We start from the raw sequence: 57,671 nt of genomic DNA, 5'->3' as shown, positions 1-57,671 counted from the left end.
AGCGAAGCGGTCTAGCCCATATTCAAGGATTTCACGCTTGGAGTTTAAGCCTAGCTCTTTCTCAACTTCGACCTCGACCCAAAGACCCTGGCAGTCAAAGCCGTTCTGATAGCGCTGGTCATAACCTTGCATTGCCTTAAAGCGCTGGAAGATGTCTTTGTAGGTTCGGCCCCAAGCATGGTGGACCCCCATAGGGTTGTTCGCTGTTATAGGGCCATCAATGAACGACCAATGCTTCCGGCCATGGTTCTTTTGCCTTAATTTATCGAATATTCGTCTTTCTTCCCAGAATTTTAGTACTTCGTGTTCCATCTCTGGAAAGTTCAAACTGCTCTTTGCTTCTTTAAACATCGAACGACCCCCAAGAGCTAGAATGACTTAGTATTGGTATAGCTAATTTGAAATAAAATAGCCTCTCGACCCACTAACGGGACGAGAGGCATAAGCCTTCGTGGTACCACCCATTTTCGCCAACGGCTCGCGCCGCCGACCTCGCAGAGAACTAGGAACCAACGGATAACGAGAAAAATCTAGGTTAATACGTTATTCGTTGCATTCCGACATTCTCTTGCTCTGTAACGGGAGCTCCCGTGAACGACTAATGGCAAACACAACATCCGCGCCTAACTACTCTTTCGACCGAAATGGTTGCTGGTTGTGCTTGTTTTCGCCGTTCCAGCTCGAAGGTGATATTCCCCGCCGACATTAGGTTCCGGTTCTCAGCTGCCCCGGTTCTCTGTAACCATGTCGCTAATTCGAACACTTTAGCGTAATACTGCGCCTAATTAGTTTGTGATTCGAATTCCCAGGCATTTCCTGGAGCGGGTACTCGTCCTCGTCTTCGCCTTTTTCGGTTTTAAGTTGACTTAGCTACTCATTATACTTTTTAAAAAGTCGTCTTGTCAACAGCATAAACGACTCTTCAGTAGAATGCTGCCATTGCGATGCATTCCGCTTACCAAAGCACAGTTTTCGTCCTTAAAAGTTAAATATCTTTCTAAACCTTCGTTTCTGACCTATAGTCGAGCGCAAACCTTTCCGACAATATTGATTGAGCCTCCTGGCAAATTTTAGTAGGATTGACAGCAAAGGAGACAAGGATGCCGCAGTTGAGAAAAAACCCGGTAACGAGGGAATGGGTGATCATAGCCACCGAGCGTAGCAAGAGACCATCCGATTTTTCCCAAGCCGAGAATACCTCACAAAGACCGGCATTCAGCGCCACTTGCCCGTTTTGTCCAGGGAATGAGGAAATGACTCCGCCTGAGGTGCTGGCTTTCCGTCCTCCGGGAAGTCCACCTAACAGCCCAGGTTGGTGGGTAAGGGTGGTATCTAACAAATTCCCTGCACTGGCTATTGAGGGAGACCTCGACCGGGGTGGCGTTGGGATGTATGATTTCATGAATGCGGTAGGGGCACATGAGGTAATCATTGAGACTCCGGAGCACGACAAGTGCATGGCTACCATATCATCTCGCCAAGCGCAGGAAGTATGGTGGGCTTGCCACCAGAGAATACTTGACTTGAGGAAAGATCCTAGATTCAAGTATATCCTAATATTCCGCAATCATGGGAAGGTAGCCGGCGCATCCCTCGAACATCCTCATTCCCAGCTGATTGCCCTGCCCATGGTTCCGATGGAAGTGAAACAAGAAATTGTTGGCGCCGAAAGATACTATGATTATCATGACCGATGCATTTTTTGCGACATGATTCGCCAGGAACTTAACTTTGGTCAAAGAGTGATTGTGGAGACAGAGGACTTCATTGCATTTGAGCCGTTTGCGCCAAAATTCCCGTTTGAAACCTGGATCATGCCGAAGAGGCACTATAAGTCATTTGCCGAGAGCCAAGAGATAATTCCTGCATTCGCAGATGTAGTCCAGAGAGCACTGCAAATGATAGGAAAGTGCCTGAACTATCCGCCATACAACTATACTCTGCACACGGCACCATTTGATGCCGAAAAAGATCACACTTTCCATTGGCATCTTGAGATAGCCCCCAGGCTCACCATCGCAGCAGGCTTTGAGATGGGGACGGGCATATACATAAACGTAACGGCACCTGAGGATGCTGCGAAGCACCTTAGAGATGCAGCAAAGCAGCCAGACAACACGGGCGGCAAATCCGATACTGAGAAGGATAAAGCCGAAGTTTGTGTCCACTGAAAGTCCGCTTACAATACCCACAATCTAAAGGCATAAGAGGGTAGCCAAAAAGCTACCCTCTTATGCTTCCATTTAAACTTCAAAGCGAACAATGGGAGTTTCATGTCGCTTTTGTTTGAAGTTCGTTGAATATGGGTTCAAAAACTGTGAACTATTGGGGGACTACTTGACTTTAGGGAATGCATAGTATATACTACAGCTCGGTGTTTTACGCTTATGTATTGATTTTTCAACCTTTGTTAAGGAGAATGATATCATGACCAGGCTACAACTCTCTGCACGGAGTAGGCAGAGCCTATTGAAAAGCTACACGAAAAAGCTCCGGCGTGAGGGCAAGATACCTGCTACAGTATATGGCAAGGATTTTGAACCGAAGGCGATAGAGATAGAGAGCGAGGAATTTGAGCAAATTCTCAAATCGCCAGGTGGGCGGCTTGCATTAATAGACCTAAAAGTTGATGGCAAAACATCAAAAGCTCACCCTGTGCTAATTCAAGAAATTCAGAGGAATCCAATTACGAAGAAAATAATCCATGTTGACTTTCACAGAGTTTCCCTAAACGAGCCAGTGCATGCATCAGTACCGCTCGTGCTGGTTGGGGAGGCGCCCGGACAGAAGCAAGGTGGGATTCTTGAGCAATTCGTACGTGAGCTCGAAGTTAAGGCGTTACCTGACCATATACCACCGCACATTGATGTAGACGTCTCAAAGCTTGAGCTGGGCGAATCGGTGCACGTGGGCGACCTAGTAGTGCCGGAAGACATTGAAGTGCTAGGGCCACCTTCGGATATCGTTGTTGCCACAGTGAGAATGCCGGCCGTGAGGGTTGAAGAGGTGGCGCCCGCTCCCGAAGTTGCCGAGGAAGCTCCAGCGGCTCCAACCGAGGAATCATCGGAAAAGGCAAAGGAGTCCTAATTATATTGGGAATATCGTGTTTTTTAGAGCCTCGGCAAAAAGAACCGCCGAGGCTCTTTTTATTTATTGCAGTTTTTCGTCTTTTAAGCGCAAAACCGCCTGCGCAAGGTCAATTCGAGTAATTATGCCGATCGGCGCCCCCTCGCGGGTGACCGGGAGCACTTTGAGCCTTTTCATCAGCATTATTGAAATTGCGGAAATAAGCGGATAATCTTCACCTATCGCTACGACGTCCTTCGTCATAAAAGAAGAAACAGGTTTATTTCGCACCTGTTCAGCCCGCGCTGCCATTAAAAAATCATAGTCCATTTTGCTAGATTCGTCGGGCTTTACTATTTCATATGCGGGTAGTACCAGTTTCATAACGTCATGTTCGGTAACAATGCCTGCAAGTTTGCCGTCATTATCTACAACTGGGATGCCGCTGATGTCCGACTCGGCAAGCATTGAAACTGCCTTTTCGAGAGTGGTGTCGAATGTTGCGGTTGGTATATTTTGTCTTATCAATTCTCCTACTTTCATTTCCACCTCCCCTATTTATCTACAGCAAAAACAATATACGATAAACTGTAAAAAGGTTAACCAACCTAGCGCAAAAATCCTTTAGTTATTTAACTACAGAAAATTGGAGATAAAAGAAATACTATTGTTGTAGAGTATCAAATGGTTCAAGTATCGCCTGGGCATTAATAACGTGTCGAACTTTTTATTCATCGCGCTGAAGCATATCAGTGTATATGCCAGGTGTACTGTCAGGGATTAAGGTAGCACCGACGCACTTTGAGTAGAAATCCACTGGCCCAACACCGCCTATTATGGCGTAAGCATATCCCATTTCCCTCATCGCCCGCAGGCACTCTATGAGGATAACCTTGCCAATCCCCTTGCCCCTATATTCCTCATTCACTCCAGTTGGCCCAAAGAACCCACGGCACGTTACTTCATAACAGCCAAAGCCGATGATCTTTTTCTCGTGAGTGGCGATGAAAATTGTAGGCGGTTGAGAGGAAAAAGCGGTGTCGGCTTCGTCTGCCCAGACCTCAGACCATTTGCTGAGCACGTACCTACGAACAACCGAGCGTTCGAGTGGGCGCGCACGTCTAATGATAATGCCCTCAGCCATGAGTCGCTCCATGTCTTCACGGTCGTCGGGTAGATTTAAAAGATGAACGAGCATATCAGCCATTTGAAATCCTTACTCCTGTAATTTTGAATATAATGTCGAAAGCTTCCTTTTTTGGGGATCGTTCGAGGAGGCATAGCGCTTCATTAGGGAATCAAACCCATTATACATGTTCATGGCAGCATTCTTATACATGTTTAAGATTGCCACTCGTTTTTCTGGACTGAATTGCCGATATTCTCCTGCCGCATCCCTCGCAACTCTTTCATCATAGGCTTGAAGGGCGTTAATGGTTTCCGTTAGAAATGCAAGCTCATAATCGACGTTAGATTCCTCTTTTATGAGGTTCATCATCGAGTTAAGCGCTGAGAGTAGAGGTTTGGTGAATGACTCCGAAGGCTTTGGCTTATTTGCAAGTTTGATTCCAAAAATCCCTTCTGCTGACTTATAATTCAATTTTTTAACTGCGTCTCGAGGCCACTCGCCTGTCATTGTAATCTCTACTTGGGCCCGTTTCGGCAGCGAGGCAAATGGTAGGACAACCCGGTCTTTTTCGGTCTGAGTTATGATTTTCCCATTAACTTTAACTGTTTTGACCTCCGGACCGTTGTTTTTGACAGCTATGAAAATTCGCTTTTCTCCGAAACGTATGGGCTCCTTTTGAACATATTCGCTTATGAAAGCCGGCAAGTGCGGGTAGAGTGTCAAGCTGTCGGCTTTGTATACATATTCGAAAAGCCCACGGATAGTTGCGGCGGGGATTCCCAAGGCGTCGTAGCATAGGTTGGTTAGCCTATCCTTAAACCAGATATCGTCCCCAAAATTGGTCAGCGGTGCATCCATCTGGTAATCCCGCACGAACTTCATGGATTGAAGATTTGAACACCAGACATCCTCATATTTTCCTAGTCGGTAGTAGGCAATTATTGCTCGGGCTTCCATGGTGGACCATACGCCGCCGTTAACCCATCTGCCGTATTCCCAAAGACCATTTAGATTCGTACTATCCCATGCTTCATATGTATCGTCAAGCGAAGGATAGTTTGTTATGAGAAAGTCATGCGGTCGGAGCTGAGGAATTGAAGCAATCTTCGCGTAAATTTTATTGGCCTGGGCCTCATCCACAACGCGGAAACATATGGCATCAACATTAGGGGCAACTTCAAAGTAACCATATTTCTCATTGCCAAATACGCCGTGTTTTGTTCCATTAACCTCCATTGATTTGACGAAATAGCCCTCCGAAGTCATAAGCAGCGGCAGGGAATCTCTTGTTATTTTACGCCGTTGCTCATAAAGCTTTGCCTTTTCCTTGTCGCCGACAAGCTTAAATAGCTCAATCATACGGTCACATGCAGCGATGTAATTAACCGAAAGTCCGGCTAGATATCCTCTACCAAAGCTTCCATCTGGCTGTCGTATGCCTCCATAGCTCGGTGCTAGGAGATTAGCCGCTGGGCCCACTAGAAAAAGGCCATTAGCATCACGCCTAGTTTCTATAAAGTTGCATGCTCGCTCTAAGTTTGGCAAGTACTTTTTTATTGCAGCCTTATCTCGCTGGATAAGAAGTAGTTCTGCCTGCATTACCACGCCAGCAGCGGTGAACTCAAAACCCCAATCATGGATTGGCCAATTGCAGTCGCCCTGTACCATATGGGCGCCGGTTGGAAATGCACAGTCACATAAGCACCCATCCGGCCCTATGAGGTCGTGTTCGCGTTTTGTCTTTCCATCTCCTTGGTGCTTAAACCACATATCTTGCGAGTGTTGAAGGAACGTCAGGTATGGTTCCTGCAGAAATGGTAGTGAGCAATATGTTGGCCCGTAGCTGTTCTGAACCCACCATGCCATCCATGTCGGAAATCCCTCAATCAAGCAGTCCCACTCTGGGTAATAAAGCATAGAAATATTTTGGGTATCTGGATTTGCATGGAAGAAGCCGAAGGATTGGTCAATCAATTGCAGGAACGCTACATCGCCCTTCCCCTCGCAATAGCGCCCCGAATATTTGCCGGCATTTGCATCCGACATGCTTATCAACATTGCTAGCACTCCGAAGATTATCAATCTCATGCTTAATGTAAATCTCCTGAAATAATCACTCTGCGGATAAGAAAACGAACGCCAGCACCTGCGTTGGCACAAGGATCGATTCTTAGCCTAAGTAGAGGTGTGCCCGTTTTCCCCCAGCAGACTATCTCTGATATGTCAACCGTTGGGTATCCTTTTGTTGGCCAAGAAACATTAGCAGAAGCGAACCCACAGAACTCTGGCATTAGGCCAGTAGACCAGTAAATCTCCATATCGCGTTGCTCGATATCGGTTGTATTGCTTATTATCTTCCCTTCTATAGTGATGTGCTTTATCTGGTGCGTTGGAATTCGCATCTCAGGAAGTACAATCTTTGGGTCGCTGCCCTTCGCTTCGAATATAGTTCCTTCAGGTGTCCTTTCTATGGCAGATATGTTATCGAGCCAAACATCCTCCATTGTTATGCCGCCGGTGGCAAAGTCTATAATATACGGCATTTTTACTTCGGGTACGTCAAAACTCCTCCCACGCCGCGCCAATTTCGGTTTTTTGCTGGGCCACGGCTTTAGCTCGTTTTCCTTGGCAACCTTCAGCTCATCGGGCGTGAGCACGCTCCACGATTCAATCTCCTGTGCAGTTGGAAGTGACTCGTTAGGCGACCGTTTGCCAAGCACATTTGCCAAAACCTTGAGGAATCCGAAGCCATGTTCCTTCGATGGCTCGATACAAGCGCCCTCGCCCCATTCATTCCAAGCCTCAATCATCACGACTGGAGATGCTGGATTGATTTGCTTGAGTGCGCCCCTGAACATTATTTCAAATGCTTTAGGCGTGCTTCCGACGTTCATGAAGGCATTTTCTAAACCACGGCGCGGACGGTCATCCCATCCTGGGAACGTCGCTGGCCAATATGGAATGCCTGCCTTCATGCTATCTTTTTTGACCTGCTCGTAAAAGCAATCGGAAAGCATCACAGCAAGGTCAGGATAAGGCACAGCTTCAGTATTCCATACTACGCTTGGAGGGCGCATCCATGAGTACGTGTAGGCGGTGAAAGCGTCAAAGCCTATTTCTTTTAACATGGACATATATTCGCGGGAGCTACCATGGTATAGCGCTACAAGGTAGAGGCCCTTGAAGCCATTTTCTTTTGCGCGTTTCCTCATTGCGGCCAGCGTATCCTTGAGAACATCAGGGCCGCCAAAGCTAAGAAGCTGGCGTATGTCATATATCATGAATACTGGGCATCCGTTTATTTTCAAGTAGTTCGGGCGATGGAAGTATCTTGCACATAAGAGGTCTGTCATCTCGAGAATAGCAGGCTTTGTTTGGTCAAGCGGCTTAAGCCACCATCCACCGCCGTGATTGCACCAGTGAATGCAAAACTTGATGTCTTTTGCATTCTTGGCTTGCAGGAACCCGCGGTCCAGTGATTCGTAGAGGAATTCCTGGCCGGCGTTGTAATACCAATCGAAAGCAATAAAATCTATTCCGTGGGAGGACATCCAGGTAATGTAGTACTTCCATAGCCGAGGGTCTGCATCGTTATAGAATCCACATAGCGGTCGTGGAACGGCGGCCTTCATAATTGCTGACCGCCATTCGCTTGTTTCGCCTGATGGATTCTTGGCGGCACGATACCAGCCTGGAAAGTAGTAGACTCCAATCATCGGCTTGACCTCCGTTGCATAAGAAGCATGGTGGGCTAGCAGCCCAATGCAAGCCATTGTGGTTATCAGGAATAGGTGGGGAAAAGCAGGGAAAAATAAAGGATAGGATGCTTTTGTGTAACTCACGCTAATTGCTCCCTTTTCGCATATTAGCCTAGTATTAAAAGTGTACAAATGCACTGGCGACTGATGGGAAAAGCCAGCGTTACTTACACCTATAATTTTTCGTTAAGATACATAAAATTGGAAACTAGTGCCGTTACGTTATCGCCTGCCGGCTCGAAGTGTAATCGAAGTGTAGCTTTTCTCGGTCGCATTGTCAAGCAGCTGATGCTAATTCGCATTTAAGCCGAACCGCATAGCAGAAAACAAGCAAATGGTGTGATAGAAAGTCTTTTTCACCAGCGTTTAATTCTTGCTCATGGCAGACTTTCTGCATACTTTTTACCAACGACTGCGCATAGTTTCTGACAGTCGCAGTTGTATTTACAGTCTGTGGAAAATAAATTTGGAGCGCAATTTACATGTACTCGGATGATGTAAAAGAGTGTGTTTTATCTTGACATATTTCTCGCAGGATGCTATACTTTGATTGCGTAAATCGCTTTGATTGAGAAAATCAAGCAGGTGGCAGTACCTGTTTTTATTGACAGCTGGGCGTAGTGTTGATATACTACGCAGTGAAGAGGGTCCGGGATTGATTACCGGACGCGGGCGAATAGCTCAGTTGGGAGAGCGCTTCCCTTACAAGGAAGAGGTCACAGGTTCGAGCCCTGTTTCGCCCACCAACGAAGCCAAGCAAAAGCTGAAGGAGCACAAGAAGGGTTTCCTCACTTTTGACTTTTGGCTACACACGGGGGTGTAGCTCAGTACGGTTTAGAGCGCCTGCCTGTCACGCAGGAGGCCGCGGGTTCAAGTCCCGTCATCCCCGCCATTTTTAATTTGAAAGCTGACTTTGCCGATAGCCTTTACCGCGGAGTAGTGCCGGGATAGCTCAGTTGGTAGAGCAGTGGACTGAAAATCCACGTGTCCCCAGTTCGATTCTGGGTCCCGGCACCAACCTGGTATCATCAGAGCGGTAGTGCGGGCCGACGTAGCTCAGCTGGTAGAGCAGCGCATTCGTAATGCGCGGGTCGTCCGTTCGAATCGGATCGTCGGCTCCATTTATATGTCTCCGAGGATTTGGACTGTGATTTTCCACGGGTGTGCTGATTGGCCTCGCTTTTTATTCCTTCGCCTACTATTCTCGCTTGAACCACAAGATTTTTCGCCGGAGGTAAGCTTATGCCTACCAATAATTCCCTAATAACAAAAGCTGTAATTCCTGCTGCTGGGCATGGCACTAGACTGAGACCGCTTACCAATATCATTCCAAAGGTGCTATTGCCGCTTGGAACCAAGCCGACTGTCCAGCATATAGTAGAGGAGTTGCAGGCGGTGGGCGTAGAAGATATTATATTTGTAGTTTCTCCAACCGGAGGAAGTATAAGGGAATATTTCGACAGGGCGGATTGTAAGGGCAAAGTTCGTATTTCGTATGCTGTTCAGGAAACCCAAAAAGGCCTTGCCGATGCAATTTTGCAAGCGGAAGAGTTAGTAGGCAAAGAGGATTTTATCGTAGCATTGGGGGATACAGTTGTAATCTCCCCATACGATGATTTCCCAGTAAGGAGATTGATATCGGCTTACCAATCAAACCCGGCGTTCGCAGCCATTCTTGTTGAGAAGGTGCCGATTACCACTGCACCAAAATATGGCATGGTTAAGCCCGTGGGCGAAATTGCTGAGTCGTTTGAAATATCGGATGTAATAGAAAAGCCGCCGGTCGAAGAATCACCAAGTGATTATGCAATCGGTGGGAGATATATCTTCGGACCAGAGATATTTGACTGGATAAGGCGGACGCGCCCAGGGGCATTGGGCGAGATTCAGATTACCGATGCGGTAAGGCTGGGAATTTCCGCTGGAAAGCGGGTTTGGTGCGTGCCGACTCGAAAAGACGAATACCGGTATGACATTGGAGACTTTGAAGTCTACTGTGAAGCATTTATTAAAACATGTATGGCTGATCCTCATCTTTCAACAATAGTAGAGAGGGTCGCGAAGGGGGACTCCTAAAGTTGTATGTGCCGATGGCTGATTTAAGGGCTCAGTATCAGTCAATTAGGTCTGATATAGACAAGGCAGTTCAGACTGTAATGGAAAATGGCCGGTATATACTTGGCGAAAACGTCGCAGCTTTGGAGAAAGAAATAGCCGAGTACTGCGGCTCAGCGTATGGAATCGGCGTCGCATCGGGGACGGATGCTCTAGCGCTATCGCTTAAAGCGCTTGGAGTAAAAGCTGGGGATGAGGTAATCACTACGCCGTTTACCTTCGTGGCGACTGTTGAGGTAATAGCTCTATTAGGCGCCCGCCCGATATTTGTTGATATCGACCCAAAAACCTTTAATATCTCCCCAACATTGCTTGAAGATAAAATCACCCCAAAAACGAAAGTAATAATGCCTGTCCACTTATATGGTCAAGCGGCGGATATGACCTCTATACTCGAGGTTGCTAGGCGCCATAACGTTCATGTGGTATGCGACGGCGCCCAAGCCATCGGCGCAGAACATAAAGGGAAGCCAATCGGGTGCTATGGTGATATGGTAACGCTAAGCTTTTTCCCAACTAAGAATCTTGGCGCAGCAGGCGATGGTGGAATGGTGCTCACAAATAATCAAGAGTTGGCGGAAAAAGTCAAATATCTGCGGTTTCATGGAAGCGGCGGGACCTACTCTTACAAGCACATTGGCTACTGCAGTCGGCTAGATGAGCTCCAAGCCTCGATACTCAGAGCCAAGCTTCCCTATCTAGATGGGTGGAATGAGAGGCGTCGGAATAACGCAGCAATATACAACGAACTTTTCGCAGATGCTTGTATTAGCATTCCTATAGAACAGCCAGGTAACAAGCACGTTTATCATCAATATACAATAAGAACAACCCAGCGCGATGAACTTAGAAGCTATTTAAAATCAGCAGGTATTGAAACTGGGATATACTACCCTACTCCTTTGCACTACGAGGAGGCATATCGTTATTTGGGATACAAGGAAGGCGACTTTCCCGAGGCTGAGAAAGCTGCACGTGAAGTGCTTTCTTTGCCGGTGTTTCCCGAACTTACAGAGCAACAACTTGCCCATGTGGCAGCTACTATTCGTACTTTCTTTGAGTGATTGACAGAGTTCTTTGGGGGAGGATAAGCTCGAGAATGAAGGCGATGATTCTAGCAGCAGGAGTAGGTTCAAGGTTGGACCCCCTGACGCGCAATGTGCCAAAACCCATGGTGCCAATTATGAACAAGCCCGTCATGGAGCATATTGTCGAGTTGCTTGCTAGGCATGGGTTTAGGAACATAATGGTGAATCTGCATTACCTAGGTGATCAAATAGAAAGTTACTTTGGTGACGGCTCAAGATGGGGAGTGAAAATCCATTACTCCCATGAAGACCGCCTTTGGGGCGATGCCGGGAGTGTAAAACGCTGTGAAAACTTTTTCGACAGCACCTTCGTCGTTATAGGTGGCGATGACCTTGCTGATATAGACCTTAGCCGCTTAGTAAACTTGCACAAAGAGAAAAAAGCGATTTGCACTATTGCTCTATCGATTGTAGACGACCCATCCGAGTACGGTATAGCTCTGTGTGATGAACGAGGTAGAATCACAAGGTTTATTGAGAAACCCAAGGGCGAGGTAATCTTCAGCAATTTGGCGAATACTGGCATATACGTCTTTGAGCCCGAGATATTCGAACTTATCCCCAAGGACACGTTTTTTGGCTTTGGTAACAATGTGTTTCCGCTACTTCTTGAGCAAAAGCGGCGATTCTATGGATGCATTACCTCTGGATACTGGCGTGATGTTGGTAATCTGAAACAGTACCAGGAAACCCATAATGACGCCCTGCGTGGCCGAGTAAAAATACAATTCCCCCTGCCGGAGGTTCGGAAGTACGTATGGATGGGCACAAATACGCAAATAGACCCAACCGCAGAGATTGGCTATCCGGTTGTTATCGGCAATAATTGCGTAATTGAGCGAAACGCAAGGGTGTTAGAAAACTCGGTGCTTGGTGATAATTGTGTTGTGGAACAGGAAGCTGCCGTGAAGGAAAGCATTTTGTGGGAGGGGGCTCGAGTAATGCAGAATACGATACTCGAGCGCTGTGTTGTTGGCAAGGGCTGCCAAGTAAAATCGAATGCCGCTGTGTTCGATGGGGTGATTGTTGATCCGAACAGACACTGAGTCTATGCAATCATTTCATGCATTCTTCGGATACTTAAAGACGCTAGGGGGTATAATTGGAAACTTAGCATAAAAGAGCTTTTAAAGAGAAGTGTAAAAGAATAATGATTTTTGGGAAATTGGAGGGCACTTTTCAATGGTCAAGCATGATGTAAAAGATCTAAGTCTCGCGCCAAAGGGTAAGCTGCGAATCGAATGGGCTGAGCAATTTATGCCCGTCCTTAGACTAATTAGGGCAAGGTTTGAAAAAGAAAAGCCACTCGAGGGCATTACTCTCGTTGCGTGCCTTCATATCACTACCGAGACGGCGAATCTTGCCCGAACGCTCAAAGCAGGTGGTGCGAGACTCGCCCTCTGTGCTTCAAATCCGCTTTCCACTCAGGATGATTGTGCGGCATCATTAGTTGTGGATTATGAAATTCCTACGTTTGCGATAAAAGGCGAGGATAGAGAGACATACTACCGCCATATTCAATCGGCGCTCGACTTTGGGCCAAACATAACGATGGATGATGGCGCAGACACAGTTTCTGTAATCCACTCCGAAAGGACCGAATTGCAAGAAAATATCATCGGTGGCACAGAAGAGACGACAACAGGCGTTATTCGGCTAAGGGCGATGGAGCGCGATGGTGTTCTTCGCTACCCGATAATTGCTGTAAATGATGCAAATACGAAGCATCTTTTTGACAACCGGTATGGCACTGGCCAAAGTACAATCGACGGCATCCTGCGCGCGACAAACATTCTCTACGCAGGTTCGGTCTTCGTCGTTGCAGGTTATGGCTGGTGCGGACGAGGAGTAGCAATGCGGGCGAGCGGAATGGGAGCCCGAGTAGTCGTTACTGAGGTCAATCCTCTTCGAGCGCTTGAGGCTGTCATGGATGGTTACGAGGTCATGCCGATTGCAGAAGCAGCCAAAATTGGAGATATCTTTTGCACACTTACCGGAGATATCCATGTCATTCGTGAAGAACACTTCCTTTCTATGAAAGACGGTGCCATCGTCGCCAATTCCGGCCACTTCAACGTTGAGCTCGACCTTGATGCACTTGCGCGGATTGCGACGGCTCGGCGAAAGATACGTGACTTCGTCGAGGAGTTCAGGCTTCCAAATGGGAAGCGCATTTTTGTGCTAGGCGAGGGCCGCCTCATTAACTTAGCCGCAGCCGAAGGACATCCAGCGGTTGTTATGGACATGAGCTTTGCAAATCAGGCGCTTTCCGTTGAATATCTAGTTAAACATGCCAAAGAACTCGAACGGAAGGTATATCCCGTGCCGCAGGAGATTGATATGGAGGTTGCCCGCCTAAAGCTCGATGCGATGGGAGTAAAAATTGACGTACTGACTCCTGAACAGGAGAAATATTTAACCTCATGGGAGGAGGGCACATAACGCTCGTCAATTCATGTTGTCGAGCCTCGCTTTGGTTGGTTTGAAGGGAAGGTCAGCTTATCATGACCGGAATTAGGCGTGTAACCATTCTGGGTGTGGGGATAGACGACGTAAATACGGATGAAGCCCTAGCTATCATGGAAGGGTTTATCTCAAGCCGAAAGCCCCACATGGTTGTAACCGCCGACTCATCGGGCATAGTAATGTCCAGGTATGACCCTGAGCTTCGGGCAATAATTAATTCCGCAGATCTCGTTACGCCTGACAGCTATGGAATACTTTGGGCTGCGCGGCGACAAGGTACACCGCTTCGGGAACGCGTTTCTGGCATTGACATTGTGAACCTGCTTTGCAAACGGGCGGCTGAGAAGGGCTACTCCATTTTCCTACTTGGGGCTGCTCCGGGTGTGTCGGAAGCCGCCGCTGAAAATCTCAAACGAGAATGCCCGGGATTAGTCGTCGCGGGCACTCATCACGGTTTCTTTCGCGAGGAAGAATCGCCAAAAATTGCTGAATATATTAAATCATGTCAGCCAGATATCCTATTCGTAGCCCTTGGAATCCCTCGTCAGGAGAAGTGGATTGCCCGCCATATGCACCAACTTGGAGTGCCACTTTCAATGGGTGTGGGGGGTAGCTTTGATGTCATTTCAGGGCGAGTAAGGCGTGCGCCAAAATGGATGCAGGAGCACGGATTGGAGTGGGCATTCCGCCTTGCAAATAATCCTAGAAAAATTGGCAAGGTTCTAACCCTTCCGCGCTTCGTTACAATGGTGCTCTTTTCGCCAAAAGTTCAGGAGAGCGAGTAATATGACTCAACCTACACAGGCAAAGCCAGTTCTTATAGTGGGAAGCGTTGCACTTGACACCGTAAAAACGCCGTTTGGCGAGGTTCGTGATGCACTCGGCGGCGCCGCTGTATACTCATCGGTGGCTGCAAGCTTCTTTGCACCAGTTCAGCTTGTGGGTATTGTCGGCACCGACTTTCCCGAAAAACACCTGAGGTTCCTTTCGTCAAGGAATATTGACCTTACCGGTTTGCAGAGGGTCAAAGGAAAAACTTTTAGGTGGGCTGGCGAGTATGAGTATGATATTAACAAACGTCGGACACTCAGCACAGAGCTTAACGTTTTCGAACGTTTCCGCCCACATATCCCAGAGGCATATCGGGATGCGAAATACGTTTTCCTAGCGAATATTGACCCCGAACTCCAACTAGAAGTGCTTGCCCAGGTAAAGAGCCCTGTTCTCGTTATGTGCGACACTATGAACTTTTGGATTGAAGGTAAACGCGATGCTCTTATTGAGGTTCTAAAGAAAGTTGACATTGTCTTACTGAATGATGAGGAAGCACGTCAATTGTGTAATACGCCAAGCCTGGTCAAGGCTTCGCGAGACATTCGCGCGCTGGGTCCTTCGGTAGTTGTGATAAAAAAGGGCGAACATGGCGCAATTATGGTTACTGATGAGGCACATTTCTCCGCACCTTCCTATCCGCTAGAGGAGGTTGCAGACCCAACCGGTGCAGGTGATGCTTTCGCTGGTGGATTTATTGGCTATATCGCGGCAACTGGCAACACTAGTGAGACAAATCTCCGCAAAGCGACAATTTATGGGAGCACGCTAGCTTCTTTTTGTGTTGAAGATTTCAGCTTGGGAAGGCTTGCTACCTTATCACCCGAAGAAATTGTTGCCAGATACTGTGAATTCAGGCAAATAGCATTTTTCGAACCGCTATAGCAAAAATAAATTAGATAAGCCTTTGCAGCAAATTTACTGGTTCTTCAAAGCAAATAACATTCTTAAATCCGCAAAAGAAATCTTTTCTGGGTTTCTTGACCTTATTTATCCGCCGAAATGCGTCGTATGTGGCGAGCTAAATCCTCTCAGCATATGCCAAAATTGCTTTTCCAAATTCGAGCCCATTCCAAAGCCTTATTGTAGGCGATGCGGACATACTCTAGTTGGTTCAAGATGCAGAAATTGTTCAGGTTTAAAACGTTCTTTTGCCGCAGGTAGGGCAGCTGGTCAATATGCCGGCAACCTAAGAGAAGCAATATGTAGGTTCAAGTATAACGGCATGCGAATGCTTGCCGAGCCTCTCAGCCGTTACATGCACGGTTACCTCGAAACCCAGGCGGATTTCCGCTGGCGTCAGGCTGATTGTATTGTGCCTGTGCCGATACATCCAATCCGTCGGAGACTTAGGGGATATAATCAAAGTGAATTGCTTGCCGAACATCTCTCCCGCCTAACAGGAAAGCCGTTGGTAAGCGATGCCCTTGTGAGGATAATCCATACCCGTCCACAAGTTGAACTTGGGCCTGAAGAACGGCGTATAAACGTTCGCAATGCGTTTGCGGTCAAAAAGAGAGGTGCAATTGAAGGCAAGACGATTCTTCTAGTGGATGATGTTGCAACTACATGTAGCACGGTTGATGAGTGCAGCATTACTCTTCTCAAAGCAGGGGCTTGCCGGGTTTATTTCCTCTGCGTAGCCTTCGGAGCTTAGATGCCCATTGTTCGGAAAGCTAAAAGGCACAAATAGTTACCTTAGTAGGTAATGTCACGCAGTCCTCGCAATTTTGCGGATAAGTGAAAGGCAAGCGAAGTCCAATATAAAGTATGGAGGAGATTTAACGCATGCCCAGGGATCTGGTGCTGGGGAACGGCACGCTTCTGGTGAACTTGGATCGGAACCTGAATATTCGCGATCTCTACTATCCTCACGTTGGCCTGTACAACCATGTCGGTGGGTATAAGAACCGCATTGGAGTATGGGTTGGCGGCCAGTTTTCATGGCTAGAGGATACTTGGTCAATTCGAATTGGATATAAGCCAAAGACGCTAATTACGGATGTCCATGCTTCGAACGGACGATTAGGAATAGGTCTCAGGTTTAACGATGCAGTTCATCCGGAGCTAAACTTGCTCCTGCGCCGGGTTTCGGTCGAGAATCTCCATCCCGAGGAGCGAGAAATTAGGCTGTTTTTCAGCCATGATTTCCGCATTTATGAGACCGATGTAGGAGACACCGTCTTCTTCCACCCTTTCACGGGGGCGATTGTCCATTACAAACGTGATTGCTACATCTTGGTCAATGGCCGCGTAGGAGACTCAGGAATATTTGAGTACGCGACCGGGATCAAGGAGTTTGGGGGAGCGGAGGGAACATGGCGGGATGCGGAAGATGGATCCCTGAGCATGCATCCTATTGAACAAGGTTCTGTAGACTCTACCATAAGCTTCAAGTTGAGTGTGCCAGGCGATGGTTCTTGTGTTGTAGACTACTGGCTAGCTGTTGGTCACTCGCTGGATGAGGTTGAAGAGCTAAACTCAATCGTAGCTGGCAATCCGGTGGATTCGCTGATGGATGAATTCAGCGATTATTGGAGCAACTGCCTTAGAAAAGGCACCTCCCTCGATGCTCATTTACCACCCGCAGTTGTTGACCTCTATGAGAGGAGTCTTCTTGTCCTTCAGACCCAGATTGACCGATGCGGCGGCATAGTGGCGGCAAACGACACTGACATAATGCAAACCGCGAGGGCACACTATAGCTACGTTTGGCCCCGCGACGGCGCATTGGTGGCGAATGCACTTGACAAGGCTGGCCATCCAGAATCGGCAAGGCGTTTTTTCTCGTTCTGTACTGCCTTACTGAGGCCAGATATGCCTTTCTTTCTCCAAAAATACTGTCCCGATGGTACGCTAGGGGCAACTTGGCACCCGTGGGTTGCCGATGGGGAACCGGAAATTCCATGCCAGCAGGACAGCACTGCATTAGTGATTTGGGCCGTTGGAGAGCACTGTGAACGTTACAAAGATAAAGATTATGCTCTTACAGTATACGAAGAATTGGTAGTTCCAGTTGCCGACTATATGATTGAAAATCTTGATTCTTCTACTAAACTGCCTCAGCCAAGCTACGACCTATGGGAGCAGCGAAAGGGAATTCACCTTTGGACGTGTAGTTCGGTCTATGGTGCTCTTTCAGCGGCAGCCAAACTAGCTGATTTTATAGATAAAAATCGAGCTCATAAATACCACCAAGCAAGCGAATTGGTAAGGAATGCTATTGTTGATAATTTCTATAACACGAACTTAGGTAGATTTGTTAGAAGCATATTCTTTGGGAGCAATAGGACAGGAGCTGGCTCAGGGAAGGCTGAAGTTTCTGGCCAAGTCTCACAACCTAAAGTTGCAGACCCCACACTTGATGTTTCCATGGCGGGTATTTTCCTCTTCGGTGTCCTTCCGCCTGACTCGCCTCAAGTTGTCAGCACAATGGAAGCTATCTATGACAGGCTGTGGGTTCGCACGCCTATTGGTGGGCTTGCACGGTACGAGGACGACTATTACTTCCAGGTAAGCTCAGATGTGAAGAATGTTCCTGGCAATCCTTGGTTCATCTCGACGCTTTGGATGGCGGAATGGTACATTTCGGTCGCACGAAGTCTGAGGGATCTTGAACCTGCGCTTGACTTGCTTCAATGGGTAGTGAGGCACGCATCGGAGGCCGGCTTACTTGCTGAGCAGATCCATCCTTTCACAGGCCAGCCACTTGCAGTAATGCCGCTTACGTGGAGTCATGCGGCTTTTGTCTCTGTAGTTCAAAACTATCAGTCCAAAGTTCGAGAACTTATCGGGCGCAAGGCAGATAAGGCAGAGTTTTAGGCCTAGGATGTAACCAGGCAAAGGGTCGAATTGAAAAGAATTGCAATTGGCCAGATTGAGTCCTTACCATCTTCCCCCAGAAATTTTAAGGATTTGGGTGGACTTTCATCTTATTCAAAATCAAAGGATGTTAGTCCTATTGCGATATATATAGTGTTGGAGGTAGAATTAGGCATCATGAGTAAAGTGTAATGGATTGAAGCATGAGCTTTCTGATACCTTTTGCAAAGGCAACGATAGCGTTGTTCATTATAATAGACCCACTGGGGCTAATACCGCTGTTTCTTGCGCTTACGCAAGATGCTACTCCAGATGAACGGCGTGCTATCCTTGCACGAGCTACAAAGGTCGCACTCCTCCTTTTGCTTCTTTTTGCTTTTACTGGGACTGGTATTCTAAGGTTGTTTGGAATCACCCTAAGTGATTTCAAGATAGCAGGCGGCATATTACTTCTCGTTGTCGCAATGAAAACAATCAGCGAGGCGCATTATGGCGTTTCCTCGGCAGGCCAGACCGGCGTAGTCCCATTAGCAGTGCCATTATTAGTAGGTCCTGGCGCGATAACCACAACAATTGTATTGATAGGACTCTATGGCCTTTGGATAACAGTCGCAGCTGTTATATCCTCATTTGCTGTTACTTTCCTAATATTCAGATATGTAAGCTTTCTTTACCGAATTCTCGGCAAGACAGGCTCAGATGTTATCGCCAAGATAATGGGAATGCTCCTTGCTGCGATTGCAGTTCAGTTCATCCGCCAGGGCATTCAAGAAGTCTTCCATCTCTATTGACATGCAACTGGTTGATTTTTGAATGTACCGATTTGATAGGGAATTCTCCGCATAGTTTACCCTCACTAGCCTTGGGGTATAGCTAGAATGAACTAACATATCCCACCAAAAAGCCCCAAAGACCGTCGTCGCTGGGCTATTGAAAGTTTGAGCTTAATTTACAAGTAAATTAAGAAAAGGCGCTTCATGCGGAGAATAGGCATCGTAACCCCAGATCTCGAGCGTGATTGGGCAAGTAGGGAGCTTCTCAATGCGGCAATGAATGTTGCCGAGGGCTTGCCAATAGACCCCCTATCTTCGCTGATAGAGGTCGACAACAGCGGCTCAATACGTTTCGATGGCGAGCCTGCCGAAAGCTTTGACGCTTTTATTCTTCGGTATTTTAGTCAGCAAGGCGAAGTAGATTACCAATATGACGTATTTGAGCTTATTGCGCGCAGTGGCAGGCTAATCATAAACTCCCTCGAGAGTTTGTCCGTTGCTGAGAGCAAAGCTCAAACGACATTTTTCCTAAAACAGGCAGGGTTGCCTGTGCCCCGCACGATTATCACTCAGAAAATTGATGAGGCGATGGCTGCGATAGAGAAATTTGGCACCGCAGTAATAAAGCCCCTTTACGGTTCACATGGCATTGGTGTTGAAAAGGTCGTGCCTGAGACCAGCATGGAAATACTTCCGACCTTTTTGCAGCAATATCGTGCAGTTTACGTTCAAGAGTTCATACCAAACAATGGAAGAGATATACGTGCCTTTGTGGTTGGTGAAAAGGTTGTCGCTGCAATGTATCGATACGCTAGTGAAGGGCAGTGGAAGACAAATGTGTATCAGGGAGGTAAATGCGAACCCTGTTATTTAACGGACGATATGCGGGAAATGTGCTTGGCAGCTGCGCGAATTGTAGGCCTTGATTATACCGGTGTGGACATAATAGAAGGTCCAAATGGTCCTCTAATATTGGAGCTTAATGGTGCTCCGTCGTGGTTTGGATTGTCAGATACTACCTCATGCAACATAGCCTCAGAAATTATTCAATACGTGCTTTGGAAGCTTGATAAAAGCCAACCTGCGCGTGTACCGATGAGCTTCAATATGAAATGTCAGCCATGAGATTCTGCGAAGGCGATTCTTGATGGAACGATGGATTCAGCATTATGCGTAGCCTTTATTTGTACGCAATGTTTGGCATGGTTATCAAATGGTTATAACCAGATTGAGAAGTCGAAATAAAAAGGCTGGAGGGAATAAGGTTAAAGTCGATGCAAATCGACTGACGACATAAGTCCATAAAATGCGCGCAGTTTATTTGCATGTTTGGCAAATAAACTCAATGAAGTCGGAAAGGCAGATAACAAGATGTCATAAATTTTACAAAAATATCGACTAGGAGGGCGTTGGGAGATTAAAGATTTTGTCAAAAAGGTAATAAAGATTATGGCAATTAGCTTTGGGCTTTGACATCTTAAAACAATTTTTAATGTCGTTTGCCCGCAGAATAAACCAAGGGCAAACGAAAAATCGAAAAAACTCGCAGCGGGCTATTTGCCCGGCGAGCACAGTAGGAGGTGAGATAGATGGCCAAGGAGAAGAAAGGCGCTATGACGGTAAGCGAGGCCGGACGCAAAGGTGGCCAGACCACGAGCAGCAGATACGGCCATGAGTTCTATGAGGAGATCGGCCACAAAGGCGGTCAGAAAGTCAAGAGGCTGATTGAGGAAGGTAAGAAGGCCGCCGCCTCGAAGTAATAGAGGTTCTCATTAGTTTGCAAAGAAGCAACACGCCAGGGCTCTATTCTGGCGGGACGGATATCCTCTCGAATTTCCGGGAGGAGGTGAAAAAATGGCCGAGGAAGGCAAGGGCGGAATGAGTGTGAGCGAGGCCGGACGCCGAGGCGGCAAACGCACAGCCGAGACTCATGGCCACAAGTTCTACGAGGAGATTGGCAGGAAGGGCGGAGAAACAACCAGCGTAAAATATGGGACGCCCTTCTATGAGGAGATCGGCCATAAAGGCGGCCAGAAGGTGAAGAGGCTCATTGAAGAAGGCAAAAAGGCTATTGGAGAGAGCTAGCTTAGCTAAGCAGCCATCCCCGCTCCGGCCCGGGGATGGCTGGAATAAGTTTCGCTAGCTTAATATAGCCTTGAAGTCTTGCAGTCGAATTAATTCGTTTACTCCCAATTGAGGAGGTGAAACGAAATGGCAAAAAGAGACGTTGGTGATATAACGGTTAGCGAGGCTGGTCGCCGAGGTGGTAGACGCACTGCTCAAACTCACGGCCATGAGTTTTATGAGGAGATCGGCAAGAAAGGTGGCCGCAGAGGAGGCGAGACCACAGCTGAGCGTTATGGCCACGAATTTTATGAAGAAATAGGGCGTAAGGGTGGCCAAAAAGTTAAGAAGCTCATTGAGGAAGGTAAAAAGGCTCTTGGCGAATAGAGCATCTCTTTATTGGCTTCTTAACACGATTGGCTTTTAGTAAATTGGCTTCTTGTTAGTAATTTGTTAATTAAATGGGTATAAGGAAAGTAGGAGTGCATGAAATTGGCAAAACTGTGAAATCACAGAAGGTAAGCGAGCCATGGCCGGCACGTCAAATTGACGTGGCATAAAGTGGATTGCCGCACTTGCAGTTCGGCCGGGCTCTTACATAATAAGCCCCATATAGTTCAAAAGGTGTCGTGCCAGCAGATAAGCTGGTCCGAGATTATAGTAAGCGAATGAAAGGAGGTGCTTCTCATGGCGCGTGAAAAGAAGGGGCAGATGACAGTGAGTGAAGCCGGAAGACGCGGTGGTGAGACCACCAGCGAGAAGTACGGCCATAAGTTCTATGAAGAGATCGGCAAAAAGGGCGGCAAGACTACCAGTCAACGGTACGGCTCGCCGTTTTATGAGGAAATCGGCGCCAAGGGCGGACAGACCACCAGCGAGAAATATGGACATGAGTTCTATGAAGAAATTGGCCATCGAGGTGGTCAGAAAGTCAAAGAGCTGATTGAAAGAGGAAAAGCTAGCGGTCAGTAACGTCCTTCATACCCAGATAGACGACGGCATCATTCCCTGCAGTAGGGAGATGCCGTCGTCATGTCTGTTTGCATTTGGTGTTTGCTGTAGCCAGGTTCTGAAGCGAGGATGTTTTTTTCTTTACCATTCGTACGCTCGACCCTTTGCGAGTCTTGGCAACTTGAACATAATCCATTAGACTGTAAATAAGCGTCAACCCCCTGCCGCTTTCCTGCAAACTTTCTGCGTTTTTCAAGCAGGAATCCGGTTGGAAGCCATGGCCCTCGTCGCGAATGTCAATAGTGAGGGCATCGTCTGTTACCTCACATATAATCACAACGGCGTTGTCTGCCTGTCTGGGACTTCCATGACTTACGGCATTGGTAACCGCTTCTGAAACCGACAATTCGATATCCTTTACTGCTTCGTTCGGGAAGCCCATGCTTTCTGCAATTGCCGCTATTCCCTTGCGAGCCATCGGAACGTACCTTACATCGCTGGGGATTCGGAAGAGGACGCTTCTATTGCGTGATATGGCAGGCATCGTAGGATTCCTTCCAACAATCACTCTTATTGCGTCGGGCATAAAGCTTATACCCGACAACGGTAGCATTGAAACGCAGGGGGTAGGCAGTCACACTTGCTCTAAGACTAGCTCCTTTGCCGTCGGGCATTAGCGCGTATGAACTCAATGTGCTCGTCGGTGACTGCCTTTTCGAAGCTTCGGAAGCCTGCAAGCTTGAATCCGTGTTTCTGCGCCAGCGCAGAAATCTCGGTTACTTGTTCAACGCTTACATTCTTGCCAAGTGTGAAATTCTCGTAGCGGCCTTCGAGGGCTAGAATCATTGTCTCAGACATGCAGGCGTATGCTGTTTTGGGTGGGAAGCCAAAGTTGAAACGGAAATCAACATCGCCGGGAACGGCAACAACGCCTCCTTCAATAACTAGAACGTCGTTGCGCTCCTTTGCAACTCTTGCTGAAACGTCCCTGGGACGGGCTATGTCGCATACAACAGCGCCGGATTTGAGGTCGGATGGGTGAATTATAGCGTTTATAGCACTGGTGACCGTAATGATGATGTCGGCATCTCGAATTCCCGTATGTACCTCTGTAAACACTTTGGTAGTACAATCGGATTCTGCCGCGATTTCCGTTGCTACCTTGTTTAGTGGTTCGAGGGAACGGTCTACCAGTGCGAGTTCTGGCATCCGGCGGGCGAGAATGCGAGCACAGGTTCGGCCAATGGAGCCTGCTGCGCCAACGACGGCCGCCTTTGCTTTTGAGGGGTCAATATCCATAATCTCAGCTGCTCTGAGTACGCCTTCTATGCCGGTCGCAATTGTATAACTATTTCCCGTTGTAACTGCAATATTAAGATTTTTTGCGATAGTTATTCCGCCATCGCCTACAACCGAAGTATGTGCTCCGAGCCCTATTATGCGTGCTCCCTGTTCCTCGGCAAGTCGTCCAGCCTTGATTATTTTCTCATACACAAAGTCTAACGGCAGTGTGCTCATTTGGCGCGGCGTTAGCGGACAACCTATAAACCAGCCTTCTGCTTCTTTTCCGGTTGCCGATTTTACGCCGGTAATATGCGAAAGGACCATTGGCTCCTTGAACTTAAGACCCCATTCGACTAGTCTTTCGGGCAGAAATTTGGCAATGGGATATTTACGGGCAACGTCGCGTTTCGCATCTATTGGATGGATTACAAAGGCAAATTTTTCCAATTTACTTTCCTTGCTTCTTAATTTTTCACTATGACATAGGTTTTAAATCAATGTCTATTTTTTTCATGCTTGTTTGCAAGCTTCTTCTGTTAGGGCAAGCATTTCGTCCAATGTCGTTGCGCAAGAGGCCGCTCGTCTTAGGTGGGAAGCCCCTGGAATACCTTTTATGTACCAGGCTAGTTGCCCTCGCATTTCTCTAACTCCACGTTCCTCGCCGTATAGCTCGGTCATTAAGCGAAGATGCTCGCGGGCAACCTCCATCCGTTCTGCACAAGATGGTTCTGGTGGGATTTCACCGGTAGCTATGTAATGTGCGGTCCTACTGAATATCCAGGGATTTCCCAGTGCCGCCCTGCCTATCATCACAGCATCACAGCCCGTCTCTGTCAGCATGCGCACTGCATCCTGAGGGCTTTTCACATCGCCATTGCCGATAACAGGGATGCGGACAGCCTTTTTTACACCAGCTATAATATTCCAATCGGCCGTTCCCGAATAACCTTGTGCTGCTGTGCGACCGTGGATTGTCACTGCAGCGATTCCGACTTCTTCTGCTATCCTGGCAACTTCGATGGCCGTAACATATTTGTTATCTGGCCCTTTCCGTGTTTTTACCGTCACCGGAATGCTTACTGCTTGGACGACGGCTGACATTACCTCCCGCGCTTTTTCTAGGTTTTGCATTAGAGCTGCCCCGGCTCCTGTTCTCACTACCTTGCGAACTGGACATCCAAGGTTGATATCTATTGCATCTGCCCCAGCAGCCTCAACCATTGCGGCTGCTGATGCCATTGTGTCAGCGTCTGCACCAAAAATCTGAACGATTACAGGCCTTTCTTCATTTGTCCAGTCGAACATGCTCAGCGTTTTCGAATTTCGGTATCGGAGCCCATAACTGCTTATCATTTCCGTCCAGACTGCCGCCGCACCATGCCGTCGGCAAATCAGTCGGAATGCGTGATTTGTAACTCCTGCCATCGGCGCGAGGACGATGGGAGGGTCAAGCAAAATTCGGAATGTTTGTCGCCGGATTTCAGATGGCCTGCGTTCGATTTTCGTTTTCTATTCTTACTCCCCTATCGGAAAACAATACGAGTAACAAATAGCGTACCGATTGAAAGCAGTATCTATTAGCTACTCGTTACTAGTCTTTGGTTGCCAATTTTGCTCTTTCATAGAGGATTCTTAGACCCTCTAATGTGAGAAAGAGGTTGATGATTTCTATTGTCCGACTGAGTGGCGCGATTAAACCAGCCAATCCACCTGTCGCTATTACTTTTGCAGTTCCTCCCAGCTCGCTTTGCACTCGGTTAACTAACTCGTCAATCTGGCCAGCAAATCCGAATAATATTCCTGCTTGCATACTGGTGACCGTTGTCGTGCCTATTGCTGATGGCGGGGTCACTAAATCTATTCTTGGCAATCGGGCAGCGGCGCGGTGGAGTGCCTCCGTTGATATGCCAATTCCTGGCGCAATCACACCTCCCAAGTATTCACCCGTTTCAGAAACCGCGTCTAGCGTTGTTGCGGTGCCTAAATCCACAACTATCGCTGGACCGCCATAAAGTGCATATGCTGCGATGGCGTTGGCTATTCTATCCGCTCCAACGTCGGATTTTGGTTCGTAGTTAATTTTAATTCCCATGTCTTTCGATGGGTCCACTACAAAGGGTTCGATGTTAAAGAACTTCCGACATGCTGCGACCATGTCCGACATTGTGGGCGGCACGACGTTTGATATGGCTATACCTGTTATGTCTTGAAATTGGATGTTGGAATATTCAAATAAATCTCGAAGAAGCATTCCATATTCGTCCGCTGTCCTGCCAAGTTGCGTACGAATACGCCAATCTGCAATTAGTTGGGAGTCTTTGTAGACTCCCAACATTATGTTTGTATTTCCAACATCGATTGTAAGAATCATCGGTTAACTTGGAATAGGTTGAAGTATGGGCTCGAGGTCTATGCCAGGTACTCTTCGAGTTTTTTCCGTCGCTTGGCGTGGCGGAGCTTTTTAAGAGCCTTGGCTTCGATCTGGCGGATGCGCTCTCGTGTAACCTGAAAGTGCCGCCCAACTTCCTCGAGTGTCCTGGGGTAGCCGTCGTCCAGTCCGAAACGCATCCTCAGTACATCCCGTTCTCGACTAGTTAGCTCTGATAGCACCTCAACAATCCGCTCGCGCAGGAGCTGATGTGATGCGGCGTCGTCTGGCGAAACGGTATCACGGTCTTGAATAAAGTCGGAAAGGTGACTATCCTCTTCCTCTCCAATTGGTGTTTCGAGCGAAAGAGGCTCAGGTGCAATCCGCATAATTTCGCTAACGCGCTCAACCGGCAAGTCCATTTCGCGAGCCAGCTCTTCCAAAGTTGGCTCGCGGCCAAGTTCTTGAAGAAGGTGGCTTGATGTCTTTATCAGGCGGTTGATCGTCTCGACCATATGCACCGGGATTCGAATTGTCCGACCCTGGTCCGCTATAGCACGAGTGATCGCCTGGCGAATCCACCATGTGGCATATGTGCTGAACTTATAGCCTTTCCTATAATCGAATTTCTCGACTGCACGAATAAGCCCGATGTTCCCTTCTTGAATTAGGTCAGGAAATGACATCCCGCGACCGCTGTATCTTTTTGCAATGCTTACGACAAGACGCAGGTTTGCTTGAATTAGCTTTTCCTTTGCTTTTTGAGCTTCCGGAGTCTTGCCGTCGCCTTCAGCTATTGTTTTGGCGAGGGCAACCTCTTCCTCCATTGTTAGGAGCGGAGTTCGACCAATCTCGCGGAGCCACATCCTAACCGAGTCGTCAAGCGGAAGTCCTTCCATGGCAGCGAGTTCTTCTTCATGAACCTCGATGTCATGGACGGGTGCTTCCTCAGGCACAGGGGCTTCCTCGACGAGTTCAGCATCTTTGATCTCCTCGACTACTTGAATTCCTTCATCGGCAAATGTTTGCAGGAGATCGTCTATCTGGTCCGCATCAATATCTTCTTGGCGGCTCAGAGTATCGCTGATCTCGTCATACGTAAGTATGCCCTTACGTTTGCCTTCGTTTAGTAGTTTTTGTATTTCTGCGTTTTCTTTAATATCTTCAACTGTCACTTTCGTTCATCCCTTTAGGACCAGCTTTTGGATCTACTTTTCCGGTTTCTCTAAATAATTCGATAGCTTGTCTGATTGCTGCTTCGTGCAAATCCTTTGAAGCATCTATTATACCATCTTTCATATACGGTGCAAGAATGTCCGAAGTTCTCATTTTCCTAAGTTTTGATTTCTTTATCAATTCGATACAATCCTGCAAACCTTTTTCATTAAGTGGCGGCATGTCCTCCCGCAATGCAAGCTCGCTTAGAAATCTGCCGACTTCAGCTGTAACTGATCCTATTATCTTGTTTAGCTCGACCACTCCATTTTCCCTAACGGCTTCGAACGCCGCTTTTGCCGCTGTGCGGGTTAGGTCGTTTGAGAAATCATTTTCTGATAGCGCTTCTACAATAAGTTGCGCTCCCTCCTCGTTGCGAATTAGTGTTCTTAAGATTGAAATTTCAGCCTTCTCAACGGCTGTTTTAGGTTTCGACCATTGATTGATAGGCGTTTTTATTCCTTTTATGCTCTGCCGCCTTCGCGCTATTAGTTCAATATCCTGCCTTAGGTGTTCCTCTGCTCTAGTTGTACCCGTCTCAAAGTTCGGATGATACCTTGCGAGCTTTCTAATATGCTTTTCACGTTCGATACTAGTGGGAATCTCAGCCAAGATCCTTACAGCCTGTTTGAGCATTTCTGCTCTACCTGTATAAGATGACAGATCATGGCTCTCCATTAGTATCGCAAGCCTGTAATCTATAATTGGCAGCGCATCTGAAATTGCGGCGGCAAACTCGGTTACAAGCCCTTTCCTAAGCACACTATCTGGGTCGTCGCCGCCCGGAAGTCGGGCTATTCGTACATCGCACCCAGCTTCTTCAAACATGGAAGCGCCTCTAATTGCCGCCGAAATTCCCGCAGAATCGGCGTCGTAAGCTAACACTACCCGCTTTGTATAGCGTAGTAGTACATTAATATGTTCCCTAGTGAGCGCCGTTCCTAACGTGGCTACACAGTTCTCGAAACCTGCTTGGTGGCAGGCAATGACGTCTGTATAGCCTTCAACAACAATCGCTTGGTCAAGCTCTGCGATCTTTTTACGTGCAAAATTGAGACCATAAAGCGCTCTTGTTTTGTTAAAAAGCGGCGTCTCCGGCGAATTTAGATATTTTGGTTGGTCGTCGGAGGCGATGGCCCGACCGCCGAAGCCGATTGTCTGTTCGTGTATGTCAAAGATCGGAAAAATAATCCTATGCCTAAAACGGTCATAATATCCGCCGTCACGATCGCTTTTGATAAGAAGGCCTGCCTCTGCCGCATAAGCTAAGTTCACGCCTTTTTTGGTCAGGTAAGAGACCAAGCCATCCCAAGCAGCTGCGGCGTATCCGAGCTTAAACTGCTCGATAGTTTGATCGGCAAGCCCGCGCCTTCGAAGATATTCAATAGCGATTGGTGTTCGTTTTAGCAACTCCCGATAATAGGAGGCCGCTATTTCGTTTATTTCCCTAAGGGCATCTCTGCGGCTTGAATGTCGTTTTTGAAGGCGCTCAAGCTCTACTCCCGCGCGTTTTGCCAATCGTTCAAGGGCTTCTGGGAAAGTGAGGCTCTCCGCCTTCATCACAAATGAGAAAATATCGCCGTGCTCGCCACAGCCAAAACAATGCCATGTTTGAAATTGCTCGCTGACCGTAAAAGAAGGTGTTTTTTCGGCATGGAATGGGCAGAGCCCGACGTGATTTTTCCCGACGCGCTTCAGAGTAACATAGTCCGATACGACGTCAAGAATACTGAGCCTTGTCCGAATCTCATCAATGGCGTCGCGCGCGCTAGCCACACAGAGCAACCCCCGCTCGGTTAACGGCACTAGTCCCAAAGCGCAATTGTGATGCCTACAACTGTCTTGCCCAAGAATGTAAATGCTACCCTATTCTTTTCAATGTATTTTGTGACCATTTGCATTCCGGACTTCTGGTGGGACTCTGGGTAGCCGTATTTCATGATAACGTCCTTATAAGTGCTTCCGAGCTTAATACCCTTCGAAGTTCCTATGCCAGGCCAATCCACGCCGAAAGCGGCAATCTGGATTACTATGCCATCAGGGTTGATGATGAACTCGAGGGTATGATTCTTGGGAAACCGATAGATCCATGTAACCTCGGGAGCTGACTGCTTGTTTGCTTTGCCTCCGGCTGAGCCTTGGAAAGGCGATGATTGCTCCGGTGCCGAAGAACCGCCTGCTGATGGAGGAGGACCTTCAAGCGCCGCAAAGGGGTTTGATGCCCCACCCATGCCTGGAGGCGGGCCTTCGGCGGTACCGAATGGACTGCCGGCCCCTGTGTCTGTTGCTGCTTGTCTTGTAGACCCAACCCTTATTTCTGTAGGATTGCCGTACTTCTGGATTATGCTCAGCGCCGATCTGCCTAGCCGGATTCCTGCCAGCTGAAGCTCTTTTACCTCCGCTGCATAGGCGAATGACGCGGATATAACCAGGGCTACTATGATAGGAATACATATGAATACCCTTGTTCTAAATGCCATGCTTTACCCTCGCTTTCGAAAGTTTGTAGCTAAAAATATTTCTACATTGCCTATTTCAAATCCTCCTTGTGGCAATAATTTTTATAGGCAATGACAAATGAATCGGGATTACCCTGTTTTAGACAATTCCAATGGAACTTTTGTTCCAAAATGTCAATCATAAAAACGGCACGCTTTGGGCAGGGTATGAATAATAGATAGCCACATATTTCGTTTGGCAGAAGTACAATAGCAAGTTGACGATGACAGCACCATTATGTTATAATGCTTTGGTGTGATGACTAACTTACGCTCAATTAGCAGATACCAGAATGGAAAGGTGATAGCACTCGGATGTTCGACAGTAACGAGGCGTTGCTCGCCAGGGTTGAAGAACTCCAAAAAGAGTTAGAGGAGAGCAAGCAATATATAGCAACCCTTGAAAAGGCGAAAAGAGAGCTAGAGCAAAAAATTCGAAGCCTCTCCGAGCCTAGCGGTGAGCCGATTCCAATAACTGAAATTGAGGAGACCCTTAAAAGGTTCGTACGCAAGACAGCTGAGATTCTCTACGCCGAAAAGTGTGTGTTTATGCTTTTTGACAAAGAAAGCGGTGAACTTGTAGCTACTAAACCTGCCTATGGGTTGACCGATGAAGAGATAAAGGCATTCAGAGTCCGTGCCACACAGGGCGTTTCGGGCGAGGTATTCCGAACTGGCAAGCCAATCATAATACACGATGCGTTGAATGACGAACGCACATACAAGGATAATGTTGCTCTTCTCCATGTTCGCAACGGTGTTTGCGTGCCCTTGATTTCTGAAAAACGCGATGAAGAGGGGCGCGTGATTGAGAGTACCACTATTGGTGTTCTTCATGTTTTCAACCAGCGCTATGGAAACATTTTCACCGAGGAAGACGTCCGCCTGCTTCAACGCTATGCAAAGAACGCTACTGCGGTAATTCTGAATGCCCAGATATATCGCGAATTTGTCGCGGAGAAGGAAGACCTTGAACACATAATCGAGAGTGTATACGCAGGCTTGTTAATGGTAAACAAGGATGGCAGAATCACTCAGATGAATGCCTCTGCGCGGTCAATGTTTGGTGCGCAGGGTAAAGATGTTCTTGGCAAAATGTATTATGAGGTAATAGGCGAGCCAAAGGTAAAAGACATACTTGTCCAATGCTTAACGGAAAATACAGAAGTCGCAAGCGAAATCTCGCTTCGTATAGACGAGAGCGAGAGGATTTATCAAGTACAAACGGCACTTGTTAAGGGCGAGGAGCAGCAACCAATAGGCGTCGTTGCAATCTTTAATGATATTACAGAAATCCGAAATGTTGAGCGAATGAAAACGGCGTTTGTATCAACCGTTTCCCATGAGCTTCGAACTCCTCTGACTTCGATTAAAGGCTTCATTTCAACGCTCTTGATGGATGAAGAGGGTTATTACGACCGCGATACCCAGCGTGAGTTCTACACAATCATTGACACGGAGTGTGACCGCCTAACCAGATTAATTAGCGACTTGCTGAACGTTTCTAGAATCGAAGCTGGCCGAGCGTTGGAACTCAACCTTAAGCCTGTCAACTTGCCAAACCTAATCGAAAAGGTTGTCACCGTCCAAAAATCATACACAAATAAACATACCTTCAAGATAGAGCTCGATGACCTGCCAGAAATCACTGCCGATGAAGACAAAGTCGACCAAATTTTGACCAACCTAACAAACAACGCAATCAAGTATTCACCAAAGGGTGGTCAAATTACCATAACCGGTACATCAAAAGACGGTATGGTTACAATAAGCGTTGCCGACCAGGGAATGGGAATTCCTAAGGACCACCTACCAAAAGTGTTTGAGCGATTCCATCGCGTTGACAATCGGGATACGCGTGAAGTTGGCGGTACTGGAATAGGTCTCTACCTTGTGAAGCACCTTGTTGAGGCGCATGGCGGCAAGATTTGGGTTGAAAGTGAGTTAGGGAAAGGCTCGACGTTTACGTTCACTTTGCCGATAACGCCTCCGTCTGAGGAAGAGGAAGAAACGAAAGAGAAAGAGGCCGTAGCTTGAGTCTCAAATCGCAGCGAGATTATGCAAAGGTGTTTCCTGAAATGGCTCAAGTAACGGTAAAAGTTCTCATCCAAAAGCTACCTGGTGCCGAGGACCTTCCTCTCCCTGATTATGCAACTGCTGGAGCCGCTGGCATTGACCTTCATGCGGCAGTGGAAAACGATACAATCCTCAATCCAGGCGAGCGCAAGCTCATTTCAGCTGGTATACGAATAGCAATCCCCGAAGGTTTTGAAGGGCAAATACGCCCAAGAAGCGGCTTGGCGCTAAGACATGGCATTGGTTGTGTTAATTCTCCTGGCACGATTGATTCTGATTACCGAGGGCCTATCCAAGTAATTTTAATCAACTTTGGCGATGAACCATTTACTATCCATCGGGGAGACCGCATTGCTCAGCTTGTGATTGCACCAGTTGCGAAGGCCGTCCTTGTCGAATCAGAATTTCTGCCTGAAACTGAGCGCAGCGACGCTGGCTTTGGCCACACAGGCATTGCTCCGACGAATAACAGATAGGAAAGCATTGGCTGTTTTAAGTTCATTTGCCAATGCAATTTGCTTGCCGCGAAAAGACAAAGAAGGAAAAGTCTGATGAGTGAGCTAGCATATCGGGAGCTTTATGCGCCTGGCCATTTTGGAAACTGGTACGAAGTAATGGCTCCTTATGAGGCCGAAGAGATGCTTCGTGAGGCGAAATATTGGGGTTTTAACTCGTATGGTGACTGGCTTGACGCTGCCGACTTGAAGGACCCACACGACAATCCCAGAAGAGAATATCTCCTGCCCCAAGTGCTCTGGGAACGGAAACAAGAGTTTTATCGCATTGCAGAAAAACTTGGCTTTCAAACCAACCTAGTCATCACCCCAAATCATGTCTACCTCAACCAAGTTTCACCAGAAATCGCTGCCGACAGAAAGGACAAAAGGCTTTTTGGCGGCCAACTGATATGTCCTTCGAAGCCGAAGGGCCGAGAGATTATCTTGAATAACCACCGTAACCTTTTTAAGGACCTGAAGTCAAAGGGGGTTAGCTTGGACTCTATCTCAGGCTGTCCGTTTGATTACGGTGGGTGCTCCTGCCCTGAATGTAGCCCTTGGATACTGACTTTCGGAAGACTTATGGTGGAAATCCATGGAATTGCACGAGAATATTTTCCAGGGATTCAGATGAGGTTAATCGGTTGGTGGTGGACAGCGGAAGAACATAAGATTTTTAAAGAATGGGCCGACCGCGAGCAGAGAGGGCGGTTTGTGTCATTGGCAGAACACATCCTCTACGGCGAAACCCGTCCAAACCCTGAATTTGTGTTGCCCGAGGGATGTGAGCTTCATGCGTTTGTCCACATTGGATATGCTGAAAAAGCAAGCCCGAGGGATGTCTACGGAGCTTGGGGGCCGGTGATTGCTGCAAATCGTCTTTCTAGAACTGTGTATGAACTTAAGGGCATTGGATGCACCGGATTCCAAGCATATTCAGAAGGCTGCCTTGACGATGTAAACAAAGCTCTTCTTGGCGCACTTTCATCTGGGAAAGCGTCGGATGCGAAAGCAGTCCTCGCTGAGTACGCGGAAAGGTACTTTGATGCAAAGGGGCAGGATAAAAATGAATGGGCTTGTTGGTTGGCAGATTGGGGTGAACCATTCACTCGTGATGTTAAAAAGGCTCGCAAGGAGTTCGATAAGCTTGCAAGGAAAGCGCGCTCGAGCTGGCGGCTAGATCAATGGGAAGCCAAACTGCGAATCTTTGAGGCTAACGCCGAGGTGTTGGCGGGTAAAGAATGGAATGAGGAACGCCGAGCTGCGGCGGACCGTTTCTTTCTTGAGCGCGAGAAACTATTCCGCGGCATCTGGGGACTTGGACCGGTGCGTCACGTGCTTAATGCTAGGTACCATCCGCCACCTTGGTATCAAGAATTCCGAGCGGCAAAGGCTGTTGAAATAGGAGATGAACAATGAGTGTAGTTAACTTGAATCAAATTTCAAAATACATCGATGTTAGTGCTGAAGCTCAACAACTTCTGAGCAAGAGCGATCAAGAGGCATATGCAAACCTAAACTTTAAGTGGGAAGGTCAACTTATTTCAGCTGATGCTTATATTGTTCTTCATTGCTTGGTTCGCGGACCTGGCAAGGGCGGCATTAGAATGTCCGATGGTGTTAGTCTTGAGGAGACGCGCAGGCTTGCGGAACTTATGACATACAAGTGCGCGCTCACACGAATTCCTTTTGGCGGTGCTAAATCTGGTATTTGCATTGCTCCTCAGACTCTCACACCAGAGGCTAGGCGTGCGCTGATTGCAGAATACGTTCATATGTTTGGATTGTATCTCCAATCGGGCACCTACGTGCCAGCGCCTGATCTTGGCACAGGTCCTTCCGACATGGCTACTATTTATGGCTACACCCATGTTCCTGAATCCGTGACTGGGAAGCCGCCTAGGATTGGAGGGCTCCCAGGTCGTGAAGAAGCAACCGGTTATGGAGTTGCTACTGTAGTTAGGATGGCGGTAGCTGATATCCTTGGAAAAGAGTTGTCCGATGCCACAGTTGCAATACAAGGATATGGCAATGTTGGATACTGGACTGCCAAGTTTCTTTCTGAATGGGGCATGAGGGTAATTGCAGTGTCGGATGTTGGGTCTGCTTTATACTCAGATGTTGGGCTACCTATTTCCGAGCTTGGAAAGGTGAATTCCCTGGCAGCTACAGGTTTGCCCCAGATACCGCGCGATGAGCTACTGGTTGTGCCAGTAGATGTGTTAGTTCCTGCGGCGGTCGAGAATGTCATTACAGAAAAGACGGCACCAAATATTCAGGCAAAATTAGTTGTCGAAGCCGCCAATGACCCTACTACAACTGAGGGCGATAAAATACTCACTGAGAGGGGAATTTCCGTAATCCCTGACATTCTTGCCAACGCTGGGGGTGTTGTTGCTTCATATATTGAGTGGCGCCAAGCGAAGTCTGGAAGCCTTACAGAAAAAGAAGAGACTTATGCGGCTATCGAAAAGCAGCTCTCTCAGGCATATAGAGAGACAACTGAGGTTGCTAGGAGCAAGAATATAAGTCACAGACTGGCGGCGCAGATAATTGCAGTGGATGAAGTCGTTCAGTCAATGCGCGACCGTGGTTGGATCTAAGATTGCCTTTTTTCTTCCGGCTGAGTTGTAAACTTACTAATCGGGGGCAACTACGTGGTTGCCCCCATTGCTTTTAGGCCAATTTGCTAACTAAGGACATCATGTAAATTAGTAATGCCAGTCAACGTCCGCAACTTCTTTTGCATGCCGCTCGATGAATTCCCGTCTTGGCTCGACTTTATCGCCCATTAGAGTGGTAAATATCTCGTCAGCCAGCACTGCGTCTTCCATAGTTACTTGGAGTATTGTTCGCGTTGCTGGGTTCATTGTTGTCTCTGCTAGTTGGTCAGCGTTCATTTCGCCGAGACCTTTGAACCTTTGAACTTTTACGTCCTTCTTACCTCGTATATTTTTAAGGATTTCTTCTAGGTCTTGATCATTTTTTGCGTAGAATTGTTGATCTTTGCCCACGCTAACGCGGTAGAGCGGTGGCTGAGCAATATATACATGGCCAGCTTCGATGAGAGGCCTCATGTAACGGAAGAAGAAGGTGAGTAGCAGCGTCCGAATATGGTCACCGTCGACATCGGCATCAGTCATTATTATAACCCTATCATATCGAAGTTTTCTCAAGTCACAGCCGAACGCATTTTCTTTGCCGTTGCCATTACCGTTGGCGGTATTCTCTTCGGCGCCATTTTGCTCGCAATTCTCATCATCACCACTCATGCCGCGGGCGATTCCAGTGCCAAGAGCGGTGATAAGCGCGCGAATTTCTTCGTTTTCCAAAGCTTTATCTAGGCGGGCTTTCTCAACGTTTAGAATTTTACCTCTCAGCGGAAGTACGGCTTGGTATCGCCGGTCTCGGCCCTGTTTTGCGGAGCCACCTGCGGAGTCGCCCTCCACTAGGTAAATCTCACACTTCGATGGGTCACGTTCCGAACAGTCGGCAAGCTTGCCGGGGAGAGATGAGTTCTCCAGGGCACTTTGTCGCTTTACAAGATCCGCGGCTTTGCGCGCTGCCTCGCGCGCTCTGCATGCTGTAAGAGCCTTTTCGACAATTTTCTTTCCAACCGAAGGGTTTTCCTCAAGGAATTCTGAGAGACCCTCGCCGACGATTGAGTTTACTATACCTTCTACTTCGCTATTTCCAAGTTTGGTTTTTGTTTGGCCTTCAAACTGTGGGTGAAGTAGCTTGACAGAGATGACCGCTGTCAATCCTTCGCGGACATCTTCGCCCGTGAAGTTGTTGTCCTTTTCCTTTAGAGCGCCAATCTTGCGGGCATAGGCGTTGATTACCCTTGTTAGGGCAGTTTTAAAGCCGGATAGATGAACGCCGCCCTCTGCAGTATTGATGTTGTTTGCGAACGTCAGGATTTCTTCATGGTAGCCTTCGTTATATTGAAGAGCAATCTCTACATCAATGTCTTCGCGTTGGCGTGCAAAGTAGATAACCTTGTGGATAGGGTCTTTATTTCGATTGAGGTGTTCAACAAATGCCGCAATTCCCGTCTTGTAGTGGAATACTTGAGTTTCACCGGTTTCTTCGTTCGTAAATGTTATTTTAACTTGCTTGTTAAGGTATGCTAGTTCTCGAAGCCTTTGGATAAGGATTTCGGGGTTGTATTCTATTTTGCCAAAAATCTCATGGTCGGCTAGCCAGCGAGTGTATGTGCCGGTCTCTTTGGTTTTTCCAATTTTCCTGAGAGGACCGGTGGGTACCCCACGGCGGTAATCCTGCCGCCATATGCCGCCTTTCTGACGCACTTCGACATAGCACCACTCGGAGAGGGCATTTACTGCTGAAACACCTACACCATGCAAACCACCTGAAACTTTATACGCGCCGCTGTTAAACTTTGCGCCTGCGTGGAGCATAGTCATCGCTACTTCGACGCCTGACACGCCCATCTCGGAGTGGATGTCAACTGGTATTCCCTGGCCATTGTCGCGGACTGATATGCTTTTGTCGGTATGTAAAGTAACATCAATTCTATCACAGCGGCCCGCAAGTGCCTCGTCAATTGAATTATCTACGACCTCGATAAAAAGATGGTGCAATCCCTTTGGCCCAGTGCTGCCAATATACATGGCTGGACGCATTCGCACTGCTTCGAGGCCTTTTAAGACAGTTATTTGATCAGCATCGTAATTATTTACGCCGTTAGTCTTTTCTTCCTTCTGTTCAACTGCCATATCTTGTACTATACTCCTTCTTTAGGACACGCAAAAGCTCTGACAACGATGCAAACACTGTGTGCGTGGGGTGAGATTTTGAGTGCTTATGTTGCTTTTTGCAAATTAATTTTAGCACAAAATGGGTGTGAAAGTCAATTTTTCGGCGCTGTCAGAAGGTTTAAAGGTTGGCGTGCGAAAGCAAGCTTGGAAAGTAAGAGATTCTCAAACTTGGTCTTTATAGTAACTAGGTTAAGGAGAATAATCCAGCAAACGGAAGAATAAGTCTACTCCTTGCTAGTTCCCATTCCACGATCATGTGGAACATGTGGTTTCTCAGTTGTCTCCTCGGGGGTTGTTCCCTTGCGGGTAGGAAGCATTGCTGTTGCCGCGCTTTTAAATGGAGTGCGTGGGGCTGGCTCAGGCGGCAATAGTCCTTTTTTACGCTCCTCAGCCTCCTTGAGAATTTCCTCGGTAGAGGGTATTTCTTCTTCTGTGGCAAGCTCAGCGTCAAGTTCGACAGATGAGCCATCCGAGTCTTGGTCTGCACCGGTTGGAATTAGCCCAATTGGATCACCTGGCATTCCGGTAGGTCCAACAGGAATTGTACCCTTTCGAGTTCTTTCTCCGCCTTCATCAGCCATAGCGTCCTCCTGAAGATGGTTCGATAACGTTTGTATTTATTCTTCCCAAAGAATTTGAGTGGGAAACGGCGTTGTTTCCAAAGTCAATGTTGCCGGATTTTGCAAAAGCTAGCCGAGCGAATTTGATGCTTTGGAAACTTTCTAGCTGGGGTGCTTGCTTTTGTGCTGGGATATGAAGTATTTTAAAGTAGTAGCGATTTTTATCTAGATTGGATTCAGCAAGTAACTTGGTTTACTTATGTCGAGGATAATTCCTATTTTCAGCGTTGCCATCCTAGCTATTGTTGTCATTTCAGCTGCCCAACCTGCGCCATTTGAAAGGACAACTTCTGAGCTAGACTTCCAATTTTGTATAACCGGCTTTGAGCATGATAGTTTTTTTGGTGAGCCTTCTGCACTTGCGCTAGATGATAGGAACGGCTTATTATACGTTGCTGATTTGAAGTTTGGCGTGAGTTTGTTTACTTCTGACGGTGTTCCAAAGGAACAGCTGGGGATTCAGTCTGGTATTGAGAAGCCCGTTGGCCTAGCGGTAGACTCGGATGGGAACCTCTACGTTGCTAATGATTCGGGTGGTCCGATTCGAGTAATAGCTAAAAGTGGAGAAGTTACTGAGATAGAAATTCCCGTGGAGCAAGGTGAAGAGGTGCCCAAGGTCGGTAGGATAACTTTCGACCGGGATGGCAACCTCTATTTGGTTGATCGCGCTGGGTGCCGGATATATGTTTTTGACAAGAATCGCAAGCTAAAGCTGAAGTTTGGTGCAAAAGGCGACAAACGCGGTCAATTCAAATCGCTTTGCGATGTAGCGGTTGATCGCCAAGGTAGAGTTTATGCCCTCGACGCATCTGGTACGCCCGTCCAAGTGTTTGATAAGAAGGGCAAGTATCTATTCAAATTTGGCTTTCGGGGTGGTGGGTTGGAAGACATAGGGATTGCCTCTGGTATTTTTGTTGACCGACATGACCAAATATGGATTGTGGACAAAGGTCAGCACTGCCTGAAGGTGTTCGACCGCTCTGGCACTTTCTTGAGAAAGCTTGGGGTATATGGAACTGAGGGTGGTTCATTTTTCCAGCCTATTGATATGGAGATGGATAAGTTTGGAAGAGTTTACGTGGCTGAGGCAGGGGGGCGCCGTGTGCAGGTATTTTCGCTGGTAAAGCCGTATGAACCATTTCAACCTGCTGATATTGGTGGAGATCTTTTGCATCCATGAATTAACCTGGAAGTCAAAATAAACATACAAAGGAACAAATTATAGTGTCCGACCGCGAAGTTCATAATCACGAAAATGACATTGAAAAAACGGAACCGATAGGTGAATTGGCGATATTTGCTTCGCTGTGGAAGCTTTTCTCGTCCATGAAAACCGCTATAGTTCTCCTCTTATTGCTTGCACTGGCGTCTGTATTCGGAACCTTCGGAGAGGCGCCGGACATTTATCATTCGTGGTGGTACGCAACACTCCTGGTTTTAATGCTAGTCAATCTCCTAGTTTGCAGCATAAACCGCTTTGGTATCGCATGGCGTAGAACTTTTTCGCCTGCTATCTCGACCACGCCCAAGCAGGTTGGAGCGATGAAGAGGTCTGAGCAATTTTGTACCCCTCTGCCCTCCCAAGAAGCTGCGTCGAGAATTGTAACAACCCTACGTTCTAGAGCGTACAAAGTATTGCATGTAGAAGAAGAAGGAAATATATCACTTTACGCCACAAAGGGGCGTCTTGCAATCTGGGGGCCGTATTTAACCCACCTGAGTATTCTTGTAATTTTCCTTGGGGCCGTTATAGGTGCAAAGTTTGGCTTCGAGGGAGTTGTAGTGATTCCAGAAGGTGAAATGGTCTCAACCTACTTCGCAAAAGACTCAGGTCAAGAAAAGCCGCTAGGATTTGAACTGAAGCTACACGACTTTCATGTAGTTTGCGACAATCAAGGCCGGCCGAGCGCATATAACAGCGATTTGGAGGTCTTCGACAGAGGTCGCTCAGCTTTGCGGAAAGTGATAGACGTAAACCGGCCGCTTACTTACAAAGGGATATCGTTCTTTCAGGCGAGCTATGGGCCAATTCTAAGAGTTGCTATTACTTCCCCCAATGGTGAGACAGGGTCGGCTAATTTTTGGATTGATGTGGTAGAATCAGAGGGGTCAGTGGACTACAGGCTGTCGAATGTAGAGCCCCAGGGAATCCGTCTCGGGGGTAAGGAGATAGGGGTATTTATCCACGATTTCGCGCCAAATTTCAGAGGAATGGTACCAAAATATATGGTTGCACTGCCTCCTGATCCAGCGGCGCTGATATATCTAAATGAGCGTTATCCTAGCGAAATGAGCGTTGAAAACTGGAAGTCGCTTGGGTGGATTAGGTCCGGCCAGACGGTTGATTTTAGTGGATATAAAGTTGCACTAGAAGCCATTGAATACTCAAAGCTTGATATTTCCCGCAACCCAGGACTGCCAGTCTTATATGCCGGATTCATACTTGTCTTGTTTGGCATACTTGCGGCATTTTATATTAATCATAGGATAATTCGAGTAAGCGTATTATCAAATGAGGATGGAGCTTTGGTTGTTGTCGGTGCAACATCGAGAGCCGACTCATCAATTTTCGATAAGGATTTCGAGCGAATTAGGGATTGCTTGAAATCAGAGTCTTAGTCTAACATAGTTAAGCAGACTAAAGCAGGGTTCTGAGAAGAAGCTTGCGTTAGGTTGCTTGTTATTCGATGAGCTTAACATTTTTGCGTTAAGCATAACAACGAGTTTGTTCAAAAGGAGCAGAGGTATGATTAAGAAGTATGGCATTCCCGCCCTAGTCATTTTAGTTTTGGTTGGCATTAGTCTGTCAAATATCATTAGGGTGGATGGAGACACCCATACGGCGGCTTACAAAGGTTCTACATTATGCAAAATGTGTCACCAAAATACGCATAAAGAACTCGTGGAAGCGTATTTAAAAACGGGGCACCCAAAAGCGTTTCAGAAGGCGGATGCTGAGGGGGCGATTGTCGCAGATTTCTCGAGTAATCCTGTGTTCACAAAGGACAAAGTAGCCTATGTTCTCGGCAAAGGTATTAAACAGCAGGCGTTCCTGGATGCTAATCTTCAGGTGCTCCCAGCTATCTGGGACGTAAAAACAAAAAAGTGGAAGCCAACGCAGGCAGTTGATGGTGCAACCCAATGCATAGGTTGTCATGTAACGGGTTACAACGCGGAGACAAAGGCATACGTTGAGGCAGGTGTAGGGTGCGAGTCGTGCCATGGACCAGGAGGCGATCACGTCTCAAATGCCACTGCAAAGGGGTCAATTCTGAAACTAACCGAACTGCCTAGAGATAGACAGACAATGATTTGTGGTGGATGTCACTCGAAAGGAAAGGATTTGTCGGGTAAGTTTGCCTTCCCAATCGGCTTTAAACCTGGCGATGACCTTGCAAAGTTTTTCGTTGATGCCAAACCAACAACTCCTGGTCTAAACCAACAGTACTCGGAGCATATAACCTCAACTCATTATACAAAGCTTACAATGACATGCACGACATGTCATGATCCGCATAACCAGTCGGGCATAGCACATGAGCTGAGAAAGCCGGTCAACGAACAATGTCTTGGCTGCCATGCAGCAAAAATCAAAGACATGGCAACTCATGCTCCAAATGCAGCTGCAGACGCCACCTGCGCAACCTGCCATATGCCTTATGGTGAGCATATTTTCAAGAAGTTGGAGAAAAAGGAAGGCTCATGACAAATCAACTTAGCCTAATATTCTTTAAAATTGCAATGGGGTTTTATATAGGTGCGGCAGTGTTTTATATTGCCAACTTCTTAAGCCAGCGAAGGGCGTTTGGCGATATTGGAAGGGTAGTCCTAATTATCGCTGTAATACCGCATATATGTGCAGTAATCATTCGAGGAATCGTTTCAAATCGCCCACCATTTTTAAATCTGTATGAGTACATGCTTTCGGTGACGCTAGGCGTTGTAATATTATACCTAGCGCTAGAATTTTCAAATAAGAGCAAGATTTTCGGAGCAGTTGCTGTGCCGCTGGTAGCTTTGGCGTGTGTTTTTACTTCACGTCTACCTAGCGAGGTAGCATGGACCATGCCAGCGCTAAAGAGCGCATGGCGCGTGCCTCACATCTCAACTGCTATACTGGCATATTCAGCTTTTACAATAGCGTTTTGTCTGGGCATTCTCTATCTTCTTCGCGAGCATGCCGGAAAAGGGGGAGGATTTTTAGCAAGCAGACTTCCTTCGCTAGATGTGCTTGATCATACCGCCTATCGAATGATTGCTTTTGGGTTTCTTATGCAAACTGCACTATTGCTTACAGGTGCTGTGTGGGCGCAATTTGCTTTTGGGCGGCCTTGGAGCTGGGACCCAAAGGAAGTCTGGGCTCTAATAACATGGCTTGTTTATGCCGCATATCTTCACACCCGTTTGAGCATGGGGTGGAAGGGCCGAAGGTCTATTATCCTGACGATTGTTGGGTTTGCAGTTGTGCTCTTTACTTTATTTGGTGTGAACTGGATAGGTAAAGGCTACCACGCAACCTACCAGTAGTCCAATGGCGTACTATCCTATCAACCTTGACCTACAGAACAAAAAATGCATAGTTGTTGGCGGCGGGACAGTCGCCGAGCGTAAGGTCATGTCTCTGCTTGAATTCGGTGGTCGCGTTGTAGTTATTGCTCCAGAGTTAACCCCCGCCCTTAAACAACTCGCCGAGCAGGGAAAGATAGAGCATGTTTCCGCAGAGTACCAGCCAGGTAGCCTGAAGGGCGCTTTCTTAGTAATTGCAGCCACAAACGAACGTCATGTAAACGAGGCAGTCGCAGAAGAAGCCGAACGTCTTGGCATTCTGGTGAACATAGTAGACACACCTGCACTTTGCAATTTTTTTGTGCCGGCAGCCGTTAAAAGAGGCGACCTCATAATAAGCGTATCAACTTCGGGGAAAAGTCCGGCTCTTGCTAAGCATATCAGAGAGAAATTAGAAGCTGAGTTTGGACCGGAGTTTGGCATGCTTGCCGACCTGCTTGGCGCTATTCGTGAGAAGGTTAAGGCGAAATACTCAAACCAGCGCGACAGAAATTCTGCTTACGAACGGATAATCAATTCAAATGTGCTAACACTTCTCGCCGAAGGTAGGTCGGAAGAAGCATTGGAGGTTGCGATAAAGTGCATCTAATGGTCGTCGGCCTGAGCCACAAGATTGCGCCGATTGAGCTGCGGGAAAAACTGTTTGTTTCAGAGCAACAGCTTCCGACCGTACTTGCCAATTTAAAAGATTCAACTGCAATTTCCGAGTGCGCCATTCTTTCCACATGCAATCGTACTGAGGTTTACGTTTGCGCGTCTGCCCCCGATGCCGATACTTCCATCAAGACATTTTTAAGCAGAATTAGTGGTCTCTTAAACGAGGAACTCACGCCGAAACTCTATGTTCACCGCGGCCATAAAGCCGCTGCCCACTTGTTTCGCGTTGCATCGGGGGTTGATTCGATGGTTATCGGCGAGCAACAGATTCTCGGCCAGGTAAAAACTGCATACGCTATTGCTTCTAAGCATGGCGCAAGCGGGCCAGTGTTGAACACCCTTTTCCAGCAAGCGATTACAGTCGGCAAGAGGGCGAGGACAGAAACCGAAATTGCACGCGGAGCGTTCTCCATTGGCTCGGTTGCAGTTCAACTTGCACGCTCGATATTCGAGGAGCTTTCCGAACGAACGGTTCTAGTCATCGGTGCGGGCAAGATGGCTGAGCTGGCAATTACCCATCTTGTTTCATGCGGTGTTAAATCTGTTTTGGTGGCAAACCGCACCCATGAGAAAGCCGAACATCTTGCTTCGGAATTCAACGGCCAAGCCGTAAGGTTTGATAACCTTCAAACCGCACTTGTGAAAGCCGATATAGTAATTACTTCCACCGGCGCGCCTGAGCCCATTATTTCTCAGAATCTAGTTCTCTCTGTAATGCGTGCAAGGCGCGGCCGCCCAATCTTCTTTATTGATATAGCTGTCCCAAGAGACATTGAGCAAACAGTTGGCTTGATTGATAACGTTTTTGCTTACGACATAGACGACCTCCAAAAAGTTCTTGAAGTTGGAGAGGTAGCCCGCCGAGCAGAGATTGCCAAGGTTGAGGCGTTGATTGCCGAACAAGTAGACGAATTCATGCGCTGGTTTCGCATGCGTGATGTAGTGCCGATTATTACTGATCTTCAAAAGAAATATGAGGAAATCTGCGATGGGGAAATGAAAAAGCTCAGAAGAAAACTTGAGCATCTTTCCGAAGACGAATGGAATGCAATTGTAGTGGCGGCACGGTCAATAGTGCGCAAAGTTATGCACCAGCCATTGACTTGTATCAAACAATGTGCTGAGTCTGAAGATTCCTCAGATAGGCTCAGTTTTTTGCGAGAGCTGTTTGGCATTCAGGCAGATGAATCGAAAACCGACGAAAAGATTGATGGGAGTTAGGATATGCCTGACAGTAGCTTGTTAATCAAATTGGCAGCGGTTCTTTTTGGCTTGGCGGGCGTATTTTATATTTGGCGGGTCTTTGTGTGCGAAACAGCTGGTAGACTTGTATCCTTAATTCCCATCGTCGGTTCTATTATCCTTTGCTTCGGAGTGGTCGGTCGCAGTGTTGAGATGCAGCAAGTGCCGTTTACCAATTTGTCGGGAGCGCTAGCGTTCATGGCCCTGGCACTGGCAGTAATATATCTTCTTATGGAGCAACGGCGGCGGATTGGAGCGCTTGGAACCTTTGTGTTTGGAGTGGCAACAATTGCACTTCTGATTAGTATTTTTGCGCCCCAGCAGATAAATTTGATCCCGTTAACGGCGCCAACAAACCTTTGGGGCATGATACACTTTGGGGCGAGCTTGCTAGCTTATGTTGCTTTCACTCTTGCTTTTTTGGCTTCAATTACATACATGCTTCAGGAGTACATGCTCAAGAGAAAGCAAATCACTCGGTTGCAGAGGCATTTGCCGTCCCTGGATATGATGGACGATTTAGCGTACCGAATGGTGACGCTTGGATTCTTACTGCTCACAGTTGGAATTATTGCCGGTGTTTTGTGGGTCCAATCTACTTTGAGAGAGCTTTTGGTCTCGAAAGGCATCTGGCTTTTAATTACATGGCTTGTCTATGCAGCCTACCTGCATGTGAGAGTAGTTCGTGGGTGGCAAGGGAAATGGTCGAACCGACTTTTGGTTCTCGGATTTGCGTGCATTCTTGCTGGCTTTATAAGTGTCTTGGTTGCATGCTTTGGAGCAGATTCCACCTATTTTAATCTGCATAGATTTGAGTGGTAATCTATCTTTGCGGAGACCTCAACGATTGTGCTTCGAGTCGCTCGGACAATGGACACAGAAAGCAATTTTTAAATTTTAATCCGTGCTTTCCCCTCTTCGTAACATTGGGGACAATAGCCGTGTGAGATAGCGATGTCGTGTTCATTACCGAGGTAAGCCTCTGGTGAGACCCATTGGCCATCGGAGCGGCGAATCTTGCCACAAACACAACAAAACGTAAGCATTGAGCCAAGGAGCCTTTTCTGGGTAAGCTCAAGGAGATCTGCTTGAGGCTTTCTTATTTTTTCAAACCGAAGTATGCTTTCATATCCATTTATTTCTTCGATATACTGACCGGATTCCACAATAACTTTGTAGCCGCTTTCAGCTAGTGCAGCTAAAATCAATGCCCAAAGTGGGCATGGGGCGGTTCCTCTCTCCCAAGATTTTTGTTCGTTCCATATTTTGCCGCCGAACTGATTGTATTCAACCATTCGATATCTATTGTTAGGTAAATCTTCAAGCTCGATTTTGGAAAAGAAACCGCATGATGTAGCAAATTTTATAAGATTGCAGTACAGCTTCCAAGGGTCGGGATCGCGGAAAGACACTTTCATCTTTTCTTCAATATAACGCAGAAAGAAGCTCCCAATGGCTAAATACATTGCTTCTTCGCCTTTCGCACCGAATAGCCTATGGCATACTTCACCAAGCCCAAAGAAATAGCCCTCCATTAAGTCTGGTAGTTTTTCTCGTCGTTTTGGTCCTTCGATGACCTGTTTCATGTTCCACTGCCCTTATGAAATCTGCTAATTAATAAAGCATTTTCTAATTTCTCAGCTATCCCTATGGTGCCGGCGGCGTTATAGGCGCGGGAGCAACCGGCGCTTCAGGCGGCGTAGCAGTCTCGGAAGGTGCGTCAGGATTAGCAGGCTCTGCAGGCACAGGAGCAGACTCAGTTGCCAGCTCGGCAGAGTTATCGGGCGGTGTTGACGTGTCAGTAGTAATCGGCGCTGAGGGAGCGGCTTCACGCCGGCTGGGGTCATATATCATATCATAGGTAAAATTCATTAGCCGAGCAAATCCCTGGCGGTCAGGTTTGTCATAGATTGCTGATGAGCTGTCGCTCATCTCGTTCCAATTGTAATAACCTAAGCCATTTGCTGATATAGCACAGTCGACTGCAAATGCTGCCGCTCTTTCAGGGGTTGAATCTCCGAAGAATCTGTAAGCAAGTATTAGTTTCTTTCCGTCAAGTATCAAGAGGTCTTGTTCTTTTTTCACCGCACCAGACGACATATTTCCGACAGTGCGAATCATGACAATGTCGGCGAAATTCACAATTCGAGCTAGGTTTGCATTGTTCCAGCGAAAGACATTCGCATCAGGGTGGTCGATACTAAAAGGATAGGCAACTTCGGCGAGGAAGAGGACATCCTTGTGCTTTTTCTTAACGCGTTGGGCGACATCCGCAAGTGCATCAGCAATTAGGCGTGCCCTGAACGTTACATGTTCGCGCACAGCCATTGGCATGTTTTGCTTATCTTCGAATGCATAATTAAAGATTGTCTTATCGCAGGGGTCAATCTCATCGAAGCTTTTGTAGTTTGTCCCCCATTTTTTGTTTAATTCAGCTAAGTCGTGATATGACGAGCGCATCCATTTGCGGAAATATGCATTTGTCTCTTCGTCGAAAGAAAGGGGTAGCCCTTGTTCATTCCGCCAGCCAGTCTCAACACATAAGCCCACTACCGGAAGGAGCTTCCCACCGACCTTCACACGTAGCAAGGAGGGGTCATTGCCATATCTGTCTAGATATACTGACACATAATGCGCGAGTGCTTTTCTGAATTCGCCATCTTGGAATAAAATGCAGCCTTCTTCTACCTGCTTGTCTTGATTAACCGCTGGCTTGAGCTGTAAATGCGAGAATTTCATTAAGTTTTGGCGGTCTACAGCCTGGAGTTGAAGCCAGGGTAATATATAAACTTTCTCTTGCCCAGCCAACTTGTATTCGCGGTCAAGCCAGTACCAATCCCTATCTACCGCTTGACTTACTTCGTGGTCTACGCAAATTGTATTGAACCCAAGGTCCTTAATTTTCTTGAGTTCGGCGGCAAGGATTGCATCGTCGCTCTTCCAAGGGTCCCACCAATGACCGAAGAAGTATATTGACTTTAAGAGTTGTCCATCTGGTAGCCTCAATGGATCCTGGGGTCTGATTGGTCCTGCGAAAACAGACAAAGCAATGTTCAAGGAAAATAGGCAAAGGGCGGTTTTAATGATTAGGGATTTCATGCAATCATCCTCCTGCACGTACGGCAAAAGCTTTATAAGCTGTCGATAACGCAGCCGGCCCCGTATAATTACTGGCATTCTACCATGCGTTTAAGAGCAGGTCAAGGCGACAAATTTCAACGGTGATTTATCTAAAGGCTTTTGGAATGGGTTGGGAACAGACCGAGAAGCGAACTTAGGCGTTTTCACCAAGGTTTATTAAAGCTAACTCACAGCTCCAGATATAACCAAAATTATCAGGCGAAGACTTTGATGATTGTAAATATCCTCTGCTTTTTCTGGCCTTGTTCGCAGAAAGTTCACAAAGTTTTGCAATTACCGACATTGACAATTTGCCGTACCAGGCATAGAATTGGGGTGATAGGTGGTGGAAAGTGGTAAATTGTTCCACAAACGACCAATAATGACCTGACTCGGCCAATGTAAAGAAAGGGAGGACAAATTTTGATGGCACCTCTCACGATACCAGAAGGTGTGGTCACCGACATCCAGGTAGAAACTCAGCCGGCAGGTCTGACGGCCATGTACATGGTCGAGGCTCAGAACGCCGAGGAAAGCAAAGAGATAGCGGTCCTATTTAAGGAGTTCGCGTCAGCGGTTGATGTTGTGCAACTTTGTACAGGCAGGCTAATGGGCTATGCGGTAAGGGCACGTGACCAAGAGCAAAACCTCCTCCTAGACCAGATATACAAAGTAATCACATCTCGTTACCACGGTTTTGTAATACGACAAAAGCCGATTGAACAATGCATGTTCGAACTTTGCCGCGAATTATGCAGGGACTATGGCGGAAAAATGCTAAAAATACCCACCTGCGATATTTGCGGAAAATATGATCCTTTTCCCAGTACTATCGTGAACCTATTGGATGAGCGCGGCACGATAATCGCTTCACGCACATACTGTGCCAGTTGCACAGCTGAATGGGGTGATAGCCCCAGCAAAGAGTTTCTGATTTCCCTCCTTCAGGCTGACAGACGTAATTTTGGTTCTTTGCTGGGGATGAATATTGTTAGGAAACCTTTGCGACGAAAGCATACAATTGGAAGCAAACCACGCGGAAAATACCTTGCTTTCAAGATAATGTCTGATGCTGACCAGCAGTCAGCCATGGGATAAACTTTTCGGGGGGCAAACCCTTGTTTTCAGGAGCATACGCACATTCTGTTGACAGCAAGGGTAGAACAGTAATCCCTGCTAAGTTCAGGGCAAGGCTTGGTGAGAGGTTCTACATTACGAAAGGGATGCATGGATGCCTGTGGGTACTTTCTGATGAACAGTGGAGACAATTCCAACAGGCGCTTGCACCAAAATCACTCCTTGCCTCCCAGGCGCTTAAGCTTGAAAGGTTTTTCGTGGGCTCCGCGGTCGAGTGTATACCGGATGGCCAGGGAAGGATTTTGATTCCCCAGAACCTTAGGGATTACGCGGGAATCGACGGAGATATATGGATCGTGGGGCTCACGAATAAAATTGAGATTTGGTCCGCCGACCGTTGGGAAGCATTCAATCGCGAGTTGACTGATGAGGAAATTCAGAGAATAGGTGAGAGTTTGGAACTAGGCTAACGTTGAAGCTTGCCCGAATCGGAGGACACATAATATAAAAAGCAAACAATCGAAAACTACCTGCGTCATACTACGTTATACCGGGCGGGATGTTTTTTATGCTCCCCTTGCGCTGCCCGCCCGGCTTTTTTATCTTTGAAAAACAACCCTGTTGCTGATTGGGACGGCTTAATTTAGTAAAGAATCTTGCGCATGATACTTTACTCAAGGCCTCTATACACAATCCCCTTCCGTGGTTCGGCCATCCAGTCTGCTACTGTTTCCCGCCACTTCAAATAGTGAGGTGTGTTTTTGTGGGCAGCAGCATCCTCGGCAGTTTTGTAAGCTTCATAGAGGATAAATCGGGAAGGGTCATCCTCAAGCTGTAGCACATCAAATCGTACGTTGCCGGGTTCTTTTACAGACTCACGTGCGTTTTCAAGGGAGGCCTTGATAAAATCCTGGATATTCTCCGGCTTAACATGAACATGAACAAGAGTTACGTACATAGCATCAACCCCTTAAAAAACAATATTAAGGTGGCAGGCTGGTGACTTTTAAATATGCCAGTACTTCATTTTACTCCAATTTTCTAAGCTTTCCTTCTTTGTTGACTCTTCAGCCCATATTCCATACAATGAAATAAGCACCTTATGGTTATTCGGAGGTCTTATTGATGAGTAATTTCTTGCTTGGCGTAGTCATTCTTCTTGCAGTTGCAATGTCCGCATGCGCAGAGATACCAAAACCAAAGTATGATGAGCAACTTGCGGGAAAACCACCATTTCGCCGTCTATTTCTAGACGCTATGGTAGTTGAGGAATCATCGGGCCTAGCGCGAGTTTTCCACTCGGCTGAAAAGCACGAGGGCAATCCAATAATACGAAAGGATAAGCCGTGGGAGGAATGGGGGCCCTATCTCTACGGGACAATAATGCACGATGAGGGGAAGCTCAAAATGTGGTACCAAGCTATCGGCAACATTAGTGGACCAACAAGGGGTTTTGTGTGCTATGCTGAGTCCAATGATGGTATAAGATGGACAAAACCAAATCTCGGCGTTGTGGAATGTGACGGGTCGAAAGCAAACAACATCGTCGAGACCAACGAGAGCTTCCATATTCCGTCTGTGTTTAAGCTTTCCGACTCCAGCTGGGTCATGTATGGCTATGGTCGGGGTATTGGGCCGCACCTAACGTATTCTTCCGACGGCATACATTGGCATGATGCAACAACGTCGCCCCTTTTTAAATCCTCAGACGTAATCAACTTTTTCTGGGATCCTTATGAAGAAAGATGGGCTGCAACGTATAAGACTCACAACCGCAGACACAGGGCAGTCGGTGTCGTTTTTTCTGAAAACGGCTTAGATTGGAAGAAGCCGATTGATAGTGCAGTATTTGGCGCAGACGATCTTGACCCAGATGCTACTCAAATCTACGGCATGCCAGTATTTCCCTACCAGGGTCTATATATTGGCCTCCCATGGATCTACCATGCTAGGTTCATCAAATACGGGAAATACGAAAAACCTGAGCAAATGTATGAAGCGCAGGAGGGCAGTCCAAGGACAGTGGACGTACAGCTTGCTTGGAGCTGGGACCTGATAACTTGGACGCGAACACCCGAACGTAAGCCTTTTATTGCCCTTGGACCAGAGGGAAGCTTTGACTCCAAGGGCATTTATACTGCTCGCGCTCCTGTAATTGTTGGCGATAAGCTCTACTTCTACTATGGCGGCCATAACAGGATTCATGATGATGAAGGTGGGGAATGTGCTGCAATCGGGCTTGCTACACTTAGGCTAGATGGCTTTTGCTCCATGCATGCCGACGAAAATGAAGGATGGTTTATAAGCCGCCGCGAGGTATTCAAAACACCGAAGGTGGTAATTAACGCAAAGGTTGGCCCAAATGGCTATGTGGTTGCAGAGTTGCTAGACAGAAACAACAATGTGATTCCAGGATTCTCGAGAGACCAGTGTATTCCTTTTAGAGGCGATGATGTCCGCCATGTTCTTTCATGGAAGAATGAAACATTTACTAACAAATATAAAAACGCAGACAAGAAGATACGCTTTTTCCTCAAAAACGCCGATATTTATTCCTACATTCCGGTGGATATAGACACAAGCAAGGACTGGGACAACAGGAAATTGCATTAAACTCAATTCCACTTCCTGGCGCGTACGAATTGATAAAAGGCTTCTGCAAAGTTGGGCAATTGGGGATGTTCTTGCTGAACCACAACCTTGCAGGGAGACACATCCACTTGGCGTTTGTATGAAAAAGCAACCTTTTTGGATCTTTGATGCTGTAATTGGTTCCAATGAGAGGCATTTTTATAAGATGCTTGTATTATTTCCCTATCAGGGTTAGTATATTGGCCTACGTTGGATGTGCCGTGGATGATGATACTAATCAGAGGAGCATTAGATACGTTTCAAATCCTTCAGGGTTTTACTCTGGGCAATCAAAGAATTAAGGGGTGAATGGAATGTCAAAAGCCGACCGACAAGTTTCGCGAAGGGATTTCCTCAGAACGTCGTTGGCAGGAGCTGCATTACTAGGATTAAATGGCTTTTCAACCGACGCTCGGGCAGATGCTGAAAGGCTGCCGAATTTTATTGTTATATTGGCTGACGACCTAGGTTACAATGACCTAAGTTGTTATGGCTCTGAGTTGATTCGCACGCCAAGGCTTGACCGAATGGCAGCTGAGGGAATGCGGTTCACTGACTTTCATACAAGCGCACCGGTATGCACGCCTACGCGCGCCTCCCTCATGACCGGATGTTATCCGCTGCGAGTAGGACTCCCTGCAGTCATCAACTATCATAGTAAGATAGGCATCAGCTCGGATGAAACAACCATTGCCGAGTTGTTGAAATCTCGAGGTTATGCGACGGCATGCATTGGCAAATGGCATCTTGGCTGGCAGAAACAGTTTCTTCCGACTCGACACAGTTTTGACTATTATTTTGGCCTTCCTTACAGCAATGACATGTCATATAATGGTTTTCCTGTGCCGCTAATTCGAAATGAGAAGATTATCGAGCAGCCTGCAGTGCAAGAAACTCTTACCGAGCGCTACACTGCCGAGGCAGTCAGATTTATTAAGGAGAACAAGGACCGGCCATTTTTCTTATATCTTGCGCACACCTTCCCACACGTTCCGCTCCATGTCTCAGAAAAGTTTGCAGGCAAGTCAAAAAGAGGGCTGTATGGCGACGTTGTCGAGTGCATTGATTGGAGCACTGGCGAAATATTAGATACGCTTGCAAAGCTTGGATTGGATAAAAACACATTAGTTGTCTTTACCTCCGATAACGGTCCGTGGCTGGCAAAGAAAGACCACGGCGGTTCTGCATTCCCCCTGCGCAATGGCAAGGGGTCAACCTGGGAGGGTGGAATGCGTGTGCCTTGCATAATGCGCTGGCCTGGACGAATTCCTGCTGGAACGACTTGCAATGAGCTTGCGACTGTTATGGATTTTTTGCCCACCTTCGCGCGGCTTGCAGGAACCCATGTGCCAAGTGACCGTGTCATTGATGGCAAAGATATTTGGCCACTCATGAGGGGCGATAAGGATGCGATTTCGCCGTACGAGGTGTTTTATATGTATCGCGTCGAGCGGCTAGAAGCCATACGGTGCGGCAAGTGGAAGCTTGTGCTATCTAGGCAGGAAGTAGGCACAAAGGAGAATATACCTCTTTCTCTTTATAATTTGGAAGAAGATATTAGTGAGACAACCGATGTCTCGGCTATGTACCCAACCATCGTCAAGCGCCTGCAAGCATATGCCGAACGCGCTCGTGAAGACCTTGGTGATTCATTGACGGGTGCAATTGGCAAAAACCGCAGGCCGCCGGGGAGAGTGGATTAGTAGGCTGTTTTCAGTTTCGCATATGCTAATCATGGGTATCCTTCAGCAGGAAAATTTCCGCGGAGGGATTGCTATGCATCTAAAGACGATGAACGATCTTTTCTGGGAAGAGATGAGGGACTTATATACAGCAGAGCAAATGCTCGGTAATGAGCTTTCAAAGCTGGCGGCCGAGGCTTCGAATGGTTGCTTGAAGGACAGCCTCCAAAGCTTTGCCAACGATTCCCAAAAGCAGGTGGAGAGGCTCCGACAAGCATTTATGATGATGGGTCAGCCTCTTGAGGTTGAGGAATGCAAGGGCATGGAAGGACTAATTAAGCAGGCGGACTATATGGTCGAGCATGCGGCGGACCCGGAAGTTAAGGACGCAGCCATAATTTCCGAGGTTCAAAAGATGAAGCACTATGAGATTGCGGCCTATAGTAATATGCGAATCTTCGCCGATAAGCTTGGCATGCAGAACATAGCTAGCATGATGGCAGACGCATTGTATGATGAGCAAAAGATTGACAATGAGTTAACTTCGCTTGCCGTTGGAATAATTGCATCTAAGGCGATAGCGGCCTAAGTAAAACCACAACCCACAGTTGCAGAGATAAGAGTCAAAGGGCGGGTTATTCCCGCCCTCGTCATTACTTACTTGCAGGAGCCGGGGGTTTGGGAATGCGCTTTTGGAAATTGCGGATTATCCCTGTGATTTTTGGGTCTTCTGGGATTGAGTTGTTGATGGGCACTAGCTCTCCTTTACAACTCATTAAGGTGTAGCGGTTTGTAGTTCTGTCTCGATGGAAAATGAGGCGCGTTTTCCCGACATATATTCCGTAGTACCATGCTTGTGTGATTGGAACAGCCCCTATCCAAAACGCAGTTGGCTGGCCGACAGCGGTCATTTCTGGTTTGTCGAGTTTGGTGTGGGTGTGGCCGCCAAGAATAATATCAATACCGGGAACCGCTTTTGCAAGGGCTTTGTCTTTTGAAAATCCGAGGTGACTCAATAATACAACTATATCGGCTTTCTCTCTGAGTTCTGGTACAAGCTTTGAGGCTACTTCTGTTGGGTCAAGCGCCTTTAATCCAAGCTCGGGGCCAGATAAATATATATTAGGCTGTGTTTCCACTAGGTTGTTTGTGAGCCCAAAAATTGCTATCCTTACGCCATCAACTTCCTTGATTACGTATGGTTCTGTAAACGGTTTACCGGTGTCCTTATAGACAACGTTTGCGCAGACCCAAGGAAATGTCGATTCACGCAGGTTCCTAAGCAAATCACCTGAGTGCCACTGGAAGTCATGATTTCCAGGTACCATCGCATCATAGCCAATTGCATTCATTACAGCCACAATCGAGCCGCCACGGAAGGCTCTTGCCAGGGCGCCGGAGCCGTGGGTGGTATCGCCAGAATCAACGACAAGAACTGGTGTTCGTTTCTCAGCACGTGTTTTGTTGATAATAGTAGCTATACGAGCCATGCCGCCTACATCTTCTATTGCGGGTCTGTTACTTTTCGCGTCAGCTGGCAAAGTGAATGGCAAGTCATGCAAGTGCAAATCATTTGTGGAAATGAACGTAATTTCTAAATATCGTGGTTTTTCAGCAGATGCGGTAGCGGCCGAGATAATTAAGAGAACGAAGAGTAAGAAGCAGATATTGCGTTTAGACCTCAATTTTACCTCCGAATGTCATGATAATTTAGCAGTTTTCCATGTGCATTATATGTAGAAAACCGATTTTTGTGCAAGGGCTGCGTAACTTATTCAATGGTTACAGTACGTATGGTGCTTGGCATCGAGCGGCTGGGTTCTGAGAGTGTGAGGGTGCGGCCAAAATACGATGGATAGGCGGTCATAATAGTGTTTAGGTCTCGGATTGTAACGGTTTGTGGCTTGCCGAGAGTTATCGTTGAATAAAGCAAATCCTCAGGGTATGGACTGTGTCCATAAATTCCTAGCGCATGGCCAAGCTCATGGGCTATTGTCTCTTGAACGTCAGCAGAGGATGCATACCCTCCACTAGGCAAGTCAATTGCAATCTTAATTGAAGCTGAGTGAAGGGTATTTGACGAATCGACCTTACATTCCGTGCGACCAAGGGTATTGCCTCCGAGCTCGCTCTGTTTGACAAATGTAATAGTGGCATCGGCTGGGCTCCCTGGAGGCACGACTTTGACTAGAGGTTGCATTCCGGGCTGGTTCCACTCGTTTGCTGCATCAATGTAAAGGTTCTGATTCGATGGGTAAATCTGCGCCCAGTTAGTTGGAAGGTAGACAGCAACAGTCATTGGCAAATGGTTCCAATGAAAAAGGCCTTCGAGCGAAGACACATAATTTGGCACAAATAACTGGTCGTTTATTGGTGGGGGAGTTGAACTGCCTCCGCCACACCCAGCAAGGTATGGCAGTATTACAAAGAGGGCGATTGCGAGAAAGCTTCTCGGTATGCGCTTAGACATTTTTTCTCAGCAATAAGGAATCTTTCCAGGGCTATCCCTGCCACCGCTCAAAGTGTACCAGATATTTGATGTTAAGGGCAATAGAAAAACAAAAATTGGTTAGGTTTGATTGCGGTATCGCATCCAAAGAGCCAAATCAGCGCCGACCATAATTGCATTCAGAGCATATAGAGCAATTACAGGGTCTGGGTTGTAGATTATTTTGTGAGCTATGCCGGAAAGATAGCCGATGGTGATAAGCGTTAGGAAAATAGCGCTTTTTCCGCCAACATTTTTCGTTTTGATTGTCTTGTATAGGGAAAATGGCCAACTTGCTCCGAAGCATAGAAGCATAATCATTTCAAAGATGCTCATGGTTATTGTTTACTTGAACCCTCTGTGTGTTGTTTTTAGCTTTTATTGACCTATATTTGAAGAAAAGGGCGGGTAAGAAGGCCCGCCCTTGGTTTTTATTCCTAGTTTCTTACTTTCGGCTTATTTATCTCGGGCTTCGCCTCCGCCGCGCTCCTCAATAACTGCTTGTGCGGCGGCTAGGCGGGCAACAGGGATGCGCCTTGGCGAGCACGATACGTAATTAAGGCCAATTTTATGACAGAATTTCACGCTTTCTGGCTCACCGCCGTGCTCTCCGCAAATGCCCAACTTAATGTTCGGGTTGACGGCTTTTGCATCTTCCACGCATATCTTCATCATTCGGCCGATGCCTTTTTGGTCGATGGTCTCTGTTGGGTCGGTTTTGAAAATACCTTCCTTGAGATAGACTGGCAGGAATCGGCCAGCGTCATCGCGCGAGATGCCGTAACCCATTTGAGTAAGGTCGTTTGTCCCGAAGCTGAAGAACGCAGCTTCCTTTGCTATCTCATCAGCGGTTAAAGCAGCGCGCGGGACTTCAATCATTGTGCCAAACGAATAATCCACTTCTATTCCTTCTTTTGCCATCGTATCTTTTGCGACTTTATCGAGCCTCTCTTTTATCCAAACCAGCTCGTTCACAACTCCCACCAGTGGTATCATTATTTCTGGATGAACGTCTATGCCCTCTTTCTTGACTTCGCATGCCGCGCCTATGATTGCGGCAGTCTGCATGCTCACGATACCGGGGAAGTAAATTGAGAGGCGACATCCTCGTAGTCCGAGCATTGGGTTTGCCTCGTGCATTTCCGATACTTTTCGAAGCAGTTTTTCTTTTTCCGGAAGCTCTGGGTTGTTTGGATCTTTGCACCTCAGCTCGGTTACTTCGACTAGCAATTCGTCCATCGGTGGAAGGAATTCATGAAGTGGCGGGTCAATTAGGCGGATAGTAACTGGCCGACCGCCCATTGCTTTGAAAATGCCGACAAAGTCTTTGCGCTGGAGTGGCTCGAGGCGGTCAAGAGCCTTTTGGCGAGTTTCTTCATCCTCAGCCAAAATCATTTCGCGCACCAAAGGCACGCGGTCGCCGAGAAACATATGCTCGGTGCGACATAGGCCGATGCCTTCCGCCCCGAGAGCGACTGCATCTGCCGCATGTTCTGGCGTATCTGCGTTTGCACGCACACCGAGTCTGCGTACCTCGTCTACCCATGCCATAAAGGTGCCAAAATCGCCCGTAACACTTGCAGGCTCTGTTTCGAGCGCAGTGTTGTATACTTCGCCCAGTGTGCCGTCGATTGTAATTACATCGCCTTCTTTGATGACTGTGCCGTCTACGTGAATCTCACGCTTAGCTTCGTCTATGTGGAGGGCGCTGCATCCGCAGATTGTAGGTATACCATATTGGCGAGCAACTAGGGCGGCGTGGCTCGTACGTCCTCCGCGCGCTGTCAAAACGCCGACCGAAGCAAGCATGCCGCCAAGGTCATCGGGGTTGGTTTCCTCGCGGACAAGGATGACTTTTTCGCCTGCTTCAGCCATTTTGATAGCCGTCTTCGAATCAAGCGCTACCCTTCCGGAAGCGCCGCCTGGCCCTGCGTTAAGTCCCCTGGCAAGCGGCTTTGGACGCTCGCTGGGGGCAGCTTTGATTCTCGGGTTAAGGAGCTGTTCGAGCGCTTCAGGGGCAACTCGCATAAGTGCTTGCTCCTTCGTGATGAGTCCCTCATTTACCATGTCAACGGCAATTTTCACAGCCGCAACGCCGGTTCGCTTGCCAGCGCGACACTGAAGAATAAAAAGCCGGCCTTTTTCAATGGTAAACTCGATGTCCTGCATCTCCCGATAGTGCTGCTCTAGTTTGCGAGCTATCTCTTGGAATTGATCATGAATATGCGGAAATTCGCGTTCCATCTGCTCAATTGATTCGGGAGTGCGCACGCCGGCAACGACGTCTTCTCCCTGGGCGTTCTTTAAGAACTCTCCGAAGAGTTTGTTTTCGCCGGTAGCTGGGTTACGTGTGAATGCCACGCCGGTACCGCTGTCGTCGCCCATATTTCCGAAGACCATAGCTTGGATGTTGACGGCGGTGCCAAGGTCATGAGGTATTTTTTCGCGGTTTCTGTAGATTATCGCTCTTTCGTTGTTCCAGCTCTTGAATACTGCGATAATCGCCAAACGAAGCTGTTCGAGAGGATCGCTGGGAAAATCTCGCCCTGTAACCTCTTTAAAATATGCTTTGAATTGGCTGACAAGCTCTTTAAGGCCAGCAGCATCCACATCCGTGTCTACTTTTGCTCCAAGCTTCTTTTTCAGTTCGTTGAAGATTTTCTCAAAGTTTTCTTTTTTAAGCCTGGGATATTCGCTAGAGAGAACGATATCGGAGAACATCATTATAAAGCGACGGTAAGCGTCATAGCCAAAGCGCTCGTTGCCAGTCGCCTTGATAAGCCCCTGAAGGGTATCATCGTTCAGA

The 57,671-nt window shown here is 47.4% G+C and carries 53 protein-coding genes and 4 tRNA genes (2 of these 57 cut by a window edge); 36 read left to right on the top strand and 21 right to left on the bottom strand.

The features are described 5' to 3' along the window. Positions 1-351 carry the beginning of an isoleucine--tRNA ligase gene (ileS, locus tag QHH26_07040; GenBank protein MDH7481713.1) on the bottom strand. 2,781 nt of this gene lie to the left of the window's left edge, so 351 of the gene's 3,132 nt are visible here — the first part of the coding sequence; the start codon lies at positions 349-351; the stop codon falls past the left edge of the window. A 749-nt stretch (positions 352-1,100) separates the two neighbouring features. On the opposite strand from ileS, the gene galT reads away from it, so the two are divergent. Together galT and QHH26_07030 are read left to right on the top strand one after the other, a co-directional pair. Next, a complete protein-coding gene (gene galT / locus QHH26_07035) occupies positions 1,101-2,171 on the top strand; it encodes a galactose-1-phosphate uridylyltransferase (protein MDH7481712.1) in 1,071 nt (356 codons plus the stop codon). Positions 2,172-2,427: 256 nt separating this feature from the next. After that, the gene (locus QHH26_07030) at positions 2,428-3,087 is read left to right on the top strand and encodes a 50S ribosomal protein L25/general stress protein Ctc (protein MDH7481711.1); all 660 of its coding nucleotides are present in this window, start codon (positions 2,428-2,430) and stop codon (positions 3,085-3,087) included. Positions 3,088-3,150: 63 nt separating this feature from the next. Here QHH26_07030 and QHH26_07025 read toward each other — a convergent pair whose 3' ends face one another. The 4 genes from QHH26_07025 to QHH26_07010 form a co-directional block, all read right to left on the bottom strand. Then, positions 3,151-3,609 carry a CBS domain-containing protein gene (locus QHH26_07025; GenBank protein MDH7481710.1) on the bottom strand — a complete coding sequence of 153 codons (459 nt, stop codon included), beginning with the start codon at positions 3,607-3,609 and terminating at the stop codon, positions 3,151-3,153. Between the two features lie 184 nt (positions 3,610-3,793). Then, the gene (locus QHH26_07020) at positions 3,794-4,273 is read right to left on the bottom strand and encodes a GNAT family N-acetyltransferase (GenBank protein ID MDH7481709.1); all 480 of its coding nucleotides are present in this window, start codon (positions 4,271-4,273) and stop codon (positions 3,794-3,796) included. A 9-nt stretch (positions 4,274-4,282) separates the two neighbouring features. Beyond that, entirely contained in the window at positions 4,283-6,283 is a 2,001-nt protein-coding gene (locus tag QHH26_07015; protein ID MDH7481708.1) for a hypothetical protein, read from the bottom strand. 2 nt (positions 6,284-6,285) lie between these two features. Further along, a complete protein-coding gene (locus QHH26_07010; GenBank protein MDH7481707.1) occupies positions 6,286-8,037 on the bottom strand; it encodes a glycoside hydrolase family 99-like domain-containing protein in 1,752 nt (583 codons plus the stop codon). A gap of 586 nt (positions 8,038-8,623) precedes the next feature. Here QHH26_07010 and QHH26_07005 point away from each other — a divergent pair. The 18 genes from QHH26_07005 to QHH26_06920 all read left to right on the top strand — a co-directional run bounded on the left by QHH26_07005 (position 8,624) and on the right by QHH26_06920 (position 22,084). Continuing rightward, a tRNA-Val gene (locus tag QHH26_07005) sits at positions 8,624-8,699 on the top strand. A 67-nt stretch (positions 8,700-8,766) separates the two neighbouring features. Next, positions 8,767-8,845, top strand: a tRNA-Asp gene (locus tag QHH26_07000). Between the two features lie 49 nt (positions 8,846-8,894). Then, positions 8,895-8,970: transfer RNA gene (locus QHH26_06995), tRNA-Phe, on the top strand. Positions 8,971-8,998: 28 nt separating this feature from the next. Next, a tRNA-Thr gene (locus QHH26_06990) sits at positions 8,999-9,074 on the top strand. Between the two features lie 121 nt (positions 9,075-9,195). Next, positions 9,196-10,029: a sugar phosphate nucleotidyltransferase gene (locus tag QHH26_06985; GenBank protein ID MDH7481706.1), complete on the top strand. Its 834-nt coding sequence runs from the start codon at positions 9,196-9,198 to the stop codon at positions 10,027-10,029. A gap of 2 nt (positions 10,030-10,031) precedes the next feature. After that, complete coding sequence (locus QHH26_06980) at positions 10,032-11,132, top strand: DegT/DnrJ/EryC1/StrS family aminotransferase (GenBank protein MDH7481705.1); 1,101 nt, start codon at positions 10,032-10,034, stop codon at positions 11,130-11,132. A gap of 35 nt (positions 11,133-11,167) precedes the next feature. Continuing rightward, the gene (locus tag QHH26_06975) at positions 11,168-12,202 is read left to right on the top strand and encodes an NDP-sugar synthase (protein ID MDH7481704.1); all 1,035 of its coding nucleotides are present in this window, start codon (positions 11,168-11,170) and stop codon (positions 12,200-12,202) included. A 136-nt stretch (positions 12,203-12,338) separates the two neighbouring features. After that, entirely contained in the window at positions 12,339-13,598 is a 1,260-nt protein-coding gene (gene ahcY / locus QHH26_06970; GenBank protein MDH7481703.1) for an adenosylhomocysteinase, read from the top strand. A 62-nt stretch (positions 13,599-13,660) separates the two neighbouring features. Next, positions 13,661-14,407 (top strand): WecB/TagA/CpsF family glycosyltransferase, encoded by a 747-nt coding sequence (locus tag QHH26_06965; GenBank protein MDH7481702.1) that lies wholly within the window; start codon positions 13,661-13,663, stop codon positions 14,405-14,407. A 1-nt stretch (position 14,408) separates the two neighbouring features. After that, a complete protein-coding gene (locus tag QHH26_06960; protein MDH7481701.1) occupies positions 14,409-15,338 on the top strand; it encodes a PfkB family carbohydrate kinase in 930 nt (309 codons plus the stop codon). Between the two features lie 22 nt (positions 15,339-15,360). Beyond that, positions 15,361-16,110 carry a ComF family protein gene (locus QHH26_06955; protein ID MDH7481700.1) on the top strand — a complete coding sequence of 250 codons (750 nt, stop codon included), beginning with the start codon at positions 15,361-15,363 and terminating at the stop codon, positions 16,108-16,110. Positions 16,111-16,241: 131 nt separating this feature from the next. Beyond that, positions 16,242-18,275: a glycoside hydrolase family 15 protein gene (locus QHH26_06950; GenBank protein MDH7481699.1), complete on the top strand. Its 2,034-nt coding sequence runs from the start codon at positions 16,242-16,244 to the stop codon at positions 18,273-18,275. A 203-nt stretch (positions 18,276-18,478) separates the two neighbouring features. After that, positions 18,479-19,066: a MarC family protein gene (locus QHH26_06945; protein MDH7481698.1), complete on the top strand. Its 588-nt coding sequence runs from the start codon at positions 18,479-18,481 to the stop codon at positions 19,064-19,066. Between the two features lie 186 nt (positions 19,067-19,252). Further along, complete coding sequence (locus tag QHH26_06940; protein ID MDH7481697.1) at positions 19,253-20,173, top strand: RimK family alpha-L-glutamate ligase; 921 nt, start codon at positions 19,253-19,255, stop codon at positions 20,171-20,173. Positions 20,174-20,637: 464 nt separating this feature from the next. Continuing rightward, positions 20,638-20,808, top strand: coding sequence for a KGG domain-containing protein (locus tag QHH26_06935; GenBank protein MDH7481696.1), 171 nt, complete (start codon positions 20,638-20,640; stop codon positions 20,806-20,808). Between the two features lie 94 nt (positions 20,809-20,902). Further along, positions 20,903-21,133: a hypothetical protein gene (locus QHH26_06930; protein ID MDH7481695.1), complete on the top strand. Its 231-nt coding sequence runs from the start codon at positions 20,903-20,905 to the stop codon at positions 21,131-21,133. A gap of 126 nt (positions 21,134-21,259) precedes the next feature. Then, positions 21,260-21,499 (top strand): KGG domain-containing protein, encoded by a 240-nt coding sequence (locus tag QHH26_06925; protein MDH7481694.1) that lies wholly within the window; start codon positions 21,260-21,262, stop codon positions 21,497-21,499. Positions 21,500-21,799: 300 nt separating this feature from the next. Continuing rightward, the gene (locus QHH26_06920; protein MDH7481693.1) at positions 21,800-22,084 is read left to right on the top strand and encodes a general stress protein B; all 285 of its coding nucleotides are present in this window, start codon (positions 21,800-21,802) and stop codon (positions 22,082-22,084) included. A gap of 58 nt (positions 22,085-22,142) precedes the next feature. On the opposite strand, the gene QHH26_06915 is transcribed toward QHH26_06920, so the two are convergent. From QHH26_06915 to QHH26_06885, 7 genes are all read right to left on the bottom strand, one after another. After that, complete coding sequence (locus tag QHH26_06915) at positions 22,143-22,649, bottom strand: ATP-binding protein (protein MDH7481692.1); 507 nt, start codon at positions 22,647-22,649, stop codon at positions 22,143-22,145. Between the two features lie 65 nt (positions 22,650-22,714). Beyond that, the gene (locus tag QHH26_06910; protein MDH7481691.1) at positions 22,715-23,794 is read right to left on the bottom strand and encodes a shikimate dehydrogenase; all 1,080 of its coding nucleotides are present in this window, start codon (positions 23,792-23,794) and stop codon (positions 22,715-22,717) included. Between the two features lie 63 nt (positions 23,795-23,857). After that, positions 23,858-24,826, bottom strand: coding sequence for a tRNA dihydrouridine synthase DusB (dusB, locus tag QHH26_06905; protein ID MDH7481690.1), 969 nt, complete (start codon positions 24,824-24,826; stop codon positions 23,858-23,860). 112 nt (positions 24,827-24,938) lie between these two features. Then, on the bottom strand, positions 24,939-25,718 hold the full coding sequence (locus QHH26_06900) for a type III pantothenate kinase (GenBank protein MDH7481689.1): 780 nt from the start codon (positions 25,716-25,718) through the stop codon (positions 24,939-24,941). A 38-nt stretch (positions 25,719-25,756) separates the two neighbouring features. Next, a complete protein-coding gene (gene rpoD / locus QHH26_06895; protein ID MDH7481688.1) occupies positions 25,757-26,890 on the bottom strand; it encodes an RNA polymerase sigma factor RpoD in 1,134 nt (377 codons plus the stop codon). After that, entirely contained in the window at positions 26,880-28,706 is a 1,827-nt protein-coding gene (gene dnaG / locus QHH26_06890) for a DNA primase (GenBank protein ID MDH7481687.1), read from the bottom strand. The genes rpoD and dnaG overlap by 11 nt, the downstream gene beginning before the upstream one ends. Before the next feature lie 29 nt (positions 28,707-28,735). Then, positions 28,736-29,410, bottom strand: a complete 675-nt coding sequence (locus QHH26_06885) for a hypothetical protein (GenBank protein ID MDH7481686.1) — start codon at positions 29,408-29,410, stop codon at positions 28,736-28,738. A 333-nt stretch (positions 29,411-29,743) separates the two neighbouring features. On the opposite strand from QHH26_06885, the gene QHH26_06880 reads away from it, so the two are divergent. The 4 genes from QHH26_06880 (at position 29,744) to QHH26_06865 (ending at position 34,604) form a co-directional block, all read left to right on the top strand. Continuing rightward, positions 29,744-31,465 carry an ATP-binding protein gene (locus QHH26_06880; GenBank protein ID MDH7481685.1) on the top strand — a complete coding sequence of 574 codons (1,722 nt, stop codon included), beginning with the start codon at positions 29,744-29,746 and terminating at the stop codon, positions 31,463-31,465. A 41-nt stretch (positions 31,466-31,506) separates the two neighbouring features. Next, entirely contained in the window at positions 31,507-31,980 is a 474-nt protein-coding gene (gene dut, locus QHH26_06875; GenBank protein ID MDH7481684.1) for a dUTP diphosphatase, read from the top strand. 75 nt (positions 31,981-32,055) lie between these two features. Further along, positions 32,056-33,420, top strand: a complete 1,365-nt coding sequence (locus QHH26_06870) for a hypothetical protein (protein ID MDH7481683.1) — start codon at positions 32,056-32,058, stop codon at positions 33,418-33,420. Further along, positions 33,417-34,604: a Glu/Leu/Phe/Val dehydrogenase gene (locus tag QHH26_06865; GenBank protein MDH7481682.1), complete on the top strand. Its 1,188-nt coding sequence runs from the start codon at positions 33,417-33,419 to the stop codon at positions 34,602-34,604. Before QHH26_06870 ends, QHH26_06865 begins: the two co-directional genes overlap by 4 nt. 108 nt (positions 34,605-34,712) lie before the next feature. Here QHH26_06865 and QHH26_06860 read toward each other — a convergent pair whose 3' ends face one another. Together QHH26_06860 and QHH26_06855 are read right to left on the bottom strand one after the other, a co-directional pair. Next, on the bottom strand, positions 34,713-36,740 hold the full coding sequence (locus tag QHH26_06860) for a DNA topoisomerase subunit B (GenBank protein MDH7481681.1): 2,028 nt from the start codon (positions 36,738-36,740) through the stop codon (positions 34,713-34,715). 266 nt (positions 36,741-37,006) lie between these two features. Continuing rightward, on the bottom strand, positions 37,007-37,363 hold the full coding sequence (locus tag QHH26_06855) for a hypothetical protein (GenBank protein MDH7481680.1): 357 nt from the start codon (positions 37,361-37,363) through the stop codon (positions 37,007-37,009). A gap of 238 nt (positions 37,364-37,601) precedes the next feature. Between QHH26_06855 and QHH26_06850 the strand changes: the two genes are divergently transcribed. The 7 genes from QHH26_06850 to ccsA all read left to right on the top strand — a co-directional run bounded on the left by QHH26_06850 (position 37,602) and on the right by ccsA (position 44,689). After that, positions 37,602-38,582, top strand: a complete 981-nt coding sequence (locus QHH26_06850; GenBank protein ID MDH7481679.1) for an NHL repeat-containing protein — start codon at positions 37,602-37,604, stop codon at positions 38,580-38,582. Positions 38,583-38,626: 44 nt separating this feature from the next. Then, on the top strand, positions 38,627-40,021 hold the full coding sequence (locus QHH26_06845) for a cytochrome c biogenesis protein ResB (protein MDH7481678.1): 1,395 nt from the start codon (positions 38,627-38,629) through the stop codon (positions 40,019-40,021). A gap of 127 nt (positions 40,022-40,148) precedes the next feature. Next, entirely contained in the window at positions 40,149-41,108 is a 960-nt protein-coding gene (locus tag QHH26_06840; GenBank protein ID MDH7481677.1) for a cytochrome c3 family protein, read from the top strand. Continuing rightward, a complete protein-coding gene (gene ccsB / locus QHH26_06835) occupies positions 41,105-41,929 on the top strand; it encodes a c-type cytochrome biogenesis protein CcsB (GenBank protein MDH7481676.1) in 825 nt (274 codons plus the stop codon). Before QHH26_06840 ends, ccsB begins: the two co-directional genes overlap by 4 nt. A 4-nt stretch (positions 41,930-41,933) precedes the next feature. Next, positions 41,934-42,557 carry a bifunctional precorrin-2 dehydrogenase/sirohydrochlorin ferrochelatase gene (locus tag QHH26_06830; GenBank protein ID MDH7481675.1) on the top strand — a complete coding sequence of 208 codons (624 nt, stop codon included), beginning with the start codon at positions 41,934-41,936 and terminating at the stop codon, positions 42,555-42,557. Beyond that, positions 42,557-43,846: a glutamyl-tRNA reductase gene (hemA, locus tag QHH26_06825; protein ID MDH7481674.1), complete on the top strand. Its 1,290-nt coding sequence runs from the start codon at positions 42,557-42,559 to the stop codon at positions 43,844-43,846. Before QHH26_06830 ends, hemA begins: the two co-directional genes overlap by 1 nt. Positions 43,847-43,849: 3 nt before the next feature. Beyond that, positions 43,850-44,689 (top strand): cytochrome c biogenesis protein CcsA, encoded by an 840-nt coding sequence (gene ccsA, locus QHH26_06820; protein ID MDH7481673.1) that lies wholly within the window; start codon positions 43,850-43,852, stop codon positions 44,687-44,689. A gap of 68 nt (positions 44,690-44,757) precedes the next feature. Here the strand turns inward: ccsA and QHH26_06815 are convergent, their stop codons facing one another. Continuing rightward, entirely contained in the window at positions 44,758-45,453 is a 696-nt protein-coding gene (locus tag QHH26_06815) for a hypothetical protein (protein ID MDH7481672.1), read from the bottom strand. Between the two features lie 61 nt (positions 45,454-45,514). Then, the gene (locus QHH26_06810) at positions 45,515-46,966 is read right to left on the bottom strand and encodes a beta-galactosidase (GenBank protein ID MDH7481671.1); all 1,452 of its coding nucleotides are present in this window, start codon (positions 46,964-46,966) and stop codon (positions 45,515-45,517) included. A 447-nt stretch (positions 46,967-47,413) separates the two neighbouring features. Here QHH26_06810 and QHH26_06805 point away from each other — a divergent pair, with 447 nt between their 5' ends. After that, positions 47,414-48,085 carry a hypothetical protein gene (locus QHH26_06805; protein ID MDH7481670.1) on the top strand — a complete coding sequence of 224 codons (672 nt, stop codon included), beginning with the start codon at positions 47,414-47,416 and terminating at the stop codon, positions 48,083-48,085. A 20-nt stretch (positions 48,086-48,105) separates the two neighbouring features. Next, positions 48,106-48,534, top strand: coding sequence for a division/cell wall cluster transcriptional repressor MraZ (gene mraZ / locus QHH26_06800; GenBank protein MDH7481669.1), 429 nt, complete (start codon positions 48,106-48,108; stop codon positions 48,532-48,534). Between the two features lie 200 nt (positions 48,535-48,734). Here mraZ and QHH26_06795 read toward each other — a convergent pair whose 3' ends face one another. Beyond that, on the bottom strand, positions 48,735-49,022 hold the full coding sequence (locus tag QHH26_06795) for an antibiotic biosynthesis monooxygenase (GenBank protein ID MDH7481668.1): 288 nt from the start codon (positions 49,020-49,022) through the stop codon (positions 48,735-48,737). A gap of 167 nt (positions 49,023-49,189) precedes the next feature. Between QHH26_06795 and QHH26_06790 the strand changes: the two genes are divergently transcribed. From QHH26_06790 to QHH26_06780, 3 genes are all read left to right on the top strand, one after another. Next, positions 49,190-50,677 (top strand): hypothetical protein, encoded by a 1,488-nt coding sequence (locus QHH26_06790; protein ID MDH7481667.1) that lies wholly within the window; start codon positions 49,190-49,192, stop codon positions 50,675-50,677. A 332-nt stretch (positions 50,678-51,009) separates the two neighbouring features. Continuing rightward, positions 51,010-52,398 carry a sulfatase-like hydrolase/transferase gene (locus QHH26_06785; GenBank protein MDH7481666.1) on the top strand — a complete coding sequence of 463 codons (1,389 nt, stop codon included), beginning with the start codon at positions 51,010-51,012 and terminating at the stop codon, positions 52,396-52,398. Positions 52,399-52,471: 73 nt separating this feature from the next. Then, on the top strand, positions 52,472-52,966 hold the full coding sequence (locus QHH26_06780; GenBank protein MDH7481665.1) for a DUF892 family protein: 495 nt from the start codon (positions 52,472-52,474) through the stop codon (positions 52,964-52,966). Between the two features lie 64 nt (positions 52,967-53,030). Here QHH26_06780 and QHH26_06775 read toward each other — a convergent pair whose 3' ends face one another. From QHH26_06775 to ppdK, 4 genes are all read right to left on the bottom strand, one after another. After that, positions 53,031-54,062 (bottom strand): bifunctional UDP-sugar hydrolase/5'-nucleotidase, encoded by a 1,032-nt coding sequence (locus QHH26_06775; protein MDH7481664.1) that lies wholly within the window; start codon positions 54,060-54,062, stop codon positions 53,031-53,033. Between the two features lie 86 nt (positions 54,063-54,148). After that, positions 54,149-54,847, bottom strand: coding sequence for a matrixin family metalloprotease (locus tag QHH26_06770; protein MDH7481663.1), 699 nt, complete (start codon positions 54,845-54,847; stop codon positions 54,149-54,151). A gap of 99 nt (positions 54,848-54,946) precedes the next feature. Beyond that, positions 54,947-55,201 carry a hypothetical protein gene (locus tag QHH26_06765; protein MDH7481662.1) on the bottom strand — a complete coding sequence of 85 codons (255 nt, stop codon included), beginning with the start codon at positions 55,199-55,201 and terminating at the stop codon, positions 54,947-54,949. 120 nt (positions 55,202-55,321) lie between these two features. Next, on the bottom strand, positions 55,322-57,671 hold the 3' portion of the coding sequence (gene ppdK / locus QHH26_06760) for a pyruvate, phosphate dikinase (GenBank protein MDH7481661.1). Its footprint extends 332 nt past the window's final position; the window shows 2,350 of its 2,682 coding nt (coding positions 333-2,682); its start codon lies beyond the right edge, outside the window — the gene reads right to left on this strand; it ends in the stop codon at positions 55,322-55,324.

It is taken from the genome of Armatimonadota bacterium, from assembly GCA_029907255.1.
GTDB lineage: Bacteria > Armatimonadota > UBA5829 > DTJY01 > DTJY01 > JAIMAU01.
The sequence above is the reverse complement of the archived record's forward strand: the minus strand, read 5'-3'. Positions and strand labels throughout refer to the sequence as shown.

Bases quoted from the DNA above. Each gene is read 5' to 3' on its own strand.
- galT (MDH7481712.1), top strand. From the start codon at position 1,101: ATGCCGCAGTTGAGAAAAAACCCGGTAACGAGGGAATGGGTGATCATA.
- QHH26_07030 (MDH7481711.1), top strand. From the start codon at position 2,428: ATGACCAGGCTACAACTCTCTGCACGGAGTAGGCAGAGCCTATTGAAA.
- QHH26_07025 (MDH7481710.1), bottom strand. From the start codon at position 3,609: ATGAAAGTAGGAGAATTGATAAGACAAAATATACCAACCGCAACATTC.
- QHH26_07020 (MDH7481709.1), bottom strand. From the start codon at position 4,273: ATGGCTGATATGCTCGTTCATCTTTTAAATCTACCCGACGACCGTGAA.
- QHH26_07015 (MDH7481708.1), bottom strand. From the start codon at position 6,283: ATGAGATTGATAATCTTCGGAGTGCTAGCAATGTTGATAAGCATGTCG.
- QHH26_06985 (MDH7481706.1), top strand. From the start codon at position 9,196: ATGCCTACCAATAATTCCCTAATAACAAAAGCTGTAATTCCTGCTGCT.
- QHH26_06975 (MDH7481704.1), top strand. From the start codon at position 11,168: ATGAAGGCGATGATTCTAGCAGCAGGAGTAGGTTCAAGGTTGGACCCC.
- ahcY (MDH7481703.1), top strand. From the start codon at position 12,339: ATGGTCAAGCATGATGTAAAAGATCTAAGTCTCGCGCCAAAGGGTAAG.
- QHH26_06965 (MDH7481702.1), top strand. From the start codon at position 13,661: ATGACCGGAATTAGGCGTGTAACCATTCTGGGTGTGGGGATAGACGAC.
- QHH26_06960 (MDH7481701.1), top strand. From the start codon at position 14,409: ATGACTCAACCTACACAGGCAAAGCCAGTTCTTATAGTGGGAAGCGTT.
- QHH26_06950 (MDH7481699.1), top strand. From the start codon at position 16,242: ATGCCCAGGGATCTGGTGCTGGGGAACGGCACGCTTCTGGTGAACTTG.
- QHH26_06945 (MDH7481698.1), top strand. From the start codon at position 18,479: ATGAGCTTTCTGATACCTTTTGCAAAGGCAACGATAGCGTTGTTCATT.
- QHH26_06940 (MDH7481697.1), top strand. From the start codon at position 19,253: ATGCGGAGAATAGGCATCGTAACCCCAGATCTCGAGCGTGATTGGGCA.
- QHH26_06935 (MDH7481696.1), top strand. From the start codon at position 20,638: ATGGCCAAGGAGAAGAAAGGCGCTATGACGGTAAGCGAGGCCGGACGC.
- QHH26_06930 (MDH7481695.1), top strand. From the start codon at position 20,903: ATGGCCGAGGAAGGCAAGGGCGGAATGAGTGTGAGCGAGGCCGGACGC.
- QHH26_06925 (MDH7481694.1), top strand. From the start codon at position 21,260: ATGGCAAAAAGAGACGTTGGTGATATAACGGTTAGCGAGGCTGGTCGC.
- QHH26_06920 (MDH7481693.1), top strand. From the start codon at position 21,800: ATGGCGCGTGAAAAGAAGGGGCAGATGACAGTGAGTGAAGCCGGAAGA.
- QHH26_06915 (MDH7481692.1), bottom strand. From the start codon at position 22,649: ATGCCCGACGCAATAAGAGTGATTGTTGGAAGGAATCCTACGATGCCT.
- QHH26_06900 (MDH7481689.1), bottom strand. From the start codon at position 25,718: ATGATTCTTACAATCGATGTTGGAAATACAAACATAATGTTGGGAGTC.
- QHH26_06885 (MDH7481686.1), bottom strand. From the start codon at position 29,410: ATGGCATTTAGAACAAGGGTATTCATATGTATTCCTATCATAGTAGCC.
- QHH26_06880 (MDH7481685.1), top strand. From the start codon at position 29,744: ATGTTCGACAGTAACGAGGCGTTGCTCGCCAGGGTTGAAGAACTCCAA.
- dut (MDH7481684.1), top strand. From the start codon at position 31,507: ATGGCTCAAGTAACGGTAAAAGTTCTCATCCAAAAGCTACCTGGTGCC.
- QHH26_06870 (MDH7481683.1), top strand. From the start codon at position 32,056: ATGAGTGAGCTAGCATATCGGGAGCTTTATGCGCCTGGCCATTTTGGA.
- QHH26_06865 (MDH7481682.1), top strand. From the start codon at position 33,417: ATGAGTGTAGTTAACTTGAATCAAATTTCAAAATACATCGATGTTAGT.
- QHH26_06860 (MDH7481681.1), bottom strand. From the start codon at position 36,740: ATGGCAGTTGAACAGAAGGAAGAAAAGACTAACGGCGTAAATAATTAC.
- QHH26_06855 (MDH7481680.1), bottom strand. From the start codon at position 37,363: ATGGCTGATGAAGGCGGAGAAAGAACTCGAAAGGGTACAATTCCTGTT.
- QHH26_06850 (MDH7481679.1), top strand. From the start codon at position 37,602: ATGTCGAGGATAATTCCTATTTTCAGCGTTGCCATCCTAGCTATTGTT.
- QHH26_06840 (MDH7481677.1), top strand. From the start codon at position 40,149: ATGATTAAGAAGTATGGCATTCCCGCCCTAGTCATTTTAGTTTTGGTT.
- ccsB (MDH7481676.1), top strand. From the start codon at position 41,105: ATGACAAATCAACTTAGCCTAATATTCTTTAAAATTGCAATGGGGTTT.
- QHH26_06830 (MDH7481675.1), top strand. From the start codon at position 41,934: ATGGCGTACTATCCTATCAACCTTGACCTACAGAACAAAAAATGCATA.
- hemA (MDH7481674.1), top strand. From the start codon at position 42,557: ATGGTCGTCGGCCTGAGCCACAAGATTGCGCCGATTGAGCTGCGGGAA.
- ccsA (MDH7481673.1), top strand. From the start codon at position 43,850: ATGCCTGACAGTAGCTTGTTAATCAAATTGGCAGCGGTTCTTTTTGGC.
- QHH26_06815 (MDH7481672.1), bottom strand. From the start codon at position 45,453: ATGAAACAGGTCATCGAAGGACCAAAACGACGAGAAAAACTACCAGAC.
- QHH26_06810 (MDH7481671.1), bottom strand. From the start codon at position 46,966: ATGAAATCCCTAATCATTAAAACCGCCCTTTGCCTATTTTCCTTGAAC.
- QHH26_06805 (MDH7481670.1), top strand. From the start codon at position 47,414: ATGGCACCTCTCACGATACCAGAAGGTGTGGTCACCGACATCCAGGTA.
- QHH26_06795 (MDH7481668.1), bottom strand. From the start codon at position 49,022: ATGTACGTAACTCTTGTTCATGTTCATGTTAAGCCGGAGAATATCCAG.
- QHH26_06790 (MDH7481667.1), top strand. From the start codon at position 49,190: ATGAGTAATTTCTTGCTTGGCGTAGTCATTCTTCTTGCAGTTGCAATG.
- QHH26_06785 (MDH7481666.1), top strand. From the start codon at position 51,010: ATGTCAAAAGCCGACCGACAAGTTTCGCGAAGGGATTTCCTCAGAACG.
- QHH26_06780 (MDH7481665.1), top strand. From the start codon at position 52,472: ATGCATCTAAAGACGATGAACGATCTTTTCTGGGAAGAGATGAGGGAC.
- QHH26_06770 (MDH7481663.1), bottom strand. From the start codon at position 54,847: ATGTCTAAGCGCATACCGAGAAGCTTTCTCGCAATCGCCCTCTTTGTA.
- QHH26_06765 (MDH7481662.1), bottom strand. From the start codon at position 55,201: ATGAGCATCTTTGAAATGATTATGCTTCTATGCTTCGGAGCAAGTTGG.